46 protein-coding genes and 3 pseudogenes are annotated in these 45830 nt (G+C 62.2%); 24 read left to right on the forward strand and 25 right to left on the reverse strand.

Annotation, left to right across the window (positions count from 1 at the left end):
- The first annotated feature begins 612 nt into the window (after positions 1-612).
- The 7 genes from GSQ92_RS26140 (at position 613) to GSQ92_RS26170 (ending at position 8135) form a co-directional block, all read left to right on the forward strand.
- Complete coding sequence (locus tag GSQ92_RS26140) at positions 613-1560, forward strand: sugar-binding transcriptional regulator (protein WP_159014538.1); 948 nt, start codon at positions 613-615, stop codon at positions 1558-1560.
- A 68-nt stretch (positions 1561-1628) separates the two neighbouring features.
- A complete protein-coding gene (locus GSQ92_RS26145) occupies positions 1629-2264 on the forward strand; it encodes an SIS domain-containing protein (protein WP_216850125.1) in 636 nt (211 codons plus the stop codon).
- Between the two features lie 5 nt (positions 2265-2269).
- Positions 2270-3724, forward strand: coding sequence for a xylulokinase (gene xylB / locus GSQ92_RS26150; RefSeq protein ID WP_159014539.1), 1455 nt, complete (start codon positions 2270-2272; stop codon positions 3722-3724).
- Positions 3721-4770: an ABC transporter permease gene (locus tag GSQ92_RS26155; protein WP_216850128.1), complete on the forward strand. Its 1050-nt coding sequence runs from the start codon at positions 3721-3723 to the stop codon at positions 4768-4770. Before xylB ends, GSQ92_RS26155 begins: the two co-directional genes overlap by 4 nt.
- Before the next feature lie 53 nt (positions 4771-4823).
- On the forward strand, positions 4824-5840 hold the full coding sequence (locus GSQ92_RS26160) for a substrate-binding domain-containing protein (protein ID WP_159014540.1): 1017 nt from the start codon (positions 4824-4826) through the stop codon (positions 5838-5840).
- Between the two features lie 14 nt (positions 5841-5854).
- Complete coding sequence (locus GSQ92_RS26165) at positions 5855-7387, forward strand: sugar ABC transporter ATP-binding protein (RefSeq protein WP_158803327.1); 1533 nt, start codon at positions 5855-5857, stop codon at positions 7385-7387.
- Between the two features lie 25 nt (positions 7388-7412).
- Positions 7413-8135 carry an SDR family oxidoreductase gene (locus GSQ92_RS26170; RefSeq protein ID WP_216856976.1) on the forward strand — a complete coding sequence of 241 codons (723 nt, stop codon included), beginning with the start codon at positions 7413-7415 and terminating at the stop codon, positions 8133-8135.
- A gap of 243 nt (positions 8136-8378) precedes the next feature.
- Here GSQ92_RS26170 and GSQ92_RS26175 read toward each other — a convergent pair whose 3' ends face one another.
- The 3 genes from GSQ92_RS26175 to GSQ92_RS26185 all read right to left on the reverse strand — a co-directional run bounded on the left by GSQ92_RS26175 (position 8379) and on the right by GSQ92_RS26185 (position 11253).
- On the reverse strand, positions 8379-9734 hold the full coding sequence (locus GSQ92_RS26175) for a phosphatase PAP2 family protein (protein ID WP_174247845.1): 1356 nt from the start codon (positions 9732-9734) through the stop codon (positions 8379-8381).
- Positions 9735-9848: 114 nt separating this feature from the next.
- Positions 9849-10643 carry an MOSC domain-containing protein gene (locus GSQ92_RS26180; RefSeq protein ID WP_158803328.1) on the reverse strand — a complete coding sequence of 265 codons (795 nt, stop codon included), beginning with the start codon at positions 10641-10643 and terminating at the stop codon, positions 9849-9851.
- Positions 10644-10713: 70 nt separating this feature from the next.
- Positions 10714-11253 carry a MarR family winged helix-turn-helix transcriptional regulator gene (locus tag GSQ92_RS26185; protein ID WP_216856977.1) on the reverse strand — a complete coding sequence of 180 codons (540 nt, stop codon included), beginning with the start codon at positions 11251-11253 and terminating at the stop codon, positions 10714-10716.
- A 101-nt stretch (positions 11254-11354) separates the two neighbouring features.
- Here GSQ92_RS26185 and GSQ92_RS26190 point away from each other — a divergent pair, with 101 nt between their 5' ends.
- A complete protein-coding gene (locus GSQ92_RS26190) occupies positions 11355-12146 on the forward strand; it encodes an SDR family oxidoreductase (protein ID WP_159014541.1) in 792 nt (263 codons plus the stop codon).
- 80 nt (positions 12147-12226) lie between these two features.
- On the opposite strand, the gene GSQ92_RS26195 is transcribed toward GSQ92_RS26190, so the two are convergent.
- Positions 12227-13063 carry a helix-turn-helix transcriptional regulator gene (locus GSQ92_RS26195; protein ID WP_159014542.1) on the reverse strand — a complete coding sequence of 279 codons (837 nt, stop codon included), beginning with the start codon at positions 13061-13063 and terminating at the stop codon, positions 12227-12229.
- A gap of 96 nt (positions 13064-13159) precedes the next feature.
- On the opposite strand from GSQ92_RS26195, the gene GSQ92_RS26200 reads away from it, so the two are divergent.
- Positions 13160-14053, forward strand: coding sequence for an SDR family oxidoreductase (locus tag GSQ92_RS26200; RefSeq protein WP_159014543.1), 894 nt, complete (start codon positions 13160-13162; stop codon positions 14051-14053).
- 56 nt (positions 14054-14109) lie between these two features.
- Positions 14110-14826 (forward strand): glutathione S-transferase C-terminal domain-containing protein, encoded by a 717-nt coding sequence (locus GSQ92_RS26205; protein ID WP_158803332.1) that lies wholly within the window; start codon positions 14110-14112, stop codon positions 14824-14826.
- 98 nt (positions 14827-14924) lie between these two features.
- Here GSQ92_RS26205 and GSQ92_RS26210 read toward each other — a convergent pair whose 3' ends face one another.
- The gene (locus tag GSQ92_RS26210; RefSeq protein WP_158803333.1) at positions 14925-15356 is read right to left on the reverse strand and encodes a cupin domain-containing protein; all 432 of its coding nucleotides are present in this window, start codon (positions 15354-15356) and stop codon (positions 14925-14927) included.
- A 336-nt stretch (positions 15357-15692) separates the two neighbouring features.
- Entirely contained in the window at positions 15693-15836 is a 144-nt protein-coding gene (locus GSQ92_RS29890) for a hypothetical protein (RefSeq protein ID WP_174246658.1), read from the reverse strand.
- 323 nt (positions 15837-16159) lie between these two features.
- Here GSQ92_RS29890 and GSQ92_RS30480 point away from each other — a divergent pair, with 323 nt between their 5' ends.
- The 5 genes from GSQ92_RS30480 to GSQ92_RS26235 all read left to right on the forward strand — a co-directional run bounded on the left by GSQ92_RS30480 (position 16160) and on the right by GSQ92_RS26235 (position 20260).
- Positions 16160-16432, forward strand: coding sequence for a hypothetical protein (locus GSQ92_RS30480; RefSeq protein ID WP_216850132.1), 273 nt, complete (start codon positions 16160-16162; stop codon positions 16430-16432).
- Between the two features lie 33 nt (positions 16433-16465).
- Complete coding sequence (locus GSQ92_RS26220) at positions 16466-17281, forward strand: SDR family NAD(P)-dependent oxidoreductase (protein ID WP_158803334.1); 816 nt, start codon at positions 16466-16468, stop codon at positions 17279-17281.
- 224 nt (positions 17282-17505) lie between these two features.
- The gene (locus GSQ92_RS26225; protein ID WP_159014544.1) at positions 17506-18876 is read left to right on the forward strand and encodes a hypothetical protein; all 1371 of its coding nucleotides are present in this window, start codon (positions 17506-17508) and stop codon (positions 18874-18876) included.
- Positions 18877-18899: 23 nt separating this feature from the next.
- Positions 18900-19436 (forward strand): hypothetical protein, encoded by a 537-nt coding sequence (locus GSQ92_RS26230; RefSeq protein WP_159014545.1) that lies wholly within the window; start codon positions 18900-18902, stop codon positions 19434-19436.
- A gap of 104 nt (positions 19437-19540) precedes the next feature.
- The gene (locus GSQ92_RS26235; RefSeq protein WP_158803482.1) at positions 19541-20260 is read left to right on the forward strand and encodes an SDR family NAD(P)-dependent oxidoreductase; all 720 of its coding nucleotides are present in this window, start codon (positions 19541-19543) and stop codon (positions 20258-20260) included.
- 42 nt (positions 20261-20302) lie between these two features.
- On the opposite strand, the gene GSQ92_RS26240 is transcribed toward GSQ92_RS26235, so the two are convergent.
- From GSQ92_RS26240 to GSQ92_RS31220, 6 genes and pseudogenes are all read right to left on the reverse strand, one after another.
- Positions 20303-21283, reverse strand: a complete 981-nt coding sequence (locus GSQ92_RS26240) for an ABC transporter permease (RefSeq protein WP_159014546.1) — start codon at positions 21281-21283, stop codon at positions 20303-20305.
- Positions 21280-22221 carry an ABC transporter permease gene (locus GSQ92_RS26245; RefSeq protein WP_158803480.1) on the reverse strand — a complete coding sequence of 314 codons (942 nt, stop codon included), beginning with the start codon at positions 22219-22221 and terminating at the stop codon, positions 21280-21282. The genes GSQ92_RS26240 and GSQ92_RS26245 overlap by 4 nt, the downstream gene beginning before the upstream one ends.
- Positions 22218-23729 carry a sugar ABC transporter ATP-binding protein gene (locus GSQ92_RS26250; protein WP_158803479.1) on the reverse strand — a complete coding sequence of 504 codons (1512 nt, stop codon included), beginning with the start codon at positions 23727-23729 and terminating at the stop codon, positions 22218-22220. The genes GSQ92_RS26245 and GSQ92_RS26250 overlap by 4 nt, the downstream gene beginning before the upstream one ends.
- Positions 23730-23755: 26 nt before the next feature.
- On the reverse strand, positions 23756-24859 hold the full coding sequence (locus GSQ92_RS26255; RefSeq protein ID WP_158803478.1) for an ABC transporter substrate-binding protein: 1104 nt from the start codon (positions 24857-24859) through the stop codon (positions 23756-23758).
- Positions 24860-24930: 71 nt separating this feature from the next.
- Positions 24931-26043 (reverse strand): lactonase family protein, encoded by a 1113-nt coding sequence (locus tag GSQ92_RS26260; RefSeq protein WP_158803477.1) that lies wholly within the window; start codon positions 26041-26043, stop codon positions 24931-24933.
- Positions 26044-26260: 217 nt separating this feature from the next.
- Positions 26261-26856 (reverse strand): annotated as a pseudogene (locus tag GSQ92_RS31220) (SDR family oxidoreductase).
- Here GSQ92_RS31220 and GSQ92_RS31225 point away from each other — a divergent pair.
- Complete coding sequence (locus tag GSQ92_RS31225) at positions 26822-27010, forward strand: hypothetical protein (RefSeq protein WP_254066706.1); 189 nt, start codon at positions 26822-26824, stop codon at positions 27008-27010. The pseudogene GSQ92_RS31220 and the gene GSQ92_RS31225 overlap by 35 nt on opposite strands.
- Here GSQ92_RS31225 and GSQ92_RS31955 read toward each other — a convergent pair.
- Together GSQ92_RS31955 and GSQ92_RS31960 are read right to left on the reverse strand one after the other, a co-directional pair.
- Entirely contained in the window at positions 26949-27230 is a 282-nt protein-coding gene (locus GSQ92_RS31955) for a sugar-binding domain-containing protein (protein ID WP_159014547.1), read from the reverse strand. The two genes, GSQ92_RS31225 and GSQ92_RS31955, sit on opposite strands and share 62 nt — an antisense overlap.
- Positions 27184-27321, reverse strand: a pseudogene (locus tag GSQ92_RS31960) (hypothetical protein); the annotation flags it as partial. The pseudogene GSQ92_RS31960 and the gene GSQ92_RS31955, both read right to left, overlap by 47 nt.
- Before the next feature lie 136 nt (positions 27322-27457).
- On the opposite strand from GSQ92_RS31960, the gene GSQ92_RS26280 reads away from it, so the two are divergent.
- Positions 27458-28291: an oxidoreductase gene (locus GSQ92_RS26280; protein WP_159014549.1), complete on the forward strand. Its 834-nt coding sequence runs from the start codon at positions 27458-27460 to the stop codon at positions 28289-28291.
- A 542-nt stretch (positions 28292-28833) separates the two neighbouring features.
- Positions 28834-29427 (forward strand): isochorismatase family protein, encoded by a 594-nt coding sequence (locus GSQ92_RS26285; protein WP_159014550.1) that lies wholly within the window; start codon positions 28834-28836, stop codon positions 29425-29427.
- On the opposite strand, the gene GSQ92_RS26290 is transcribed toward GSQ92_RS26285, so the two are convergent.
- Together GSQ92_RS26290 and GSQ92_RS26295 are read right to left on the reverse strand one after the other, a co-directional pair.
- A complete protein-coding gene (locus GSQ92_RS26290) occupies positions 29424-29804 on the reverse strand; it encodes an EipB family protein (protein ID WP_158803474.1) in 381 nt (126 codons plus the stop codon). The genes GSQ92_RS26285 and GSQ92_RS26290 overlap by 4 nt on opposite strands.
- Before the next feature lie 52 nt (positions 29805-29856).
- Positions 29857-30051, reverse strand: a complete 195-nt coding sequence (locus GSQ92_RS26295; protein ID WP_158803473.1) for a hypothetical protein — start codon at positions 30049-30051, stop codon at positions 29857-29859.
- A 484-nt stretch (positions 30052-30535) separates the two neighbouring features.
- Between GSQ92_RS26295 and GSQ92_RS26300 the strand changes: the two genes are divergently transcribed.
- From GSQ92_RS26300 to GSQ92_RS26320, 5 genes are read left to right on the forward strand one after another with little or no spacing between them, the layout of a single operon-like run.
- Complete coding sequence (locus tag GSQ92_RS26300; RefSeq protein ID WP_158803472.1) at positions 30536-31522, forward strand: ABC transporter permease; 987 nt, start codon at positions 30536-30538, stop codon at positions 31520-31522.
- A 31-nt stretch (positions 31523-31553) separates the two neighbouring features.
- Positions 31554-32555, forward strand: a complete 1002-nt coding sequence (locus GSQ92_RS26305) for a sugar ABC transporter substrate-binding protein (protein WP_158803471.1) — start codon at positions 31554-31556, stop codon at positions 32553-32555.
- A gap of 34 nt (positions 32556-32589) precedes the next feature.
- Positions 32590-34713, forward strand: coding sequence for an ABC transporter permease subunit (locus GSQ92_RS26310; protein WP_159014551.1), 2124 nt, complete (start codon positions 32590-32592; stop codon positions 34711-34713).
- Positions 34710-35741, forward strand: coding sequence for a hypothetical protein (locus GSQ92_RS26315; protein WP_159014552.1), 1032 nt, complete (start codon positions 34710-34712; stop codon positions 35739-35741). The genes GSQ92_RS26310 and GSQ92_RS26315 overlap by 4 nt, the downstream gene beginning before the upstream one ends.
- Entirely contained in the window at positions 35738-37237 is a 1500-nt protein-coding gene (locus GSQ92_RS26320; RefSeq protein ID WP_159014553.1) for a sugar ABC transporter ATP-binding protein, read from the forward strand. The genes GSQ92_RS26315 and GSQ92_RS26320 overlap by 4 nt, the downstream gene beginning before the upstream one ends.
- Positions 37238-37443: 206 nt before the next feature.
- Here the strand turns inward: GSQ92_RS26320 and tcyN are convergent, their stop codons facing one another.
- From tcyN to GSQ92_RS31230, 9 genes and pseudogenes are all read right to left on the reverse strand, one after another.
- Entirely contained in the window at positions 37444-38187 is a 744-nt protein-coding gene (tcyN, locus tag GSQ92_RS26325; RefSeq protein ID WP_158803467.1) for an L-cystine ABC transporter ATP-binding protein TcyN, read from the reverse strand.
- Positions 38188-38197: 10 nt separating this feature from the next.
- Positions 38198-38872 carry a cystine ABC transporter permease gene (tcyL, locus tag GSQ92_RS26330; RefSeq protein WP_158803466.1) on the reverse strand — a complete coding sequence of 225 codons (675 nt, stop codon included), beginning with the start codon at positions 38870-38872 and terminating at the stop codon, positions 38198-38200.
- Positions 38873-38902: 30 nt separating this feature from the next.
- Entirely contained in the window at positions 38903-39715 is an 813-nt protein-coding gene (gene tcyJ / locus GSQ92_RS26335; protein WP_158803465.1) for a cystine ABC transporter substrate-binding protein, read from the reverse strand.
- Between the two features lie 70 nt (positions 39716-39785).
- Positions 39786-39989: a hypothetical protein gene (locus GSQ92_RS26340; protein WP_158803464.1), complete on the reverse strand. Its 204-nt coding sequence runs from the start codon at positions 39987-39989 to the stop codon at positions 39786-39788.
- Between the two features lie 385 nt (positions 39990-40374).
- Positions 40375-40731, reverse strand: a complete 357-nt coding sequence (locus GSQ92_RS30495) for a hypothetical protein (RefSeq protein WP_216856981.1) — start codon at positions 40729-40731, stop codon at positions 40375-40377.
- Positions 40732-40787: 56 nt separating this feature from the next.
- On the reverse strand, positions 40788-41378 hold the full coding sequence (locus tag GSQ92_RS26345; RefSeq protein ID WP_159014554.1) for a peroxidase-related enzyme: 591 nt from the start codon (positions 41376-41378) through the stop codon (positions 40788-40790).
- Between the two features lie 272 nt (positions 41379-41650).
- On the reverse strand, positions 41651-42415 hold the full coding sequence (locus tag GSQ92_RS26350) for a gamma-glutamyl-gamma-aminobutyrate hydrolase family protein (RefSeq protein ID WP_159014555.1): 765 nt from the start codon (positions 42413-42415) through the stop codon (positions 41651-41653).
- Positions 42416-43207 (reverse strand): CmcJ/NvfI family oxidoreductase, encoded by a 792-nt coding sequence (locus GSQ92_RS26355; RefSeq protein WP_216856982.1) that lies wholly within the window; start codon positions 43205-43207, stop codon positions 42416-42418. It lies immediately after the preceding gene.
- Between the two features lie 365 nt (positions 43208-43572).
- Positions 43573-44421 (reverse strand): annotated as a pseudogene (locus GSQ92_RS31230) (LysR family transcriptional regulator).
- Between the two features lie 108 nt (positions 44422-44529).
- On the opposite strand from GSQ92_RS31230, the gene GSQ92_RS26365 reads away from it, so the two are divergent.
- Positions 44530-45366, forward strand: a complete 837-nt coding sequence (locus tag GSQ92_RS26365; protein ID WP_158803460.1) for an oxidoreductase — start codon at positions 44530-44532, stop codon at positions 45364-45366.
- Positions 45367-45830: the final 464 nt, after the last annotated feature.

A 45830-nucleotide genomic window follows, 5' to 3' on the forward strand; every position in this document is an offset into this window, starting at 1 on the left:
GCCCCCTGACGTTACTGGCAGGTATACCAGCCTATGTCCATGTATATGCCGTGCATCGGCATTCCAACCTATGGCAAGAACCGGATAGCTGGAGCCTGCTCCAGGTGTGGCTTCGAAGAGACATGACGTAGCAACTATCTCGGCGGCGCCTGCCTGTCCAACTTCCGCCACCGCTAAGACAAAAGTCAATGACAGACTACGAAACTTCATCGGACAAATACCTCTTCTGAAGTCTGGGCCTACTTGAAATCGTGGGCCGGAGAGATTGTGCGTCGCTGACCGGTTCGATCTAGAGAATCTGCCGAGTGTAACCCCCAGCAGAAGTTTCAGTAATATGAGGGGATCTTCGTTCGGCGCTACGGCAAACCGTCACTCGGATTGTGCAAAGTTACGAGCTTCAATCCTTCGGCAATTTTACGGTCGTTCGGTGCGTCTGTGGACCTGCCTTGGCCGACAAGCTCCGCGCCTATGCCGGCTGGCGGTTCCGCTTGATCTCAGCGACGCCCCTGGGCCAGAGCCGCGCAATGCATTCCGGACGGTCACCGCGGCCTTGACACGTCTCGCTCAGTCGAGCGCTGCTATTTGTCGAAACCATCGGAAGGATAGGCGCAAATGCCGCCGGGCCCGTTTGCTAGGCCGTTGATGACGACCGTTGCCCACCGCTATTTCATTGGCCGTCAAACCAAGCAGGGGATCGCGCAGAGCCTTGGCATTTCCCGTTTCAAGGTTGCCCGCCTGATCGACGAAGCGATTGAAACCGGCGTGGTTCGCTTCGTCATCGCGGATCAGGACGATTATGACGCCCCATTGGCCGAAGCCTTGGCCCAAAAATACCGGCTGCGGCACGCGGTTGTTGTGCGAACACCGAATTCCTCGCCCTCGGCTGTCACTGAGGCTCTGGGGCGCGCCGCCGCCGCGCTCCTGGAGGAGACCCTGGTGGATGGTCAGACCCTCGCGGTCGCCTGGGGACGGACGCTGGCAGCCTGCGCGGGCGCGCTGACCAAGCTACCGCTGATCGACGTCGTTCAGGCCATCGGCAGTCTTGCTGGCGCCGAATATGCTCAGAGTTCGGTCGAGCTCGTCCACCGGCTCGCGGCGCTCAGCCGTGGCACCGCCTATCCGCTCTACCTCCCCATGTGGTTCGAGGATCAGGCGCTGGCGGAACTGGTCAGAAGCGAACCGAACATCGCCCGTGCGACAGCTCGCTTTGCCCATATCGACATATTGGTCTCCGGAATCGGGGCCTGGAACCCACCGAATTCCACGCTGTTCAGCACATTGCCGCTTTCCTGGCAGGAGCAGGCGCAGGCAGCCGGAGCCTGTGCGGATCTCTGTACCGTGCTGGTTGACCCGAGCGGGCAAGCCGTTGCCACACCGCTTGCCGACAATGTCGTGGGGGTCAGTGCGGCACAGATCCGCGCCGTGCCAACGGTGATCGGGGTGGCCGGTGGCCTGGAAAAGACAGACGCCATTCGCGCGGTGCTGAACGGCGGATGGCTGACAACGCTGATCACAGACGCCACCGTCGCTCATCGGTTGATTGATCACCCGCTCAAATGAGCGGGCATCGCTCAATTGACATCCCCGCCTAGCCTGAATACGGTTGCGGAAATAAAAGCGCAGATGCCGTGTTGGAAACGTTGTCGGAATCCTCGGCTATCCTGACCGCCGCCCGCCGTGTGATCGCGGCCAACGCGGCGGCCGTCAGCGCCGCCGAAACGGCGCTGGGCGAGACCTTCGTGAATGTCTGCCGATTGCTGGCTTCGGGCTCCGGCAAGGTTCTCGTCACGGGCAGCGGCACCTCTGGCGCCATCGCCATCCGTGCGGCGCATCTTCTCTCCGTCGCGGGGACGCCCGCCTTCTACCTTGCGCCGGCGGACGGGCTGCATGGCGGTCTCGGCGTCTTGCGAGGCGAAGACAGCGTCATCGCGATCTCGAAAGGCGGCGGCTCAGCGGAATTGAACGAGTTCTGCCGCCGGGCGCGGCGTTTGGCCGGCTGCCTCATCGCGATCACTGCCTCGCCCGAGTCCGAACTCGCGGTTCTCGCGGATCACGTCTTGCCGCTCACCTTGCCGGCGGATGCGGATCTGGGAGCCATCATCGCAACCGGCAGTTCCCTCGCGGCTGCCGCCCTGCTGGATGCGATCACCGATGTCACCCGCATGATGCGGGGCTACCGATGGGACCAGGTGATCTACACCCATCCCGCAGGCGCGGTGGGCCGCGACGGCGCCAATCTGGCCAGCTCCGCGCAGTCCGAATAGCGCACGTGAACCGCCACCTCGTTGCGGGTATCGATACCTCCACACAATCCAGCACGGTCGTGATCCGGCGGCTTGAGGACGGTGCATTCATCGCCGAGGGCCGCGCGCCGCACCTGCCGACCACGCCGCCGCGCAGCGAGCAGGATCCGCGCGATTGGTGGCGAGCGCTGATGGCGGCTTTCGCACAGGTCGCGCCTCATCTGCCGTCCGTCGCGGCGATTTCTGTCGGCGGCCAGGGGCATGGCCTGGTTCTGCTCGATGCGGCGGACACGCCGATACGTCCCGCGAAACTGTGGAACGACACCGAATCCGCACCGGACGCTCTGGGCTTGCTGGAACGATTGCCGGCAGCCGATTGGGCGGGGCGCACCGGCTCAGTCCCCGCACCCGCCCTCACCGTCTCGAAACTCGCCTGGACCCGGCGCTGCCATCCAGAGGCGCTGGCGCGGGCGACTCGGGTGATGCTGCCGGCTGACTATCTCATCTATCGCCTCGGCGGCCGTGCGGTGACGGAGCGTGGCGGTTCTTCCGGCACCGGATATTTCAATCCGGTCGCTAATTGCTGGGACCCCGCCCTGGCCGATCTTGCCGCCCCCGGTCTCGACTGGGACCGGCTTTTGCCTGCGATCATCGACTCAGGCGCGGCGGCCGCTGAGATGCGGGCGCTCCCCGAATTGGAGGGTCTTGCAGGCGCCGTGGTGGGCGCTGGCAGCGGCGACAATATGACGGCGGCTCTGGGCCTCGGCATTCGGCCCGGCGACACCGTGATCTCGCTCGGGACCAGCGGCACCGTCTATACCGTGACAGACTCACAGGTGCGGGATGTTACAGGCGCCATCAACGGTTATGCCGATGCCACGGGCCGCTTCCTGCCCATGATCACTACGCTGAACGCCGCCAAGGTCACGGATTTCTTCCGCCGTCTGTTCGGTGTCGATGTGCAGCGCTTTGACGCTATGGCCCTCGCCGCCGAGCCGGGTGGCGGAGGGGTCGTCGTAGTGCCGTATCTGGATGGCGAGCGCACGCCGAATTTGCCCGATGCGCGCGGCCAGGTGTCGGGCCTGCGCAGCGACACCACACCCGGCCAGATCGGCCGCGCGGCGGTGGAGGGCGTGCTCTGCGGCTTGCTGGAGGGGCGCGATCTGCTGCGCGCCGCCGGTGCGCGGATGGATGGCCACCTTATCCTCACCGGCGGGGCCGCGAAGTCCCGCGCCTACCAGCAAATCCTCGCCGATCTCAGCGGCGAGGCGGTCTATCTCAGCCAATCTGTGGAAGCCGCCGCCGCAGGCGCGGCCGTGCAGGCCGTGGCGGCGCTGACCGGACGCAAGGTCGACGCGATTGCGCGGGACTGGGCGCCCGATCTGGTGCTGGCCGCGGAGCCACAGGCGGCTGTGGACGCCGTCGCTATTCGCGCGGCCTATCGCACGCTCGCCGCGCAGGTGAAGGCGGCGGCGGCATGATGAAGGAGGGACAGGCGGTGAGCAGCGTGACCGAAAAGCCAGTGGCCCGGAAACGTTGGAAGCTGCCCGACGAGACCGGCATCCTCGGCATGCTCATCGTCGTCTTCGTCATCTTCTGCGCCATGTCGCCCAATATGCGCACGCTGTCGAATGGGCTGGTGCTGCTTCTCAACGGCGCCGTGATCGGTCTTCTCGCCCTCGGCCAGACTTTCGTTTTGCTGATCGGCGGCATCGATCTTTCGACTGGCGCCAATATCGCCTTTATGGGCGTGCTGGTGTCCTTGCTGATGGCGCATGGCGTGTTCTGGCCGCTCGCGGTTCTGCTGACCTTGGCCGCCGGCACCCTGATGGGTGTCGTCAACGGCATCATCATCCAATATTTCCGAGTGCCGCCCTTCATCGTCACCTTTTCGACGATGGGCGTCATGTCCTCCCTCGCCCTCATCATCACGGGCGCGAATTCCATCTCAATCACCCAGCCGGGCTTCGCCTTCATCGGGCAAGGACTGGTGGGCGGTGTTCCGGTGCCGGTGCTGATCCTGGCGGCCATGGCGATCCTGGCCGGGCTGCTGCTGTCCAAGACCATTCTCGGCACGCATATCTACGCGACCGGCGGCAATCGGGAGGCGGCGCGGCTGGCCGGAGTCAATATCACCACGACCACGATCACGGTCTATGCGGTCAGCGGGCTCTGCGCGAGCCTGGGCGGCATCATCGACACCGGGCGGCTCATGGTTGGTTTCCCGACAACCGGCCTCGGCGACGAACTGTTCTTCTCGATCGCGGCGGCCGTCATCGGCGGCGTGAGCCTGTTCGGCGGCGTGGGCCGCGTGCAGGGCGCGATGATCGGCGCCGTACTCATCGCCGTCGTGAGCGACGGGATGAACGTGCTCAACGTCAGCAGCTATTGGCAGTCTCTCGTCATCGGCGTGATCGTGCTGATCGCGGTCATCTTCGATACCTACCGGCGGCGCAGCGCGGGCGTGCCGCTTTCGGAAACCCTGAGGTCCCTTCTGAGGACACACGGAATGCGCCGGACTGGCTAGGGCAAGGCGCGGCAAAGCTTGGCGTCAAAAACAAAAATGAGGAGATGCATGCGATGAAACACATACTGGCTCGGGCGGCGTCCACCGCCACGGCGAAACCCTGGATGACGACGGTATTGGCGGCCCCGACGATGGTGCTAGGGCTCGGCATCGGCGCGGCCGCCGCGCAGTCAAGCGCGATGCCCATCCCGGCGAGCTGCAAGGATGCGCAGCCGCTGATCGGCGTGGCGCTGCCCAATACCTCCAACCCCTATTACATTGCGATGCGGCAGAGCTTCATCGATCACGGCAAGGCTGCCGGCTTCAAGGTGGCGGTCTCCATCGCCGACAACAGCGACTCCCGTCAGCTCTCGCAGATCGACGGCTTCATCCAGCAGAAGGTCTGCGCCGTCGCCTTGAACGCGGTGGATTCCGGGCCGGGCGCCGCGATGGCCACCGCCCTGACCAAGGCAGGAATTCCCGTCTTCACCGTCAATGTCTCCGTCGCCCTCGATGACCTGAAGGCACAGGGCGGCCAGATCATGCAATATGTCGGCCCGGATCAGGTCGAGGGTGGCCGCGTGATGGGTGAGGCGACGCTGGCGGCTCTCGGCAAGACGAGCAAGATCGTCGCGGGCATCGTGGGTGATCCGCAGCAGCTTCCGACCAATCAGCGCGACGGCGGCTTCAAGGAAGCGCTCAAGGCCAATCCCAATGCGGAGGTCACCCGCGTGGTCAACGGCCTGGTGCAGCCCGATGTCAGCCTCAAGGTCGGCATGGAGATGCTCCAGGGCAATCCGGAGATGAACGTGATCTTCGCCGATACCGGGCCGGGTGCCGTGGGCGCCATCCAGGCCATCAAGGCGCTGGGCCGGGCCGACAAGGTCAGCCTCTTCGCCTTCTGTGCGGCCGATACCAAGCTCGAAGGCCCCTACAAGGGCTGCGCCGCGCAGCAGCCGGCAACCTATGCCGAGATCGTTGTGAAGAGCATCCGCGACTATGTCGACGGCAAGCCCGTGAAGCCCGAGATCCTGCTGCCCGTCGCTGTCTTCACCTATGGCCAGACCCCGCCACCCGGCGAGCTTGGCTAAGACCGCGAAAGGCCATGGCCGAGGAACGGCTCGTCGCGCAAGGCATCGTCAAGCGCTACGGCAGTGCGACCGTTCTGCATGGCGTGGCCTTAACGCTACGTTCCGGCGAGGTGCATGGCCTGGTTGGCCATAACGGCGCCGGCAAGTCCACCTTGCTCAAGGTGCTTGCCGGGGCCGTGGCGCCCGATGGCGGTACGATCCTGCTCGATGGCCGCCCGGTCTCCTTCGCAAGCCCGGCGGCCGCGACGGCCGCCGGCATCGCATGTGTTTTCCAGGAATTGTCGCTACTGGAAAATCTGACGGTCACGCAGAACCTGTTTCTCGCACGCGAGATCGCCAGCGCGGGCATTCTCGACAAGCAGGCGATGCGGGAGACGGCTCGGCGCGAGCTTGCCGCCAATGGCCTCAATCTCACCGGCGACGAGAAGGTCGCCAACCTGCCGGTGGCCCAGCGTCAGATGATCGAGATCATCGGCGCCCTGGCGCGCAATGCCCGTGTCATCCTGCTCGACGAACCCACCACGGCGCTGGAGCGCGGCCAGATCGACCGTTTGGTCGAGACACTGCGCCGCATCGCGCGGGAACGGGATGTCGCGATCGTCATCGTCGATCACAAGCTCGACGAAATCTTCGCTGTTTGCGACCACGTGACGGCGCTGATGGATGGGCGCGTCGTGCTGGACGCCCCCATCGCTACCGTGTCGCATGAGGCGGTGGTCGAATCCATCATCGGCCAGCAGGAGGCCGCGCGTCTGCAGGCCCAGGCACCCGCCGTGCATGCCACCGCCGCCGCGAAGCCGTCGCCGATTTTGACGGCGCGCGGCGTTGGAGCACCCCGCGGACTGCGCGATGTGAGCCTCGATCTCGCACCCGGCGAGGTGCTCGGCCTTTATGGTCTCGCCGGTTCCGGCCGTAGCCGGCTGCTGCGAACGCTCTATGGGCTGGAGCCCGTAGGGCATGGCACGATGCGCCTACGCGACAGGCCCTATCGTCCGCAGTCCCCGCGCGCCGCCATGCGCGAAGCCGTCGTCTTTGTCTCGGAGGAGCGCAAGGCGAACGGGTTCATTCCCGACTTCGACGCCATCCGAAATTGCACCCTGCCCGTGCTGCGACGCCATGCCTGGGGCGGCGTGATCCGCCGGCAGGAAGCGGAGCAGGAAGCCATCGGAGTGCTGGAACGGCTGCGCGTGCGTGGCGATATCCATGCGCCGATGTCCCGCCTGTCGGGCGGCAATCAACAGAAGGCCCTGCTTGCAAAGGCCGTGCTGCAGCGCCCGCAGGTGCTGCTGCTCGATGAGCCGACCAAGGGCATCGATGTCGGCACCAAGGCCGAGATCCATGCCTTCATTCGCAGTCTCGCGGCGCAGTCAGGTGTCGCCGTGCTGGTCGTCTCGACGGAGGAGGAGGAACTGCTCGCCGTCTGCGACGAGGTCATCATCATGCAGCGCGGTCGCTGCTCCGGGCGACGCCATGAGGCCGCCAGGCTCGACAGCACAACGCTGCGCCGCCTCGCCCTGGAAACCACGCCCGAACCCGTCTTGGCTTGACCGCCGCCCTTCAGGAGAGATCCGCATGAGCAAGCCTCTCATCATGGTCACCGGCGCCGGCACTGGCATTGGCGCCGCCACGGCACAGGCTTTCGTCGAGGCGGGCCATCCGCTGCTGCTGCTGGCTCGCCGCCGCGAGAAACTGGAAGCGCTCGCTCTGCCCAATGCCGTCTGCCGCAGCGTCGATGTCCGCGATCTTGCGGCCGTCGCCTTGGCGGTCGCCGAAGCCGAAGCGCTACATGGCCCGGTAGATGGCCTCATCAACAATGCGGGCATCGCGCCGCTCGCGCGGATCGAGGATCAGGATCCGGCCGAGTGGCGTGATCTGCTCGACATCAATTGCCTCGGCGTCATGAATTGCATGCATGTGGTGATGCCGGGGATGAAGGCGCGGCGGCACGGCACGATCATCAATGTGAGTTCGATCGCCGGTCGCAAATCCTACCCGTATCACGACGCCTACGGCGCCTCGAAAGCCTATGTCGACGCTCTAACCGAAGCCGCCCGCAGCAGCATGTCCGGCCATAACGTGCGGGTGATCGCGATCGTCCCCGGTCTGACCCGGAGCGAGATCGCGAGCACAATGCTCAACGAGGAAGCGCATGCCATCTGGGCGGCCCGTGGCGCCGATATCGGCGGCGGTATCGCGGCCGAACATGTCGCGCGGACCATGCTCTTTGCTTACCAGCTGCCGCAGGATGTGATCCTGCAGCAACTGACGATCACGCCAACGCGGCAGGAATTCTGATGCGGACTTTATGCCAATACTTCTGCTCGGACCGCTGGATGCGGCGCCCCTCCAAAGTTCCGCGACTGCGTCACGGCAAGAGGTGATAACCCAATATTGAATCGCGCCCATTCTACTACGTCATGCTCGGCGAAGGCCGAGCACCCACGTCTTCGCTTGCGCAGCTAAGGCAAGACGTCGATGGCACGCCCTCGCCTGCCATGACGGATCCTTTGGGCGCGATTCAAACAAAGACATCGCGCACTACTTGCTGGGCGCCGTCTCCGCCGCCCTGCCAGCCGCCGCATAGAGGTTTAGCCGCGAATACACTCCGAAGGCGGACCCGTCGTCCAGGAAACCGCCGCCTGGTCCCTCGGTTTCGGTCAGGATCTGATCGGCTTGTTCCAGCGTCAGCGACGGAAATGCCAACGTCAGAAGGTAGCCGGCTTCGGGCGCGGCCTTCCCGACGTCCTCCAGCACGTTCGCGTTCTTCGGATAAACGACAGGCAAATTATAGGTCTGGGTGACGGCGTAGAACGCCTCGTTCATTGCGGGATTGCTCAGTCGCCCGATATCCTCATTTGCACAGACCGAGACCGTGTTGCCGCATCCTGCCTGCAATGCTGTCGTTAAGTCATCGCGCGCGGCCTTCAGGGCAGCCTGATAGTCCTTTATTATCGTGGCCCCTTTCAGCGTGCGGCCTACATAGGCCGGATCATTGGCGAGCAGATGAGCGAGGTCATATGTTGCCAGGGTCCGGCCACCGAGGACGTCCATAGCGTAATGGGCGCCCATCAGAATTCGGTCATTTCCGTATTCTGACGCTCTCGCAATCATCTGCTGGAAGCGCTCTGGCACAAGCTCGGCCAGGACTAGGGATCCCGTGAATCCGTAGGTGGTATGGCCGCTCGGGAAGGATGGGCTGTTGACCAAATCCATGATCGGACCCTGGTTATAAACCAGGTTGTCGGCGGGAACGTTAAAGTAGTCGTATCCGACGATCGACAAGACAGTGTGCTCGGTTTGAAATGGCCGGGAGTCGCCGTAAGCATCCCCGCCGGGGCTCCCTCCGGGAAGGCCGTAGTTTGTTCCAAATGGGTCTGGCGAACCGCCGATACCCGTGAGGATGCCGATAGCCTCGCTGGACACGGGTTTCTTCCCGTCCGTGGTACCATTGGCGAAGAAGTATTTCCCCGAGTTCGAGTCGGCGCCCGTTGTGGCGTTCGCGTAGGCGATGAGGGCGGCGACCGCCGGGGACACGCTCGTATAGGTCAGGCGGTCGTCATAGTGCGCACGCGCCTGGTAGGCCGCACCAAGCGTGGTGCCAAGGCCGTCGGCGAGGTCAGCGAGATTCCCATCTGTGATGAAAGCATCCCGGAGCGCCTGCTGCTGCTGATCGGTAAACGGCAGCAGCGTCGGCTGCCGGATCTCCCCTGTCTGAATGCCGCCGGTTACAGTGTAATTGGCACCGAGCGCTGCCTTGCCTGCCGCGGTTTTAGCCAGGACCGTCAACGGCGCCAGGCCCTGCAGCGCCGCCATATTGGTCATGGTTTGTGCCTCCGCATGGAAGGACGCCAAAGCACCGACGACAACTAAACTCAAACCCAATTTGTCGAACATGGACCCTCCGTCATTCAGTCGGTGTGGCAACCATAGCTGCATCGCACGGCGTACGCGGGCACGCTACTCGCGATCGTCGATAGCCGAACAGTTAATCGACATCACTGGAAACCGCTAGCCGTCAGATCCCTGATCGTTTGGGAGGAATACCCGGTCGTTCAATGTCAGTATTCCATCTTCCATAATCTCCAGATAGATTCCCAGATCGGGATGGCCGAAATGGCGCATGATGGCCTTCGGCAAATGGGAGTCGCGTCCAGCTGTCATCGGATTGACGTCGATAGCCGCGCAACGTCGGGTACGAAGCGCGCCGCGAAATCTCACTGGACCGATGCAAATTTCTCGACCTTCCCAATCCAACTCCTCGGCGGCGTCAAGCCCATCTATATAGACATTCGCGCGAAAACGAAGCGGGTGAACCTCGTGCCCCACCCTCGCCTGCAGCAGCCGCACGGTTTCAAGATTGATAACCGAGATTGCCCGCATCATGGCAGGTGAAACCACGCTTATGTCAGTGAATTTATGCCCTATAGCATGGACAAGTTTGATTTGGCCGCGCGCATCCGCACCGGCATAATTTGTAAAGAAAGTTTCTGCTTGCGCCCGTCCGATCGCAGTTGACAGATCAAATTGACTTGATTCCCGACCCTTCTGAAGGATCGTCAGGATGGAAGTCACCGGATCGAGATGTGTGGACAAGGCTGCAAGTATCTCATTCGCACGCAGCATCAGGAACTTGCCCTTATCCAAGGGCTGCGGAGCTTCCGGAGAAAACTGGGTGGTACCGAGCGCTAATGCGTAGATCCTGTCATGAAGCACGCCGTGGTCTCGCGTGAGAGCCAGAACCGGCGTGGGCTCAGCCGATAGCCCTTTTACTGGGTAACGGTACAGCTGAGCTACTTGCATCATGATTCGGGCCCACCTCTCACTGGAGAAGGGTAGCCGAAAACCAGGCGGCTGATAACGTCCTTAGCAGCCGTCAGCCTGCGGTGCGAGGCGACTTCGCCTGGCCGGCCTTATACGCTTCGAGAAATGCTCTGGACGACACCTCGTCCGCAAGAGCCCGAAGCCTGGTCGCCGAATCATGTCCTAGGACTATTTCGGTGCGGCGGTTCGCGGCGGCCCACAAGGTAATGCCTTCCGCCAAGCGCTTCCTGCCCAGCGCCGTCAGCCACGCGTGTTTCGTCCGCTTGTCATAAGCATCCTGCCGAAGCTCGATCATGCCGTCACGCACCAGGGGGCGCAGCGCATAGGTCAGGGACGAGATACCGATCGCCAGACGCTCGGCAAGCGCCTGCAACGTCGGACCATTTGCCCCGCCGAGAACATCGGTCTGCACAAGCAAGCCAACCTGCGTGGCCTTGAGGCCTGTCGGCGACACAGCCTCGTCATAGAGATGGCCGAGCCGGCGGGCGGCGTGGCGGAGCGCGGTGTGGGTGCAGGCAAGTTCGCCCAACGCTTCGCTCAGATCGATGCCCGGCGCATCATGCTCCATGGTGAAATCATCTGGATCGCTCATGTCCCTAAAATAGTTGGGCACCGTAGCATTGACAAGAGGGTGGTCATGGCCACATAGTTGGGCGCCCAACCATTGAGTGCCAAATCTATCAGGAGTAGCCTATGCCCGACCGTAAAACTGCCGTTATTACCGGAGCGTCCTCCGGTATCGGCTCCATCTATGCCGACCGCCTCGCCAAACGTGGCTACGATCTTGTGCTGGTCGCCCGCCGTCTGGATCGCCTCGAAGGCTTGGCCGACAAGATCAAGAAGGCCTACGGCGTGAATGTGGAAGTGCTCCAGGCCGACCTCGAAAAGGACAGCGACGTCGCCAAGGTCGAGCACCTGCTATCCACCAACCCGGCCGTGCGAGTGCTGGTGAATAATGCCGGCCTGGCCCGCCTTAAGCCGCTCGAGCAGGCTCCGCTGCAGGATTCGCTGGCGCAGATCGCGTTGAACATCACGGCGCTGACGCGTCTCACCCACGCTGTTCTGCCCGCCTTCCGGAAGCTGAATGAGGGCGTGATCATCAACATCGCCTCGGTGCTCAGCATTCACGCTTGGTCCGCGAGCGCCGTCTACAGTGGCACCAAGGGCTTCGTGATGAACTTTACCCGTGGCCTTCAGGACGAATTCGCGAACACTGGCGTGAAGGTGCAACTGGTCAACCCGGCATCGACCGCCACAGAGATCTGGGACAACTCAGGAATACCGCTTTCGGCCCTCAACCAGGAGAGCGTCATGACCACGGAGAACATGGTCGATGCGTCTCTGGCGGGCTTCGACATGGGCGAGACGATCACCTGGCCGTCGGTTGCGGACGCGACCCTATGGGACAAATACGACGCGGCGCGCGCCGCGCTTTTTGCTGCCACCCAGACCGGCAAGCCGGCTCCGCGATACAACCTCGCCTGATTGCGCGAGGCGCATCTCGCATCGACGAGAACAGACAAACTTTGATCTTGTATCGGCTGCTGCTGATGGCAGCCGACGGTTCACGTTGATGCTGGCCGCGGATTGACGAGTGATCGGATACGGTCGGCGTCTGATGTCGTGACCGGATTATAAACGATCATGCCGAGGTCAGGACGACCATCGACGGCAAACGCGGAATACTCCAACGCGATCGAGCCTAGGATCGGATGGTTCAGCCGCTTGAGCCCCTCCCCGTGAACGTGAATATCATTGTCCTGCCACAGGGCTTCGAACTCGGGGCTGATCCTGCAAAGCTCGTCCACGAGCTGTCTGACTTCGGAAATGGCGCCGGCGCGTGCCGCATCCACCCTGAACGCTCCCACCACGAAACGGGCGACGCTGTCCCAATCATACTGCTTGTCTCGGATGCGGGGGTTGCCGAAGATGAGCCGCAGGATATTGCGCTCGCCCTCCGGGAGTTTGCCATAGTCGGTGAGCACTACGGCGGCGGCGCGATTCCAGGCGACGATATCCCAGGTGGCGGTCTTGACCAGGGCAGGACTGACCTCGAGCGCATCGAGCACCCGTTGTAAACGCGGCGTGACTCCTTCCGAGGCCTTGTAGCGGACCTCCGGCGGACGCCCGAGACCGAGCAAGAAGAGATGTTCGCGCTCGATGTCGGTCAACATCAGCGCAGAGGCGATCCGGTTCAACACCTCCGCCGACGGTGCGCCGCCGCGCCCTTGCTCCAGCCATGTATACCAGGTCGGGCTTATATTGGAGCGCTGCGCGACCTCCTCCCGTCGCAATCCCGACGTCCGTCTGCGGGCCGCGGAGAAACCCAAGGCCGCCGGGTCGAGGCGGGTGCGGCGATCCTTGAGGTAGGTCCCCAGCCGGTTATCAGTCTCGGTGGGCATGCTGATCCTATTGGTCATTATACCATGATAATGTCACTACTTTAACAGTAATCGGATTGGCGCGATATGGTTCTTCGAGACAATTGGAGATTTCCCATGCGCGTATTCGTCACCGGGGCGAACGGCTTTATCGGCTCCGCCATCGTTCCAGAACTTCTCAACGCGGGTCATCAGGTCCTCGGGTTGTCGCGGTCGGACGAGGGGGCCAGATCCCTCATCGCGGCCGGTGCCGAGGTGCACCGAGGTAATCTCGAAGATCCGGAAAGTCTGCGACGCGGCGCGGCCGAGGCAGATGGAGTGATCCACTGTGCCTTCGATCACGACTTCTCGCGGTTCGTGGCCAATTGCGAGAAAGACAGGCGCGCGATCGAGGCTCTCGGCGCGGCGCTCGCCGGATCGGACCGGCCTCTCGTTATCACCTCGGGGACCGGAATGGGAAACGACGTGCCGGGCCAGCCCGCGACCGAGGAAATCTTCAATACCAGGCACCCAAATCCCCGTGTCGCATCGGAACTGGCGGGAGCTTCGTTGTCGGCGGCCGGTGTCAACGTCTCGGTGATGCGGCTTCCCCAGGTTCACGACACGGTCAAACAGGGCCTCATAACGCCTGCGGTGGCTCTAGCCCGAGAGAAAGGCGTCTCGGCCTATATCGGTGACGGACTCAACCGCTGGCCGGCGGCGCATGTGCTCGATGTCGCCCGGCTCTACAGGCTTGCATTGGAGAAGCGGGAAGCGGGCGCCAGATATAACGCGGTCGCTGAGGAAGGCATTTCGGTCCGTGACATCGCGGAAGTCATCGGCCGAGGCTTGAAGGTGCCCGTGGTTTCCCTGTCTCCGGAGGAGGCCGCGGATCACTTTGGATGGCTTGCGGCCTTTGCCGGTCTGGACCTCCCGGCCTCAAGCGCGCAAACCCAGCAAAGACTCGGATGGCAGCCGACCGGCCCTGGGCTGATCGCCGATCTCAATGAAATGCGCTACTCTGACGTTTGAGCGTGTACACGCAATGACTTTACCTGTTCCTAGGCACGCGCTAGAATTTTGCTGTCATGATAACTCTTTACTCTTATCCGATGCTCTTCGGCACCGCCGACAACAACGGCTATGGGCTAAAGGTCTTCGCATTCATGCGGCTAGCGCGCCTGCCATTTGTGCATGAGCATATTTTCGATGCGTCGGCGGCGCCCCGCGGCCAACTCCCCTACATCGTAGATGACGGCGCCGTCGTTGGCGACAGTGAGAGCATTGTCGCCTATTTGATCAGCAAATATCATCTGACGATCGATGCGGCGCTGACCGCCCGTGAGCGTCGGCTTAACATCCTTCTCGCGCGCCTGCTCGACGATCTCTATTGGGTCATGTCCTATTCGCGCTGGAAGGACGAACGCTTCTGGCCATTGTTCCAGGCGGCACTTCTCCGCGAGCATCCAAGCCTGACCGAGGCCGGGTTAGCCAAGGCGCGCGAGTTCAACGCGCAGCGCTATCATTTCCAGGGCATCGGCCGATATACGCCAGATGCCGCCTATGCGCGCGGGCTCGCCGATCTCGATGTGGTCGACGATATCGTTTCATCCGGCGCTTATGTGCACGGCGCGGTTCCCACAAGTGCGGACGCCGGCATTTACGGCTTCATCGCCAATATCCATTTCTATGACATTGAGACGCCCTTGAAACAGATGGTTTCCTCCCGGGCCAACCTCGTGCGGCACTGTCTGGCGATCCATGAAACCGTGACGCAAGAACCACCAGGCCCTCATCGGCGGTAAAGCCGCAGTGCTGAGCCGCCAGCCGCTGGCGAAGTGTGAGCGCAGCCTTTCTCATTTCGCAAACGCCTAGCCGGTATAACGTCAGGCGTTGAGTCCCTTCAGCCGGTCTGGCCGGCCAGACTCTCCAGTTCGGGCAACAACACGACACTCTCCTGCTCGTTTGGATCGGTGCGCGCGATCAGCGCGGTCGCGGGCTCGGTGCTCGGATTGTAGGGCAGATGGGGAACCCCGGCCGGAATGTAAAAGAAGTCGCCGGGTGCAACAACCGAATGATGCTCGAGTTTGGCGCCATGCCACACATGCGAGGTTCCAGTCAGGGCATATATGGCGGTTTCATGCGCCTCATGCATATGCGCCTTCGCGCGGGCGCCCGGGGGAAGGGTCACCATCTGCAGGTGTATTGCCTTGGCTTCCACCGTCTCGGCCGAGATGCCAACGGCGTAGGTCAACCCCTGCTTGCCTACAAAGGTTGCTCCAGCGCGCACTTGCCGGCACTCGGCCAGTTTGGGGGGATGGTTGATATCGTTCATATTGCACCTCGAATATGGGATTGAAGATGCGCTGCCGGGCTCAGTCAACCAAAAGCAGCCACCCTCCGGCGGCGGCCACTATTGTGAGCCGGTATCCTAGCCGGGGCTAGTCTATGACCGCATGAGAGTCCGCAACAGCGCGACCGGGCGGCTTCTTGAAGACGATCAGTAGCGGAATCACCGCGAGCGTCGCGATCAGCGACAGTCGGTAGTCGTCGACATAAGCGATAATCTCGGCTTGACGTGTAACGACGGCATCGAGCGCGGTCCGGCCGCCGGCCGTGATTGGCCTCCAGAAATCGGGTCGGATAGGAGGTCAGCACCCAGTCGATCTGGTCATGGCTCGACGAGACACTCCCCTGCATGTAAGGCGAGGACATTGGCGATGCTCGTATCGAGCGCCTGCTTAAGGGTGGCCAGGATCACGCAGACGGTAATCGCCGCCCGGTTCATGCCATCTGGCGGATTCTCCACTGGCATGGCGGACGTCCCTTAGCTGAACAAGTCGGGTGTTCACGGCCGCCATCTCGTGGGTGGATCCGAGAGGCGCGTCCTGATCTTTCGATTTCAGGATCATAACATAAGTTATTATCACCTGCGTTACTACTGGTTTACATCCTGTGCACGCATGGCTGGTCGCCGCCCTATTGACGCGGCCAGGGGCGGGCCATCTCCTTGGAAGTCCACCGCCGAACGTTGCGCCTGGCTCGCCAATATCTAATGTATCGATCGAGGTGCGATCGAAGTTCGCCCCCGTAGCGTCAAGCCGAGCCCGCCGTTTCTCAACTCACTGGAGATAGAGCATGACGACCCCATCCAATCGTATTCGTCATTTGGCCCGCGCCGCTGTCGCCGTCGCGTTTCTGGGCGGCACTGGGTTTGGCCTCTCGGCGTGCAACACGTTTCACGGTGCGAAGAAGGACCTCTCTAATGCCGGGACAACGACCGGAAACGCTGCCGACACCGCGGGGACGGCAGTGGGGAGTGCCGCTCACACGGCCGTGAAGGCTACGGGCAATGCTGTCGACAGTGCCGGCAATGCAATCAGCAATACGGCAAACAGCGTCACACAATAGGCTTCCGGCAGCGGCAACCCGAAGAGAGGAATTATGCCAACAAAGATCAACGCCACTACAGAGCCGGTATCCGTTCCGCCGAATTCGCGACTTAGCGGAAAACGGGCACTCGTTACCGGAGGATCGGACGGCATCGGTCTTGCCATCGCGGAAGCCTTTGCCCGCGAGGGCGCCGAGCTCTATCTGGTTGGTCGCAGCACCGAGAGGCTGGCACGAGCTCAGAAGTACCTCGAAGGCGCCGAGGTGAAAATCATAGCAGTCGACCTCAGCACGGATGCCGGAATTGATTCTGTTGTGCGCCAGATAGGCGAATTCGAAAAGCCTCTGGATATTGTTGTGAACAATGCCGCGGTAGCGTACTTTTCACCGTTCGACTCGGTCACAATTGATCAGTTTCAGCATTCCTTCGCTTTGAACGTTGCAGCTCCCTACTTCCTGACGCAGCGTCTATTACCTTTTCTTACGCAGCCTGGGGGATCAGTGATCAACATCTCATCTTATTTCGCCGACAAGATGATTCCCAATCGGCCGTCGACCCTCTATTCGCTTTCGAAGGGCGCGATTAATTCGCTGACCAAATCCCTCGCCTACGAGCTTGGCAAGCGGGGTATCCGTGTCAACGCTATTGCGCCCGGCACTGTAGACACCGCGATGCGGCGAGCCTCGATCGAGAACTTGCCTGCGGAAGCTCAAGCTGAGCTTCAGCGTTTCGTCGATCGCAGCTACCCGCTGGGTCGTATCGGACAAGTTTCCGACATCGGGGGCATCGCGGTCTATCTCGCAAGCAACGAGGCGTCCTGGACCTCCGGTGGAATTTTTTCGATCAACGGCGGCCTGACGGCCGGATGAATCCGAGGTCGGCTTTTTGATTTCTTGTCTCCCGTATGTTTTCGGGACGAAAGCCTCGAAGCTGGGAGGGATCAGCGAGGTAGTCCTGATTGAGGCACCTCAAGCAGTCTAGAGGTCGGTTGACTACATTGGCTCCACGGGCTCGTATTCGGCCGCAGCAAAAGATTGCTGGTTTGGGTTTACCCCGGTAACGTCTAGCTCAAATCACGGGAGGCGCGGGAAACGTGTCCAATCCGCAGCAGGAAACTGCCGACATTCCACTCTACTTTGTCGACGAGAATGGGACTTACAAGATCGGCATAGAAATCAGCCTGGACGGAGGCAAAGACTACCAACTCTACGAATTGGACACGGGCGGTAAAGGCTTCTGGGTCGCCCCGGATGCCGCTTGGGGAAGCTTCTCCCCGTCGGGCGGCGCTCCGATCTACAATAGCTACGGCAGCGACATCGCCTATACCGGGAACGCCGGCCAAGCCAACATCACCTTCCTGACGGTTAACGGAAGCGCCCTCTCAGCCGATGCCACCGTCGCGCAAATCACCGTCCAGACCGGAACAGGCGGCGGCTGGAATCAAAACGCCGTCGCCGCTGGCGCACCGCCTCAATACGGCAACTTCTACGGCGACTTTGGCGCATCGCTGGCTATCAAGGACGGTTTGTCATCGGTCCTCGAGCAGTTCGGCGGCGCGTATTCGAACGGTTTCATCGTATCACTGAACAGCCTCGCAAGCCTCGGGCCAATCACGAGCGGCGTGCTGTACTCGATCGGCGACCTACAAATCGGGTTGACGGCCGTGCAGATCGCAGCGACAGCGAAGGATCCCCAGATACTGATCCAAGCAAGTTCCTTGAACGGCGCAGCAGGACAGGTCGCCGAAGGCACGCTTACGGTCAGCGACGGCACTACCGCGACCTCCTACGATACCGGCATAGTATTGGATACAGGCGCGCCGCAAACCAATATTCATTACGGGACGGCCTTCGAATACGGCGCACTCGAGCAGTTCTTCCAGGCGGGGGTTGTCCCCGACAATGCGAGCTTCACGCTCACCGCTGATGGACCGAATGGCAGTACGCAGCTTGTTCGGTTAAGCGAGCAAACCTCGCCACCCAATCTTACAGGCGATGGAGCGAGCTACGTTAACAGCGGCCTCAACGCGTTTCTCGGCCACAGCGTTACCTTCGATGTCGTCGACGGTGTCATTGTCGTCACGCCATTTACCGCGTCACCCGCCAGCCCCGCGCCGACGCCAAACGGCACACTGATCGTCGCTGGAGCGGCTTCCGATGTGGCCGTGCCCGCTGGATATCAGACCGTCTACGACAGCGTGGGCAGTGACACGGTGACGGGTGGTGGCGATAGCCTGAACGTCTATCTAGCACCTGACCTGCAAACGGGGACGGACTTCTACAGCGGCTCAGGGAACGACCTGATCGTCGCTGGAGGTGCCGATACCATTTCCGCTGGCTCCGGCGGCACGACGGTCGTGGGGAACGCGAGCAACACGATCATAGCGAGCTCCGGCCCGACTCTTGTCAATAACCAGCAAGGCGCAGACTTTTCTTCCGCGGAGGGTCTGGGGCGGTCTCAGTAACCGGCGGAACGGGCAGCTCCACAATGTTTGGAGGCACCGGCTCGGCCCCCACCTTTCTTGCCGGCGGGGTGGGCAATGCCACATTACATGGCGGATCCGGCGACGGAGCTTCCACAATAGGCGGGGGCAACAACCTTTTGGCCTTCGCGGCGGGAACCGGCTCCACGACGCTGATCGCCGGCATAGGAGTCTCGGTTCTAGACGGGAAAACCGGCGTCGGGCCCGAAGTCTTCAGCACCAGCCCGCTCGGCGCCAGGGGCACGGATCTGATCGGGCTGAATAACGCAGCAGACACGGTCATCGGCGGGACTGGCAGCGCGACAGTAGTCGGAGGGGCCGGTCCGGATACCTACGTCTTCCTCGCCGGGCACGCAGGGGGCATGGAGGTAATCCTAGGGATGAAAGAGGGCGACCAAATCGACTTCGGCGGCTATGATTCCGATCCGATAGCGTCGGAGCACTTGTCGAATGGCAGCGACCAAATCACATTGACCGACGGCACGATGATTGCGCTGGTCGGACTGGGGCAAAAGCTATTCGAATCCGCTCCGGGCCTGTAGCTGGTCGGACATGGCAATGCCTGCGGCACCCGAACAACGCCACCCCCGCGCTTACAACGCCTATACTCGGCAGTTGCCCGCGCCACCGATCGATAGGAAAGCAGATGCCGCCTGATTTTAGCGTTGCCGGCAAGCATGTTCTCATCACCGGGGGTACCGGCGGCATCGGCGGTGCCTTCGCCCGTGCTTTCCAGGAGGCGGGTGCGACGGTGATTGTTGCCGACCTCAAGGCACCCGCCCCGGGCACCCTGCCGGACGCGATACGCTTTGAGCCGCTTGACGTATGCAGCGATGAGGCGGTGGAAGCGCTGGCGGCGCGGGTAGAGCGGCTGGACGTGTTGATCCATTGCGCCGGCCGGCTCGTCCGCTGGGAGGAATACAAGCCGACCGTCTTCATGTCGATTCTGGACGTGCATCTGGTCGGCAATTTGCGCCTGGCCAATGCGTTCCGCGGCCATCTGAAAGCGACGCGCGGCTGCCTGATCAACATCGCCTCTATGTATTCTTATTTCGGCGCGGCCCATGTGCCGGCCTATAGCGCGGCCAAGACCGCCATCGTGTCCTTGACGAAGTCCCTCGCGATCGGTTTTGCCGAGGACCATATCCGCGTCAACGCCATAGCGCCCGGCTGGATCAAAACTGAAATCAGCCGCGGCGGGCGGGAGGATCCAACCTTCAATAGCAAGGTGGTGGCGCGGCTTCCGAATGGCGAATGGGCTGAGCCCGAGGAACTCGCGGGTACCGCGCTTTTCCTGGCCTCGGCTGCCTCGAACCTGATCAACGGCGTCACCATTCCAGTGGACGGTGGCTATGTCGCGAGCTGACCTCGACCTTGGCTGGATCGCTGCGGGGACCAAGCCGAAAAGCTAAAGGCCCCCACCCCGCGTTGCGCGACTCTGCGCAAGCACCGCCGCGGCCAGGATACCACCCTGCACGATGAGCTGCGTGCTGTAGGACAGGCCGAGGAAGCGCAGCAGGCTCACCAGCAGCCCCAGGAATAGCGCCGCCGCCGCGCCGCCGGAGACGGAGCCGATGCCGCCAACCAACGTCGTGCCCCCGATCACCGCCGCCGCCACGGAGTTCAGGTTGAAGTCGTTACCGGCCGAGAGGCTCCCGATCCCGATATAGCCCGCGACCACCAGTCCCGCCGCCGCCGCTGTCAGCCCTGAGACGACATAGGCGAGGATGATGGTTCGGTCGATGGCGATACCCGACAGCCGGGCTGTTCGCGGATTGGCCCCTGTCGCGAAGAGCGCGCGCCCGAAGGTTGTGCGGTTGAGGACAAGGTAGCCGAGCAACACAATCACCAGCGCCACAATCACCGGCAAGGGAATGCCGAGCGCATAGCCATTCCCCAGGGTTTTGAGGCTCGGCGAGATCGAACCCTTGGGCGCGCCCGCGCAATAAACATAGGCCGTGCCTTGAAGGATTCCGTATGTCCCCAGCGTGCCGATCAATGGCTGGATACGCAGCTTCGTCACCAAAAATCCATTGAACAAACCTACTGCCAGGCCGGTGCCGAGACACAGTAGGACCACCGGCACGGTGTAGGTGTTCTGGCCGTTCAGCAGATCGGCCGCGACCACCGTTATCAGCGTCATCACCATGCCGTTCGACAGATCGATGCCGCCGGCAGTGATGACGAAAACCTGGCCCACCGTCACGATCGCGAGGCTCGCCACTTGACGCGCGACATCGAGCAGATGGTTCGCCGTGAGGAAACCCGGCGCGCAAACGCCCGCCACCGCCAGCACCACCACGATCGCCGCCCATACAGCGACCTGCGATCGGGCGTGGCCGTAGCCGCCGAGGCGGGTGCGTCCGATTGCACCAAGCACCGCCTTCATGTCCTGCGGGCCCTCCGTCTCAGGAAATCGAGGGACAGTGCCGCAATCAGGATGGCGCCTTTGACGATCCATTGCAGGAAGGGCGACATGCCGCGCAGGTTCAGCAGCGTATTGATGAGCGTGAGCAGCACGCCCGCGACCAGGGCCCCGACACCGCTGATGACTCCTCCCACCAGGCTGGTGCCGCCCAGCACCGCGGCGGTGATTGAATCGAGACTGTAGGGCGTGCCGATCAGCGGATCGCCTGAGCTGACGCGCGAGGCCAGCAGCAGCCCCGCGCAACTCGCGAGACCACCGGAGATGACATAGACCAGTGCCTTGAGTCGCAATACCGGCAGCCCCGACATACGCGCACTCGCCTCATTGCCGCCGACGGCGATGAGGCTGATGCCCAGCGGCGTGCGGCGGATCGCCCAAGCCAGCAGCAGCACCAGCACGACGAGGACGATTGTCACGACCGGCACCCTGCCCCAGGTGATACGGCTAATCTGAGCCAACCCTTGCGTAACCTCGCCGCCGGGTTGTTTCATGATGTCGAGTGTGACGCCCTGCAAGGCAATGCCGACCGCCAGAGTGATGATGAAGGCGCTCACCCGCGCATAGGCGACCAGCAGGCCATTCAGCAGTCCCACCGCCATGCCCGCCAGGACGCAGAATATCATGATCGGGATTGCCAGACCCGGCGACCGCTGCATGAGCAGCGCGGCAATGACGTTCGAGAGGCTGATCACCGACCCCACCGAGAGATCGACGCCGCCGGTCAGCATCACAAGCGCCTGGCCGACCGCGACAACGATCAATGGATTAGCCGATGTCAGGATGTTCTTGATCGCGCGCGGGCTGATCAAAGCAGGCTCGACGATGATCGCAAGGATGATCAGGAAGACGAGCAACAGGGCGTTCCCGCCACTGCCCAGGAACCGCCGCAGCAGGCTCATCCCGTCGCCCGCATCGCGTCACGATCCTGCGTCGCGGCCCGCATGACCATCTCCTCGGTCGCCACCGCGCCTTCAAACTCGGCCACCACCGCGCCATGCGCCATGACCAGGATGCGGTCGCTCATGCCGAGGATCTCCGGCAACTCGCCCGATGTCATCAGGATGCCGACACCTTGGCGCGCGAGGTCGCGCATGATGTTGTAGATCTCGCGCTTGGCACCGACATCCACGCCGCGCGTTGGCTCCGCCATGACAAGCAGGCGCGGCGCGATGCCCAGCACTTTCGCGAGCACGAGCTTCTGCTGGTTGCCGCCTGACAGGTCGAGCGCCTGTTGGGCCGGAGAGGCAAGCCGGATGCGCAGCATCTCAACCATCTTCGCAACAAATCGCCGCTCGGCCGGTGTGTCAACGAACAACCCGGCCCGTCGCCGCAGGGACAGGCTTTCCATCGCCATATTCTCGGCGCAGGAGCGCACGATGGCGAGACCTTCGCCTTTACGGTCGTCCGGAATGAAGCCGATGCCGGCGGCGATGGCTTTGGCCGGCGATGACAGGTCGAGGCGCCGGCCCTCCAGGAAAACCTCGCCATGATCAAGCGGCAACACGCCGCAAAGGGCACGGGCCAATTCGCGCTGGCCTTGCCCTTCCAGCCCGGCCAGGCCGACGATCTCGCCGCGCCGGACCTCGATCCGATCGACGTCGAGACTTCGTCCATGCCGCAGGCCGGTCGCCGTAAGAATCACCTCGCCATTGGAGGTTTCGCGCGGTGGGTAATAGCCGTTGAGTTCGCGGCCGATCATCATTCGCACCAGGCTATCGCGATCCACCTCGCCGATTAGATGCGTACCGACATGCCGACCATCCTTCAGCACGCTCACGCTATCGGCCAGAGAGAAAATCTCGGACATGCGATGGGAGATATAGAGGACGCAGACGCCATCATCGCGCAGGCCGCGGATGATGGCGAAGAGTGCCGCTATTTCGGCATCGTTGAGCGCCGCGGTCGGTTCATCCATCACCAGCACGCGCAGGTCGCGTGATAGCGCCTTGGCAATCTCAACGGTTTGCTGCTCAGCGACATTGAGTTCGCCGACCGGTCGTCCCGGATCGATGTCAACCCCGAGCCGTGTCAGCAGCGCCTGCGTCCGCTCGCGCAGCGATCGCTGCTCGATCTTGCCGAGACGGCTTGGCAGTTGGCCGAGAAAGATATTCTCGGCCACGCTGAGATGGGGCACCAGGTTGAATTCCTGGTAGATCGCGACAATGCCAGCCTGCAGGCAGCGGGCTGGCGGCAGCCCGTCGATGCGGGCGCCCTCCAGCGTGATCTCGCCGCTATCCGCGGCGTAGACCCCGCAGAGCATCTTGATGAGCGTCGATTTCCCGGCGCCATTTTCCCCGAGGATCGCTCGCACATGCCCGCGCGGCACGCTGAGCGACACATCATCCACGGCCCGAACTCCCCGGAAGGACTTCGAGACCGCGCGGATGTCGAGGAAGCCGTCAGCCATGCCGAAGCCGGTCGGCTGCTGAAAGCCTAGCTGCCGCATTTGTAGAGTTTGGTGACTTCGTCATGCGTCATCTTCGTATTGGCCCAGACGTCGTCCGGGCAATCCTTCCGGACATATTGGTCGACATTCGCATCGGTGATGGTCGGGATCGGCAATTCCTTCCACTTCTGGATCGTGCCGCCCGCGAGGCATTGCGTCAGCAGCCCGAGCGCCGCGCTGCTCTGCCAGGTGGGATCGTCCGGCGCTATGGCTGAGAAGCCTTTCGACTTGTTGTCCGACCAGGTCTTGAGGAACCCATTATACCCCTCACCCGGCATCGGCACGAGCGGGCGCTTCGCCGCCAGCAGCGCGTCGATCGCGCCCTGGGACATCGCGCCGCCCTGCGAATAGACGCCATCGATCTTCGGATAGGCGGAGATCAGATCCTCCATCGCCGCCTTGCCCTTGTCGTAAGCCCAAGCCCCGGGCTGACGGGCGAGAACCTTGATGCCCGGTCCCATGGCGTCGATCGCCCCTTGTGAGCGTAGATCGTTCACGGCCGTTCCAGGGATGCCATCCAGCATGACAATCTGGCCCTTGCCGTTCAGCTTTTCTTTCAGCCACGCGCCGCCGATCGCACCGAACTTGTATTCATCGGCCCAAACAATGCCGGTGAATTTGTTGCTGTTAACACGATCGTTGAAGAGGACTGTCGGCACCTTATCGTCGGTCGCATCCTGAAGCGGTCCGTTCAAACCGTCCGGCGTCAGGGGCGTGATGAGCAGCCCGTCAACATTGCGCGTGAGCAGATCCTCGATATCCGAGACCTGCTTGGCGATATTGCCGTCCGCATTGGTGATCACGAGACCTTTAATGCGACTGTCCTTCGCCGCCGCCGCCTTGAGTTCGGCGATCATCTGGACGCGCCAGGAGTTGGTCAGGCCATAGTTGGACACGCCGATGGTCCAGGGCGGCGGCTTTGCAAGACCGATCGCCTTGCAATCGACCGACGCATCGGTCCAGCCTTTCGGCTTGCTGTTGGCTGAATCGGCCGCGAAGGCCGGCGAGATCGGCGCCAGGCTCGTCGCGGCAACGAAAGCCACGGTGCTAAGTGAGGCGGCGGCGGTTTTGAGAGTTTGGCGCAAACGCATGGTCGTTACTCCTCTTTCTTATTTGTTTTTTCGTTCACAGTCCTCGTCGCTGGCCGACGAACCGCCGTTCACTAGGGCAGCAGCGCGACGGAGACGCACATGGGCGAACTCAGCTCGATGGAAGTTTGATTGTCGGCGAGCGCGCCGGTCGCCTGGTCGATCTGGAGAATCGTGAGGTTGTGGCCTTCCTGATTGGCGACGATGAGGAAGCCGCCCGACGGATCAATGGCGAATGTTCGCGGCGTGCGGCCACCACTTGCGCAAGCACCAATCTGGGTTAGCCGCCCGCTGCCGGGGTCGATGCGAAACGCCATGATGCTGTCATGGCCGCGATTGCTCGCAAAGAGGAAACGTCCATCGGGAGAAAGCACAATCCCGGCCGATGTGCCGCTGGTGTCAGCCCCTTCCGGCAAGGTCGAGACACTCTGCGCGATCTCGTAAGACCTGCCCTCACCGGGTCTAGTCAACAACGTCACGGTTTGAGCCATCTCGTTGAGAACATAGATTCGCGCGCCGTCTTTCGAGCAGACGAGATGGCGTGGTCCGGAACCGGGTGGCATGGCGATGACTTCCACTGGCTCCTCGCTCATGCGGCCGGCCTCGGCATCAAAATTGTAGAAGGCGACCTCGTCGGTTCCGAGATCCGCGGCGACCAGCCGCCCCTCCGGTGTTTCGACCAGACAATGCGCGTGCGATCGCTCCTGCCGCTCGGCATTCGGGCCGGTTCCGGCGCGCACCACGCTGTCGCTCGCTGGCTTGATCGTGCCGGCATCGAGCGGGAGAACCACCAGCGCCTTGCCCGGTCTCGTTGCCGCTGGCTGCATGCTGTAATTCGAGACAAGGAGGTGGCGCCGGCGCCGATCCAGCGAGACGAAGGCCGAGAGATGGCCGAGCGTCGGCTGCTTGTTGATATAGGTCAGCCCACCCGACAGCGGATCAAGCGCGTAGCTGGTTACGATACCCTCATGCCACTCGAAGACTTCGCTCGCCGCGTAGAGGACGTTCTGCTCGGGATCAAACGCGATATAGTTCGGATTGTCCGCGCCCGTTGTCACGCTCAAAGGCTGAAGTGCGCCTTTATCTCCGTCGAAGACGAATACATGGATGCCGTCACCGCGCGCCGGGCCGAAGAAAGGCGTATTTCGGGTCAGCGACCCCACAAAGACAAGCACTCGCCCGCTCACGGTTCCCGTCCCGGCATTGCTGGCGGCCTCCCTCTCGCGCGCTCATCCCCTCCCGTCTACCGCGGCAAGATAGAACGGCCACACCTCTCGCGAAATCGCGCTGGTTATCAGTGATCTCACGCTAAGGATGGGCCGGAATGCTGTCAACATAGCGTGGCCCGGAGGCGACAAGCTCAAGACATTCAATGAAATTCTGCAACAATCTCTCAGGACATGATCAACCCCCATCGACGTTGATCGTTTGGCCCGTGATATAAGCGGAGTCCGGTCCGGCCAGAAACGCAACAAGCCCAGCGACGTCTTCGCCCCTCCGGCTCGTCCCATCGGAACATTCTTCACCCATTCCGCCATCAGCTCGCCCGGCCCGTAGTTTGCCAGCAGCTTGCCCCAGGCTCGGTCGTTATAGGCCCACATATCAGTCTCGATGATCCCCGGACAAAAGGCGTTGACCGTGATGCCCTTTTTCGCGACTTCCCTAGTGAGGCTTTGCGTGATGCCGATGACACCGAACTTGCTGGCGGCATAGTGCGGTGTGAATATGAAGCCCTGCCGCGCCTGATCCGATGCCGTATTGATCAGGCGGCCGCCGTCGCCGTGCTTGCGAATGCGCGCGATTGCCACCTGACCGCAAAGGAACACCCCTTGGTGCTCACCGCCTTGACCTTGTCCCAATCCTCCTCGGGTAGATCGTCCTATCCGAGCGATCGTGATGACGCGCGCGTTCTGGACGGACATATCAACGCGACCGGAGTCCCTTTCGGCAAGATCGAAGATCTCCGTGACATCCGCGATATCCGTGACATCAGCGACGATGGACGATGCCTGCCCGCCCGCGCGCGCCGCGAATGGTTTCCGCGACTGCCTCGACGGAAGGTTCATTCGCGGCGACAACCACGGCCGCGCCATCACGCGCGAGCCAAAAGGTGATCGCCGCGTCTATTCCGATGAGGTTTATTGTCTTGGGTAGCGTCGAGCCGGGCAGCCGTGAATTGATCTGTCACCAAAACATTAATGAGCTTCCCGCGCATCGCGCCGAGCAACCCCGCAACCTTCCGTTGACCCCCGGCCACAGCGACCACGCCTTTCGCCTGGCGACAGCCTGTCGGTCTCGGCACCCCAGGCGGCGCGGTCTCGCGGATACCCGAAAAGCGCGAGCAGGTCATGGTCCCACGCGCCGCTCGCCACATCTAGGAGCTGAGTGCGGGACGCATTGCCAATTTCGCTGACCGGATCGTCTGTGGAGAAGCGGCTCAGCAACCATGAGTCGATTTGTGCCGATAACCGCGCTGCCCGCCTCTATCCGCAGGCGCCTGAGGACCCGCGTGTCATTGTCGCATCAACAGTGAGGGGCATATGATGGCTATCCTGCGCTGCCGCGTCCCACCGGCACCGTCCGGGAATTAAGGAGATACAGATGACGAAGACTTGGCTCATTACCGGTTGCTCCGGCGGATTTGGAAAACTCCTGGCGCACGCGGCGCTGGCACGCGGTGACAATGTTGTGGTCAGCGCTCGCGACCCCGGCACGCTTTCGAAATTTGTGGCCCAATATCCGAAGACGGCGCGCGCCGTCGCATTGGATGTCGCCAAAGCAGGCGATGCGGCGAAGGCCGTTGCCTTGGCGCAAGACGCGTTCGGGCAGCTCGACATACTCGTGAATAACGCGGGATATGGCTTCATCGGCGCGGTAGAGGAAGCCACGCCCGACGAATATCGCCCGATGTACGAGACCAATGTTTTCGGCCTGATCGAGACGACGCGGGCGGCGCTCCCTGCTCTTCGGAAGAGCCGCGGCGGCCGGATCGTCAATTTGTCTTCGGGAGCTGGCCTCCTCGGCGCGCCTGGTTATGGCTATTACAATGGTACCAAATTCGCGGTTGAGGGCCTTTCTGAGGCTTTGGCCGGAGAGGTTGCCCCTTTCGGGATCGCCGTCATCATTGTCGAACCCGGCCCGTTCCGGACGGAGTTCCTCGGACGATCGATGTCAGTCGCCAAGCACGAGATTGCTGCTTACAGCGAAACCGCGGGTAAAGTTCGCGCCTCTCGACCGGGCAACGATGGCAAGCAGGTCGGAGACCCCGACAAGGCGATCAAGGTGATCCTCCATGCCATCGACGCTAAGGATCCGCCGCTTCACCTGCCGTTGGGCCCCCGCGCCTATCATTTAGCCCGGACCAAGATCGCGAACCTGACGAAGGACATGGAAGCCTGGGAAACCGAGGCCATCGCGACCGACTTTGACGCCTGACGGCATTGTCGTAGAACAGGACGGTGAGATCCTCCTGCCGACATGCGGTGTCGGCAGTGAGTTTCTTGTGCGAACCCCAACCCCACACTGCGTTTGGCACGCAGATGATCCAGAGCTTTATCCGGCACGATGAAGATCATGTGCCTCAATGGCTGGGGCGGCAAACTGCAGGACTCTCTGACGTCCTACCTAACATCAGCATCTCCCGATGTTCTGTGCCTTCAAGAAGTCGTCCACACGCCCGAGACGGACAAGGACTGGCTGACCTATCGAGACAAAGACCACGTCCTGCCACGCGAGCGAACTTCTTCCGCCACGTTGCTGCAGCCCTTCCCGATCCTTCACGATACTGGCGAAGATAGGTCTAATGGATTTGTAACGACCTGAGGATTCGCTGGCACGCGCACTTCGCACTACGCGAAGCCGGGAGGATTTGCGGACTACATGCTTGCCAACAAACACGTCGAGGTTTTGGATTTCGCTGTGGTGACGCAGCCGAAAATTTCGGATCGCTGCCCACTGATGTTGAAGGTCTAGGCGTCATGCCGACCCTCAAGATCCGTCCCAACAACGCACTAATTGTAGTCGACATGCAGAACGGCGTCGTTGGAATGCCTATGACCGTGACGCGGTCGTGGCGAACATCGGACGCCCTCGCTGAGATGGGTCGTCGGGAAGACGTTCCCGTTATCTGGGTCCAGCACTCCGGCACGGACCTCGCGAAGGGGAGTGAGAATTGGCGCATCGTTCCCGGACTCGCTCCGCACGACACGGAGTCACCTGTCGAGAAGACTTACGGCGACTCTTTTGAAGACACCGACCTCGAGATCGTCCTGTCAAGTCTCGAAAGCGGGCGACTTGTTGTCGTCGGCGCCCAGACCGATGCATGTATCCTCTCGACGCTCCATGGTGCATTCGTCCGCGGGTGCGACGTCACGCTCATCCGTGACGCCCGCAAGATCGAGGACCGCGCGGCATGGGGCGCTTCCTCGCCGAAGCAAGTCATCGCGCATACGAACCTGTATTGGAGCGGCCAGGCAGCGCCTGGGCGGAAGGCCGCGACTGCTCACACCGAGGGCTTAGTTTTCGCTAACGAGCCTGCTAGCAACGACGCGGCAGCACCTCAATCTGGCTAAGCGCAGCCTTTAGCGTGAAGTTGCCGCACGATCTTGTCGCCATCCGTCTGCGCGATGTGAAAACGGAACTCGTGCCCATCCTTCGATTCCCAGGTCGAGTAGTCCGATACCGCACGGGTTTCGGCACCGTCGCGGTCTGGCGTTGTCACATCCATCCGCTGCTGGACCGCCCAGCCGACGCAGCCGTCAATGACCTCATATTCCATCGCACCGGAGGCACTGGTCGTTCCGCTATTTTCCACGTTACCTAGGATCATAAGGTACAAGGCGCGATGCGCGGCAAGCGGCACGGCTGTTCCAGCTTCGTATCCCGGGGACGTACTCGCGACCAGGAAGGTCGCTGCGAGCAAACAGAGATTGGCAAGCAGTTTGCCCATGTTGCCCTACGAGAACCCAACGCATTCGCTTGGCAAGCGCGTTGCGGCCCCTTTATCTCATTCGGTTTTGGGCAGCCTGGTCCAGAGCGCGAGCGAGAATGCCGACCAGTTCGGCAGCCTTCGGAGCTGTAAAAGCAATGTCGATGAGGTTTAGACCGGCCTGTAGCGTCAGCACGACAAGCGCACCGTCCGTGGTAGAAACACCACGAACAATATCGTCGATCGCAAGAATTGCTTCTTCGCTCATAGAGCTCATCCTGAGACGATGGGCGGCCACTCAGACTATACGCAGAAATTGAGCGCGATGGCTTTCCTCTTTGCGCCGCTGTTACACACTGCAACAATTTAGTGAAAACCAAGCATTGGCCGAGGGCGCGTAGGTTCGATCAAACTCCGGTTCGCTGGCAGAGGAACGATCGGCGGCTGAGGTTCTATTGTCCCGGTCCTTTACGAGATGCTTGCGCCTTGCTTGGCCGCTTGGCGTGAGAGCTCCCAGTATCGTTCCCCTGTTCTGCTCCACGGCCGCGGCATTTGGCCATTGGCAAAGCGTCGGCTGAAAGCGTGGTACCGGCGCTGCCCCGCGCCATCTTGCATTCGCCGTCTCGCAGTTGCGTAGAGCGTTCTGCCTTGCCTGATCGTTGATTTACTCCTATCACACACAAGACTTGTGTGAAGTGCCTGGAGAGACGACCGATGATGCCCGACTCACTAGAGATCGCAGCCAGCTAGCCATGACCGGCTGGTTTCTTTTGCTTGGCCGCCGGCGTCAGGAAGACACTGTTTTTCTGCTCACCATCCTTCTATTCCTGACCTTCTCCTTCGTTCTGCACGGCTTCCTGACAACCGGAAACATTATCGCACTGCTGCGCAGCGTGGCGTTGCTCGGCATCCTCGCCGTAGGCATGGGCATCGTCGTGATCGGTCGGGGGATCGATCTGTCGCTGGTCGCAATCCTGGCGATATCGGTGGCGGTCTTTCTCAACCTGCTCGGCCAATCCTACCCGATCGGCATCGCGCTCCTGCTTGCTCTGGTGGGCGTCATCGCCGTGGGGGCGCTCAATGGCGTCCTCACCGCCTATGCCGAAATGCCCGCGATCTTCGCGACACTCGCAACCGGCACCTTTGTCTATGGCCTTGGACGGTCCCAGTTCCTGACCCAGGATGTGATCTACCTGCCGCCCGGCCACGACCTGTTCACGGCCTTTGGCAATGCGCGCCTGGCCTCCATACCCGTTGAGGTGGTGGTCTTCGCGTTCATCTTGGTCGGGGCCTTCCTGTGGCTGCGCTTCAGCAAATACGGTCGCTATATTTATTTGATCGGCGACAACCTGAACGCGGCGCGCAATGCGGGCCTGCCGGTCCGGCCGGTGATCGTGCTCCAATATGTCGTGTCGGCACTGCTCGCCTTCGTCGCCGGGCTTATTATGGCGGCGGGCATCCACTCGATGAATACCCGCATCGTCAATTCCTCGCTGCTGTATGACGTCATTCTCGTGGTGGTCATCGGCGGCATCGGCCTTTCGGGCGGCAAGGGTGGTGTGCGCAACCTCATCGTGGGTACGCTGCTCATCGGCATCCTGCTCAACGGCATGACGATCCTGGATATCAGCGACCTCTACCAGAACCTCATCAAAGCCACTGTCCTGCTTGCGGCCCTCATCGTTGACGGCGTGTTGAACCCGCGCGACGAACAAACCGACCAGCAAGGCGACATCTGATCCTCACGACGACAAAAGGGAAAACAAGAAAATGCCTGCCTCCAAGACCGCCCTCGCGCTCGCCACGGCTGGCTTCCTCGCCGCCGCCCCCGCCTTCGCCCGCAACGATCCCGGTCCCGCCACCTATGACGCGGCGCTCAAAGATAAGACGGTCGTGCTGGTGCCCATGTCCACTGGCGAGGATCTTGCCCAAGGCTGGGCCCATTACGTCGGTGATGCGGTCAAGGCTGCCGGCGGCAAGTTCGAGGTGCGGGACCCCAACTGGAACACTGAGGCCGGTGCCCAGGCGATCACCGAGGCCATCAACAGCAAGCCCGCCGTCATCATCGTGCAGGCGCCAGATCTACAGAGCTATTCTAAGCTTTTCCGCCGGGCGCAGGAAGCCGGCATCTATGTGATCCAGGTCGATAACCCGACCAATTATCCGACCGAAGCCTTCGTCGGCAGCAACTGGACCAAGCTCGGTGAGCTTGAGGCGCAGGCCGTCATCAACGGCTGCGGCCCGAACTCGTCCAAGGAAATCGGTCTGATCCAGGGCGACCAGACCAATTCCTCCAGCCTCGACCAATATACCGGCATCCAGAACGTTCTGAAGGACCACCCGGACTTTAAGATCGTCGCGCAGCCGGACTCGAACTGGGATGCGAGCACCGCACGTTCAGTCGCGACGACGCTGATCCAGCAGCATCCGAATGTCTGCGGCATCATCGACTATTGGGATGCGACGGCCCAGGGCACCGCCGCCGCCATCCGCGCCGCGGGCAAGACAGGCAAGATCACCCTCGCCACCACAGGCGGTGGCGAGCAGGCGGATTGCAACCTGCTCGATACCGGTGTGATCGATGCCCTCGTCGCGACGGACGTGCCGAACCAGTCCCGCGATGTCATCACCACGATCAAGTTCCTGATGCAGAGCGGCATCAAGCCCGGCACGGTCAAGACCTGGCTCTATACGCCGGAGCACATCACCACCAAGGCCGACATCAAGAACGGCACCTGCTGGAACCTGAAGGATTTCGCGAAGAGCAAGTGAGCAGGCGGCTCGCCTCACCTGGGCTTTCTCGCACGTGAAACTCTCCGAAAGTCTCGCCCGGCTGCGCTACGGCCTCTTCCCCGATCACTTGGTCGGGGAAGTGCTGTCCAAGCGCTGGACCGACAACGCGATTCCCTTGGTGTTTCTGCTGGCGACCGTGATCGGCGTCGGCACCGCCATCCCGGACTTCTTCTCGCTGGCGAGCCTGGCCGACGCCTCCCGGCAACTGGGCGAATTCGCGATCGTCGTGATGGGCCTGACGATTGTCATGCTCGGCGGGGGGATCGACCTCAGCGTCGGCGCCACCTTCGCCTTGTCGGCCTTCGCCTCGGTCGCCGTCATCTACATCATGGGCGGTCCGATCTGGCTGGCGCTGCTGGCCGCCCTGGCGACCGGCGCGATCGTCGGCGCGGCCAATGGCGTTCTGATCGGCTACCTGCGGCTGCGCGCCTTTCTCACCACCCTCGTCACCTTCACGATCCTGCACGCGATCTACAGCATCCTCGTCGTCAACTTCTCGGCCCAGGTGCAGCTTGCGGATGTCCAGACGCCAATCTGGGACTTCATCGGAGACGGGGGCGCGGCGGGTTTCCCCATCAGCCTGATCGTGGCCGTGCTGGTCGCGATCCTTGCCCATGTCTTCATCAGCCGCTCCCGCCCCGGCTGGCATGTTTTGGCGGTCGGAGGCTCCCGGCGCTCCGCCTTTAATGCAGGCATCTCCGTGCGGCGCACGGTGTTCATGACCTACATGATCTCCGGCCTGTGCAGCGGTCTGGCCGGCTTTCTGATCGGCGCACGGCTATCGGGCGTTGGCCCCGGCACGGGCGCCGGGCTCGAAATCCTGGCGCTGACGGCGGGCGTCGTCGGTGGCAACAGCCTGGGTGGCGGGCGAGGCTCCATCGCCAAGGGGCTGATGGGTGCGGTCATCGTCCTGATCCTGACCAACGGTCTTATCCGCCTCGGCTTTACCAGTGGTACCAACCAGATGGTGCTCGGCGTGGTTCTGGCCCTGGCCGTGTTCCTCGATGTGCGCTGGCTGAAGAACCGCTCGAAGGTCCTGGCGAAGGTCTATGTCGCCCCGGTCTATTCCGCTTTGCCCTCCACCCCCTCGGCCGAGCCCGATTCAGGCTCGCCCTTCGCGCTGAATGACCGGCTGGCGGAGACCGAGTTCATCGGTTTGGGAGAGATCGAGGGTCCGGAAGACGTCATCCTCGACGAGGACGACAACCTCTATTGCGGCACCCGAAATGGCGAGGTGGTCCGCTTCCTCGCGCCGGATTACAAGCAGTGGGAGGTCTTCGCCCATACCGGCGGTTTCCCGCTCGGTCTTGCCTTCGACCGGGCCGGAGCACTGACGGTCTGCGTCGGCGCCATGGGCCTCTATTCCGTCGCGCGCGACCGGACGGTGACGCGGCTTTCGGCCGAGACCAATCGCACGCCATTCTCCATCCTGGATGATGCGCGGCTGCGCGACCCGAACGACTGCGACATTGCGCCCGACGGCCGCATCTTCTTCACCGATTCCACCACGCGCTACGACGCCCATGATTGGGCCTTGGACAGTGTGGAGAGCCGGCCCACCGGCCGCCTGCTGGTATATGACCCCCGCAACGGCCGCACCCGCACTGTCCTGCGCGGCATGAGCTATCTCAACGGCGTCTGCATGGCGCATGACGGGCAAAGCCTGTTCCTGGCCGAATCCTGGGCCTGCCGCGTCCATCGCTATTGGTTCGACGGGCCCAAAGCCGGGCGCCTGGATTGCGTCATCGCCGCGATGCCCGGCTATCCCGACAATATCAACCGGGCCTCCGATGGCGGCTACTGGATGGCCTGGCTGGGCATGCGCACGCCCTCCTACGATCTGGCGCTCCGCAAGCCCGGGATGCGCAAGCGAATGACGCGTCGGCTGCCGCAGGATGATTGGCTGTTCCCCAATATCAATACCGGCGGCGTGGTGAAGTTCGACGAGAACGGTGCCATCACCGAGGTGCTGGGCAATCTCGGCGGGCACAGCCACCCGATGGTGACATCGATGCGCGAGCATAAAGGCGCGCTCTATGTCGGCGGTATCCTCAACAACCGCATCGGCCGCTACAGGCTGGAGGGCGCCGATCCGAGCTGGACCGGAATGCGATCCTATTGGGGCGAAGGTCGATGAGCCTGCTCGACATTCTGCGCGGCCGGGCCATCACCATTCCACCGCTCGACGGCGCCTTCCGGCCAAACACTCTCCTGGAAGACGCGGAAGCAATCGCGCGGTTGACCGCGCCCGACGACCTCATCGTGGTGGATGGACGCGTGTTCTGCTCCAGCGGCGATACGGTAGTGGCGCTCGGCGAGACGCAGCCTGTGGCGCGTTTCGACGTTCGAGTGGCTTGCCTCGCCGCTCGCCCCGGCGGCGGCTTTGCAGCGGGGCTGGAGGATGGCCGTATCATCCTGTGGCAGGCGGGCAGCGGACCAGAGATCGCGCGACCCGCTGGCCTGGACTGCCCAACGGCGCTTTTGTTTCTCGACCGAGATCGCCTGGCGGTGGCGCAGGGCGCGCGTGGACTGAAGCCGTCCGATTGGGTGCGCTCCATCATGGGGCATGACCGCAGCGGCGCGGTCTGGCTGCTGGATGCGGCGGGCGGCGCGGCGCGACGGCTGGCCGATGGGCTGGCCTTTCCCTGGGGTCTGGCCGCGAACGTCGACAACCTCATCGTCTCCGAATGCGGCCGCCACCGGCTCCTTTCCGTCCCTCTCTCCGGCGGACCCGCAAAGCCGCTGCTCACGGGTCTGCCCGGCTATCCGGCGCGGCTGACACCGGCCGCGGCAGGTGGCGGCTGGCTGGCCATTGCCGCACCGCGCAACCGGCTGATCGAGTTCGTGCTGCGTGAGGATGACTATCGGCAATCGATGATGGCCGAGCTTGATCCCCGCCACTGGATCGCCCCCGCCCTCGCTTCCGGCCGAAATTTTCTGGAGCCGCTGCAATGCGGCGGCGTGCGCTCCATGGGTGTGCACAAGCCCTGGGCGCCGACGCGCTCCTACGGTCTCGTGGTACGGCTCGATCCACGGTGGCAGCCGACTTCCTCCGCCCATAGCCGCGCCGGAGGCCAGCGCCACGGCGTGACCGGCCTCGTCGAACATGACGGCCGTTTGCTTGTGGCATCCCAGGGCGGCGATGTGGTGGTGGTTTTGCCATGAGCGCTCTCATCGAGATGCGAAAGATCGCCAAGAGCTATCGCGGCGCGGTGGCCCTGAAGGATGTCGATTTCACACTAGAGGAGGGCGAGATCCATGCCCTCGTCGGCGAGAACGGCGCCGGCAAATCGACGCTGACGAAGATCATGGCCGGCGCGGTCGAAGCCGATGGTGGCACCATGCTCTTCGCGGGCGAGCCGGTCGCTTTCCGCGCGCCAGCCGAGGCTCTGGCGGCCGGCATCGCGATGGTGTTCCAGGAAACCAGCCTGGTCCCGTCCATGACGGTGGCGCAGAACCTCTATCTCGGCGACGAGCCCTTCCTCACCCGGCTGCGCGGCGTGCAGGTGGCGGCGCAACAATTCCTCCAATCCCTGAATTTCACGGTCGATCCCGGAGCGCTAGTCTCCACCCTCGGCGCCGCCAAACGGCAGATGGTGGAGATCGCGCGGGCTGTGCGCCTACGAGCCCGCGTCATCATCTTCGATGAACCGACCGCAACCCTAACCCCAGAGGAAAAGCGCTACTTCTTCGCCCTGCTGCGCCGGCTGAAAGCGCGAGGCGTATCGATCGTCTTCATCAGCCACGCCTTGGAGGAAGCGCTGCGGATTTCGGACCGCATTACCATCCTGCGGGACGGCGGTTTGGTCACGACAGGGGAGACGCCGAGCTTCACGCGCGACAGCATCATCGCCGCCATGGTGGGCCGGGTGCTGTCCGGGGAACTCTACCGCAAGCGGGATGATATCGCGGGCCTTCGCCGAGCCGGCGACAAGGCGCTGAGCGTGCAAGACGTGTCGATGGGCAATATCGTCCGCAACAACGCGTTTTCTGTCTTCTACGCTCAGGTAACAGGCATTTTCGGCCTCATCGGCTCCGGCCGCACCGAGACAGCAAAGATCATCGCCGGCATCTACAAGCGAGATTTCGTACGCGGCGGCGAGATCGAGCGTGACGGCCAGCCGATCCGGTACCGCGTTCCTCGCCAGGCAATGCAGGACGGGATTGTCTACGTGACCGAGGACCGCAAACTGGAAGGGTTCTTTGAAACCAAGTCCATCGCCGAGAATCTCTATTCGGGCTATCTCGCGGCTGGTCTCAACCGGTCGGTCGTGGTCAGCATGCGGGAGATGGCGCGACTTGCGGAAACCTGGCGCAAGACACTCAACATTCGGGCGCTCGAGAGCAATGAGCGGGTAGTGGAATTGTCGGGCGGCAATCAGCAGAAGGTGGTGATCGGCAAAAGCCTGGTGCAGAAGCCACGCATCATCATCTTCGATGAACCGACACGCGGCGTGGACGTGGGCGCCATCGCCGAGATCCACGCCCTGATCGGCGGCCTCGCCGACGAGGGTCTGGCTGTGATCGTCATTTCCTCGTACCTACCGGAGATCATGAACCTCTCTGACCGCATCCTGGTCTTCCGCCAGGGGCGGTGTGTCGAGGAGTTCTCACCGGCGGAGGTTGACGAGGAACGCATCATGTATGCGGCGGTGCATTAGTCGAATGATGATCTAATTCTGAACCGCGCCCTTAGCGTCCGTCATGGCACGCGAAGGCGTGCCATCCACGTCTTGCCTTCGTTACGCAAGCAAGACGCGGATGCCCGGCCTTCGCCGAGCATGACGTGGTGGCGTGAGAATGGTTCAAACCAAGGACATCCTGCTCTGGACAGATTGGATGACCACCTAAGGTCGAAGCAAAATCCCTACGAAAGAAATTTCCTCAAAAAGCGCCGCGTTCGCTCCTCCCGCGGGGCAGCAAACAATGCCGCGGATGGCCCCTGTTCCACGATAACACCGCCATCGATGAAGATCGTGCGATCCGCCACGTCGCGCGCAAAGCCCATCTCGTGTGTCACGATCACCATGGTACGCTGTTCGCGCGCCAGATCACGAATGACCGCCAAGACTTCTCCCACCAGTTCGGGGTCGAGCGCCGAGGTCGGTTCGTCGAAGAGGATGACCTCCGGCTCCATCGCCAGCGCCCGGGCGATCGCAACGCGCTGCTGCTGGCCACCCGACAGGCGCTGCGGATAGACATCCTCCCGCCCCGCCAGCCCGACGCGCGCGAGCAAGGCGAGACCCCTCGCCCGTGCCTGGTCTCGCCGCTCCCGCTTCACCACCACGGGACCCTCGATGACATTCTCCAGCGCGGTCATGTGCGGAAAGAGATTGAAGTTTTGAAACACGAAGGCCGCACGAAGGCGAAGCTGTCGGATCCTGGCTTTTTGCCGAGGCGCCTGGATACCCGCATCGATTTCGGTCGCACCAATGCGGATGGTGCCCGCACTGGGCACCTCCAGCCAGTTGAGGCAGCGCAGCAATGTGGTCTTGCCGGAGCCCGAGGGGCCGATGATCGCAACCACCTCTCCGCGCGACACCGACAGATCGATGCCGCGCAGCACATCGATCCCGCTGAATCGCTTGGCGAGTCCGTGCACTTCGATCATTGCCGCGGCCTCAGGCACGCAGCACCGCCACATGGCGGTTCACTCGCGCCTCCAGCACATGCTGACCAATAGCAAGGAAGCTCGACAGCACCCAGTAAATCACCGCCGCCGCGATATACATCGCAAATATTTCGAAGGTGCGCGCTGTGATAAGCTGCGCCTCCCGGAACAGTTCCGGCACCTGAATGGTCGCGGCAAGCGACGTGTCCTTCACAAGCGCGATGAAGCTATTGGCGAGAGGTGGAAGCGCGGTTCGCGCCGCTTGCGGCATGATGACGCGACGCATGGCCTGGGTCCAGGTCATTCCGATCACCGCCGAAGCCTCCCATTGCCCGCGATCCACCGCGGCAATGGCACCACGCAATATCTCGGAATTGTATCCCGCGACGCTGAGCGTGAAGCCGATCAGCGCCGACGGAATGGGGCCGAGGCGTATGCCAATCTCAGGCAGGCCGTAATATATAATGAACAGTTGCACGAGAAGCGGTGTGCCACGGATGAAGGAGACATAGATCCGTGCCAACAACACCAAGGGACGAATGCCGGAAAGCCGCGCCAAGGCGATCCCGAAACCGAGGATGAGCCCCAGCGCCATGCTGGAAACGCTGAGTCCGATGGTGTAGAGCGCGCCGCGTAGCAGAAACGGCGCCGACTCCCAGACCAGTTGCAGATCGGCGCCGATCATTTCCGTGCGTTCAGCCCGCTCGGTGCCGGTTCACTGGGTGACGTCGATGCCGAACCATTTAACCGAAATCGCCTTCAGCGTTCCGTCCGCGCGCAGCTGGTCAATCGCATTGTCGAGCGCTGCCTTGAACTCGGCGTCCTTGCGCAACGCGATACCGGCGCTCTGCGCCGCGAAAGGCTTGCCCGCGGCCACAAAAGGACCGCCGGACTTCTTGATGAAATCAGCGGCGACCAGACGGTCATTCAGCACGGCATCGATCCGCCCGGCCCGCAGGTCCTGATACTTCGTGGGGTCGTCATCATAGGTACGAATATCGGCGCCCGGCACATTCTGTCGCAGCCACTGCTCATAATTGGTGCCAAGCCCCACGCCCACGCGCACGCCCTTAAGCTTCGCGGGCGCATCGTATTTCGCCTCGTCGCCGCGACGGGTGATGATTTGAATGCCGGAAACCGTATATGGCTCGGAGAAGTCGTAGACCTTCTGACGTTCCGGCGTGATCGTGACCTGATTGATCACGACATCAATACGCCCGGACGCAAGCGCGGCGAGGATACCGTCCCATTTCGTCGGCCGGAAGTCGGTTGTGAGGCCAAGCTGCTTGGCGACCGCCTTAGCAAAATCGACCTCGAATCCGACCAACTGGCCTGACTCATCCTGATAGTTGAAAGGCGGATAGGTACCTTCCAGACCAATGACAAGGGCCCCGCGGCTCTTGATCGCCGCGGGAACTGCCCCTCGTTCTGCGGCACGGGCGTGCGAGGCACCGGCAAGTGTTAGCCCTCCCAGCAAAAGGGACATCAACAGCCGGCGACGGAAAAAGTGAACCGGTAAGCCTTGCATGAGGCATCCTTACTTTTGGCCGCATGATCCACGGCGGATTTTTGTAACCACGCTATGCGCGCGTTGATTGCTATCGTATCAACTGTAGCGCCTTGCAGCAATGGCCGCGCATGTGATCGACCGCCTTTGCCATACGATCCCCGACAAATTGCAAAACGCGGACCACGGCAATCAGCACAGCGACAATCGCGATACCGACGTCCGTCTCGGAACGCTGATAGTGATAGCAGATGGCCAGATCCTCGCGGCCGCCGGCGTCGATCGCGCCCGCCAACCTCCACACTGCTGGCGCGCGCGGCCCCAAGCATATCTTTGGCACACCGGCACAGATCGTCGATCACCTTGAGGAATGGTTCACGCAGGATGCGGCGGATGGCTTCAACGTGATGCCCCCACACCTACCTGGCGGGCTAGCGGAGTTTGTGGAGTTGGTTATTCCGGAGTTGCAGGGCCGCGGTTCCGTACCTAATACGAAGGCACGACCCTGCGCGAAAATCTCGTCCTAAGCCGGCCTGCGAACCGCTTCGCCTCTGCCGCGCTGGCCATCGCGACGGCGGCTGAATAGCCTACTTTGGGTAAGGCATGTCCCGGCTCGGCCTCCGACAGTGGCGCGAGCGGGTCACTGGTGCGCGGAGACGCCCAGTAGCGACAGGATCTCATCACGAAGCTGGATAAAGACCGGGTTGGAGCGATCCCGTGCGCTCTCCGTCGTCACAGGCAGAATCGCAGCGACGCGCCCAGGATGGGGGGCATGACCACAACACGATTTCCTGCTGATCGTCCGTCAGATGATTGTGACGTCGGAAAAAGAGAACCTTGTGGCGCAGGAGGGCTGCGTGAATGCCCTCGATCGTCGCGTCAGGCAGTTCACCTGAAAGGCGCACGCCTTCGATCTCAGCGCCGATGCGCGCGAGAGAGGGCTTGCGGCCAATGGCCAGAGTTCTGGCACGGCAACTGATTGAGACACTGCACGCCTCCTTTCTATCTAACGTTTTCTTTGCGGGCGCGAAGATCACACCAGAGCCACTCGCCTTCGCGTCCACACGATACGGTCAACGATCGACGAAAGTCGTTATTGCGCGTCTTGCGCATCGCGGAAGAAGTACTTCTCGTCTGGTTGAACGCCCAGCGCAATGAAGATGCGGTTGGTGTGATTGAACCAAGCGCTAACCTCGAGCGCTTCAATGATGTCCGCATCATCGAGCCCGGCCGCTCGCAGGTTGTGAAATACGGACTCATCGATCTGTTTGGGCGTCTTCGTCACTTTGACAGCGAACTCTACCAGAGCCCGTTCGCGGGGGGACAAGACCGCAAGATGCAGGTCCAGCGCAATGCGCCGCGCGCGGACCGCATCTCCGAGTGCCTCGCCAAGAGCGATGGTGTGGTGAATCTCGCAAAGGCCGCACCCGTTCGTTGCTGACACGGCGACAGCGATGAGTTCACGTTCATGGAGGGGGAGGCGAGCACCGTTTACGCGGAATAGATCCTCAAAATATGAGGCGAACCGTCTCGCGGTATCGGGATTCAAAGCGAGCGTCCTGACCCAGTTCTCGCCGGCATGCCGTTCGATGAGCGCGCGAATGTTTTCGGGTTCCGCGCCGAGCCTCGGCAGATGCACGCGGGCGATTGCCTCTGCGGCCGGCGCCAGATGGGTATCGGGCATCACTAAACTCCTCACCAATATCTCATTGTCGCCGCTGCGCGATTCGGTTAGGCGACGCGGCGTGTCACACGAGAAGCTTGAGGGGTAGCTCATTCAGCACGAGAGTCAACAGTCAAACAATAAAAACACTGCCAAGAAGAGTGCAACTCAGGACGAAATGGCCTTGTCGGTCCCAATAGGCCTGTAGGCAAATGTGTGCCACCAAGCCGCGTTGCCGAAAGATTGCGAAGCGTCAGACGCCGGCATGATTCAGGAGTTTGCGCGAAGCTTGCCTAACAACCGGCCGCTCTAACGCCGCGATGAGCCGCCACCGCGGAGCCGAAGGATTCGAAAATCCTACGGGACACATCATCCGTGTACATGTCGTATTCCGGATGCCACTGCACACCCACGGCGAAACCGAGAGCGCCGCTGACCCGTGCAGCCTCGATCGTGCCGTCGTTCGCGACGGCCTCGGCAAGCAGGCTTGGCGCCAACCGCTCTATCCCTTGGTTGTGGTGCGAGTTCACCAAGATCTCGCTCGCTCCGGCCAGGCTATGCAGCCAGCCGCCTGGGGTGACCTGCACGCTGTGGGTCTTAGCATTGCGCAGCAGCGCGAGCGATTGCAGCGGCGTCCAGTGATCCATCTTGCCGGCGACGGAGCACAGACTCTGGTGCAGGGTTCCACCCAAAGCAACGTTCAGCTCCTGGAAGCCTCGGCAAATTCCGAGTATCGGAACTGCATGTTGAATCGCCGCACGAATCAGCGGCAGGGTCACACCGTCGCGTTGGGGGTCCTCATGCGTTTCGGTATCATGCGGCTCCGCGCCGTAGTGCCCAGGCCCGATATTCGAGTAGCTACCGGTCAGAATGATGCCGTCGAACAGGCCCAGCAGCCGCTCGACATCACCGCCCGCCCCGTTGGCCGGTATCAATAAAGGGAAGGCCCCAATAATATCAGAGACGGCCTGCACATAAGTATCGGACGCCGCATGGGCCAGTGCCTCAGAAGGCTCGAACTCCTTTCGGCAGCAAGAGATTCCGATGAAAGCTGTCATCTAGTGCTGATGAAAGACGAGTGTTGGAAGCTCGATGCTCTCTCTGCGCGGCGCGGCCTCCGGCACGTTCTCCTCAAGGAACGCGGTATGAGGCGTGAATCGTGCGGCGACGTCCGTCCGCGAGTCCGTGCATTTCAGAAGCAAGACTTCGTCAAGCTGCATCTGAGGAACATAGTACCAGCAATGGTTTGGGCCGAAGCGTACATTGTAAGTCTCGCCGACACGCTTCGGATAAACGAGGTCGGAGGGAACAATGTCGTCCGGGCTGACGGTGGTCGCGTCGCAAATCGCGAGCGGAGCGTCGTATACAGGATGCTTGATCGGCCGCCAGAGGTTGATTATCTGAACCCGGTGTTTCAGAAGTTCTTCGGCCTCGTGGGGCAGAAAGGCGCGCACCCGTTGCGGCGCTGAGTTTGCGGTGTGGTCCACATGCACCCGCGTGGCGGGTTGGCGCGGTCCGTCGGTACAATCGGAGACGCCGGGTTTGTAACGCCGGATCGTATGGTCGAAGATGAAAACGCGGTCAGCGCCGGTGACATCTTTCAGCAGTTGCTCGGCTTCAGCGTAATAGGTTTGGCGCATTTCTTTTTCATCGTCGAAATCTTTCGCGGCGCTCTCATGGTTGATAAGCGCAAGACCCTGGCCGTCGAGCGTGAAGGCCCTGGCATTCGGACGCGCATCATGAACGGCGACGCGGTGCGGTTCGGCGACAATGTTGGATTTCGCGATGCCCGGCGGCGGATCGAAGGCATAGATCCTCGGACGCTCGCGCAGGGGCGCCGTGTAGTTCACCTCGGCCTCGACCGAGGAGTGTTGAACGGTCGCGCTGTCAGTCATCACATGCCTGCCCGGGGCTGCCTCTGGAATAAGGGATGCCGCTTCCCATCATTGCGCATCGTGTTTAGCACTAAGACGCCGGATATCACAACCCGGGTCATAGTGGTGATGTTATAAGCACGCCATCGGATAGTGTGAAGTCGGTGGCCTCGCTCATGCCGGAGAGGCGCCTTTAGGCGGCTTACGCTGGTATTGAGGAGGCCGGACCGTCTCTGCGCGGCGTTCGGCCGGTGCTGACAGGAATCGCCGGGCGCTAGTTCGAGCGCGGCACCCTTATCGTCTTGCGCAGCGTTTCGATGAACGCCCGTAGCTTGGGCGTCTCAGAGGCGTATCGAGGAAAATAAAGGAACAGACAGACCAGGCTCTTCGATGCCGCAGGCCGGCAGGACACATCGCAGCCGGCCCGCCCGCGGGTCGTGCCGGACGAGAGGTTCGAAGATATAGGCAATTCCCACGCCCTGCAGCGCCAGTTCGCGAGCATAGACTGAATCCGTCACGCGCACGCTGCTGCTCACTGAAACCGAAATCTCTCGGCCGCGATCCTGGAGGTCCCAGGCGTAGGCCGCGTCGGAGGCAACTAGCCGGTAGCCGATGCAATTATGTGCGGCGAGGTCCGCGATCTACCCCGGCACGCCGTGAGTCGCCAGATAGGCGGGCGCCGCCACCATGATCGCCTGGAACGACCCTGTTAGGCGAACCGTGACCATGTCCTGCGCGATCATCTCGCCAAGCCGCACCCCCGCATCGAATCCCGCAGCAACGATATCGACGAGGCCTTCATCCAGGGTGACCTCGATCGTCAGATCCGGATAAGGCCCGCTCATCGCCACGATCGCCGGCGTGATTGCCAACGGCAGCGCAAGGCGCGAAGCGTTGAGCCGCAGAACACCCGCAACCCGCCCTTTTGCCGATCGAACGCGCTCGACGCTCTCTTGGATCGTCGCCAGGGCCGGGCCGATCGAGGCGATGAAACCCGCCCCCGCCTCGGTCAGCGCGACGCTACGGGTCGTGCGCACGAAAAGCGGCTGTCGCAGCCTTTCCTCCACTGCCTTGACGGCGTGGCTCACCGCCGAGGGGCTCATGTCGAGCGCCGCCGCCGCTGAGGCAAATCCGCCGCGCTGCGCCACCGCCAAGACGACCGGGAAATGGCTGAGCAGATCGCGATCCATTCATGCAGCATATCGACGTAGCTGTTCGATTTAAACCGGCTGGTAACCGAGCCCGTCCGCCGTAAGATCGCTGTGCACCCCCGCCGGGTCGCGAAGGAGAGACCGCCAATGACCGCCAAGACCTGGTTTATCACCGGCACTTCCTCGGGCTTCGGCCGGGCCTTCGCCGAGCATGCCCTGGCGCAGGGCTACAACGTCGTAGCAACCGCCCGTCAGGTTTCCACCCTTGAGGCGCTCGCCAATTCGGCGCCGGATCGCGTGATGGCTGTCCCGCTCGATGTGACGCGCCCGGATGATGCGGCTGCGGCGATCATCGCGGCCGTCGCACGTTTCGGGCGCATCGATGTGCTCATCAACAATGCGGGTTACGGCGTGGTAGGTGCTTTCGAGGAAACCCCGGACGCCGAATTTCGTGCCCTGATGGAGACTAATTTCTTTGGAGCGATGCACGTGACCCGCGCCGCGCTGCCGACTCTGCGCGCACAGCGCGGCGGCGCCATCGTCAACATCTCCAGTCTGGGTGGGCAATTGTCCTTCGCCGGCTTCAGCGCTTATTCGGCAACGAAGTTCGCCATCGAAGGCGCCAGCGAGGCGCTGGCGCAGGAAGTCGCGCCATTCGGCATAAAGGTGCTGATCGTTGAGCCGGGGCAGTTCCGCACCAGTCTCGCCGGTCAGGCCATGCGGCACATGCCGGTGATGTCAGCGTATGGAGATATCGTCGGCGGCACGCGCTTGTTCGCGCGGGAGATGAACGGCACGCAGAGCGGCGACCCGCGCAAGGCGGCCGCCGCGATTGAGGCCGCGCTCAATGCGCCGGACACGCCGCTGCGGCTGCAACTCGGCGCCGACGCCGTGGCGGCCATTCGTGGCCACAGCGAGGCGCTGCTCAAGGACCTAGCGACCTGGGAAGCACGCACTGGGAACACAGACTTCGGCCCGAGCTAAGGGGGTAGTCAGCTTCCGCAGCAGTGGTCCCTCCGCCGCTGCAATGGAGGGACGCGCTACCGTCGCGGGATGGCTCCTATGCTCGGAGGAGCTCTGCCCGTCGGGCCGGTTTGGGATGAAGGTTACAGCCGTAACCGATTGCGGCTAGAGCGACATCGACCTGAAGCTTGCGACTGGCATCAGTGGGCTTGGTCGAACACGAGAAGGGAGAGGCTGAACATGAACATCTGTCCGTGTCACAGGCAGGCGAAGAGCGACAAAGTTGAGCCGGCCGCGCGAGTGGCGAACTGGGAGGATGAGTTGACCGACGTACTGGCGGCGGCCGAGCTTGCCTTCGAGCGGTTCATGGTTCGCTGTGGAGATCGGATCCTACACTAGGTGAAAGACCTAGTGTCCTGATTCCGAAGTTTCTATCCACATCTCTGCTGGACGTCGACGGTTCTTTGGCAGAAGCGCTGGATTGA

Source organism: Acidisoma sp. S159, from assembly GCF_009766125.1.
Taxonomy (GTDB): Bacteria; Pseudomonadota; Alphaproteobacteria; order Acetobacterales; family Acetobacteraceae; genus Acidisoma.

What these genes read in the sequence shown, in the direction of transcription:
- GSQ92_RS26285 (WP_159014550.1), top strand. Translation starts at nt 28,834, where the DNA reads ATGCCGACCCTCAAGATCCGTCCCAACAACGCACTAATTGTAGTCGAC.
- GSQ92_RS26190 (WP_159014541.1), top strand. Translation starts at nt 11,355, where the DNA reads ATGCCCGACCGTAAAACTGCCGTTATTACCGGAGCGTCCTCCGGTATC.
- GSQ92_RS26320 (WP_159014553.1), top strand. Translation starts at nt 35,738, where the DNA reads ATGAGCGCTCTCATCGAGATGCGAAAGATCGCCAAGAGCTATCGCGGC.
- tcyL (WP_158803466.1), bottom strand. Translation starts at nt 38,872, where the DNA reads ATGATCGGCGCCGATCTGCAACTGGTCTGGGAGTCGGCGCCGTTTCTG.
- GSQ92_RS26295 (WP_158803473.1), bottom strand. Translation starts at nt 30,051, where the DNA reads ATGAGCGAAGAAGCAATTCTTGCGATCGACGATATTGTTCGTGGTGTT.
- GSQ92_RS26205 (WP_158803332.1), top strand. Translation starts at nt 14,110, where the DNA reads ATGATAACTCTTTACTCTTATCCGATGCTCTTCGGCACCGCCGACAAC.
- GSQ92_RS26185 (WP_216856977.1), bottom strand. Translation starts at nt 11,253, where the DNA reads ATGAGCGATCCAGATGATTTCACCATGGAGCATGATGCGCCGGGCATC.
- GSQ92_RS26350 (WP_159014555.1), bottom strand. Translation starts at nt 42,415, where the DNA reads ATGACAGCTTTCATCGGAATCTCTTGCTGCCGAAAGGAGTTCGAGCCT.
- GSQ92_RS30480 (WP_216850132.1), top strand. Translation starts at nt 16,160, where the DNA reads ATGACGACCCCATCCAATCGTATTCGTCATTTGGCCCGCGCCGCTGTC.
- GSQ92_RS26220 (WP_158803334.1), top strand. Translation starts at nt 16,466, where the DNA reads ATGCCAACAAAGATCAACGCCACTACAGAGCCGGTATCCGTTCCGCCG.
- GSQ92_RS26300 (WP_158803472.1), top strand. Translation starts at nt 30,536, where the DNA reads ATGACCGGCTGGTTTCTTTTGCTTGGCCGCCGGCGTCAGGAAGACACT.
- GSQ92_RS26210 (WP_158803333.1), bottom strand. Translation starts at nt 15,356, where the DNA reads ATGAACGATATCAACCATCCCCCCAAACTGGCCGAGTGCCGGCAAGTG.
- GSQ92_RS26365 (WP_158803460.1), top strand. Translation starts at nt 44,530, where the DNA reads ATGACCGCCAAGACCTGGTTTATCACCGGCACTTCCTCGGGCTTCGGC.
- GSQ92_RS26230 (WP_159014545.1), top strand. Translation starts at nt 18,900, where the DNA reads ATGTTTGGAGGCACCGGCTCGGCCCCCACCTTTCTTGCCGGCGGGGTG.
- tcyJ (WP_158803465.1), bottom strand. Translation starts at nt 39,715, where the DNA reads ATGCAAGGCTTACCGGTTCACTTTTTCCGTCGCCGGCTGTTGATGTCC.
- GSQ92_RS26175 (WP_174247845.1), bottom strand. Translation starts at nt 9,734, where the DNA reads ATGTTCGACAAATTGGGTTTGAGTTTAGTTGTCGTCGGTGCTTTGGCG.
- GSQ92_RS26245 (WP_158803480.1), bottom strand. Translation starts at nt 22,221, where the DNA reads ATGAGCCTGCTGCGGCGGTTCCTGGGCAGTGGCGGGAACGCCCTGTTG.
- GSQ92_RS26240 (WP_159014546.1), bottom strand. Translation starts at nt 21,283, where the DNA reads ATGAAGGCGGTGCTTGGTGCAATCGGACGCACCCGCCTCGGCGGCTAC.
- GSQ92_RS26140 (WP_159014538.1), top strand. Translation starts at nt 613, where the DNA reads ATGCCGCCGGGCCCGTTTGCTAGGCCGTTGATGACGACCGTTGCCCAC.
- GSQ92_RS26155 (WP_216850128.1), top strand. Translation starts at nt 3,721, where the DNA reads ATGATGAAGGAGGGACAGGCGGTGAGCAGCGTGACCGAAAAGCCAGTG.
- GSQ92_RS26280 (WP_159014549.1), top strand. Translation starts at nt 27,458, where the DNA reads ATGACGAAGACTTGGCTCATTACCGGTTGCTCCGGCGGATTTGGAAAA.
- GSQ92_RS26345 (WP_159014554.1), bottom strand. Translation starts at nt 41,378, where the DNA reads ATGCCCGATACCCATCTGGCGCCGGCCGCAGAGGCAATCGCCCGCGTG.
- GSQ92_RS26235 (WP_158803482.1), top strand. Translation starts at nt 19,541, where the DNA reads ATGCCGCCTGATTTTAGCGTTGCCGGCAAGCATGTTCTCATCACCGGG.
- GSQ92_RS26290 (WP_158803474.1), bottom strand. Translation starts at nt 29,804, where the DNA reads ATGGGCAAACTGCTTGCCAATCTCTGTTTGCTCGCAGCGACCTTCCTG.
- GSQ92_RS26180 (WP_158803328.1), bottom strand. Translation starts at nt 10,643, where the DNA reads ATGATGCAAGTAGCTCAGCTGTACCGTTACCCAGTAAAAGGGCTATCG.
- GSQ92_RS26170 (WP_216856976.1), top strand. Translation starts at nt 7,413, where the DNA reads ATGAGCAAGCCTCTCATCATGGTCACCGGCGCCGGCACTGGCATTGGC.
- GSQ92_RS26305 (WP_158803471.1), top strand. Translation starts at nt 31,554, where the DNA reads ATGCCTGCCTCCAAGACCGCCCTCGCGCTCGCCACGGCTGGCTTCCTC.
- GSQ92_RS31955 (WP_159014547.1), bottom strand. Translation starts at nt 27,230, where the DNA reads ATGTGGCGAGCGGCGCGTGGGACCATGACCTGCTCGCGCTTTTCGGGT.
- GSQ92_RS26165 (WP_158803327.1), top strand. Translation starts at nt 5,855, where the DNA reads ATGGCCGAGGAACGGCTCGTCGCGCAAGGCATCGTCAAGCGCTACGGC.
- GSQ92_RS26200 (WP_159014543.1), top strand. Translation starts at nt 13,160, where the DNA reads ATGCGCGTATTCGTCACCGGGGCGAACGGCTTTATCGGCTCCGCCATC.
- GSQ92_RS26315 (WP_159014552.1), top strand. Translation starts at nt 34,710, where the DNA reads ATGAGCCTGCTCGACATTCTGCGCGGCCGGGCCATCACCATTCCACCG.
- GSQ92_RS26250 (WP_158803479.1), bottom strand. Translation starts at nt 23,729, where the DNA reads ATGGCTGACGGCTTCCTCGACATCCGCGCGGTCTCGAAGTCCTTCCGG.
- GSQ92_RS26160 (WP_159014540.1), top strand. Translation starts at nt 4,824, where the DNA reads ATGAAACACATACTGGCTCGGGCGGCGTCCACCGCCACGGCGAAACCC.
- GSQ92_RS26195 (WP_159014542.1), bottom strand. Translation starts at nt 13,063, where the DNA reads ATGCCCACCGAGACTGATAACCGGCTGGGGACCTACCTCAAGGATCGC.
- GSQ92_RS26255 (WP_158803478.1), bottom strand. Translation starts at nt 24,859, where the DNA reads ATGCGTTTGCGCCAAACTCTCAAAACCGCCGCCGCCTCACTTAGCACC.
- GSQ92_RS29890 (WP_174246658.1), bottom strand. Translation starts at nt 15,836, where the DNA reads ATGCCAGTGGAGAATCCGCCAGATGGCATGAACCGGGCGGCGATTACC.
- tcyN (WP_158803467.1), bottom strand. Translation starts at nt 38,187, where the DNA reads ATGATCGAAGTGCACGGACTCGCCAAGCGATTCAGCGGGATCGATGTG.